Here is a 56,531-nt window from a genome sequence, read left to right on the forward strand (position 1 = left end):
AGTGCGGATTGCCCGTGTGAAAGTAGGTAATCGTCAGGCTCCCCTGCAGCATCGGAAACCCCACCCCACAAAGGTGGGGTTTCTGCGTTTACGCCACTTCCCAGGCAGCAATGCACACAGCGCCATAGGAGCTGTCTTCTCGACTCAGAGGCCCAGTTGCGCAACGCCACAGCCGAACAACGACACCGTCCACAGAAGATCGAAGTTCACCCACTTTGTCCGAAGGCATGCCACACCGATACGGTCAAAAACCACCAGCGATATCACGGCAGTCGTAAGTAGCATTGCAGCGGTGTGCAGAAAGAGCGCTGCCGATGCCATCGTGACAATGGTCGATACGCTAACGGACACATCAGTTGATGCGCGCACCGCCGCAGCGCTAGTGGACAATCCGTCGCACATTGGTAGCAGCGCCGGAATCAGCATCAAGCCGGCACCGTGCGCGCCAGCCATCAGAAAAGACCATCCTGTCAGGCCCACAAAGCCGGCCTGCATGCCGACGGGCGAGCGCATCCGATGGCCTCGCCACGCATGCCATCCCGCCCAGCCAATCAGGAACACTCCGCATATCCGGTTCAACGCATGACGGTCAAGCACCGTGCTCAGCGAAAATCCAGCCGTTAAAACACAAGCCGCCGCGACGGCATGGCCAAGGGAAATCGGAATGAGCGATAACATGACGACGCGCCGACTGCGCTGATACAGCCCGAGCGCGACCGCAAACAACCAGCCCATCGCTGGATTGAGTCCGTGAAACGTCCCCAACCCGGCGATAACCACCCACGTCCACCAAGGCGACGTCGATAGATTCATGGACGTCACGGGTAGCAGTACGAATCCGACGAACAGTCGCCACCCTGCAGACGAATCTGATGCGGGCGGTGCCCAGCCGGCCATTCGATGAAGAATTTCGGATCGAAGGCGAGCCCACCGTTCGGCGCCGCATCGAGCTTGACCATCCAACCGTCGATGCCTTCAGGATAGAACTGGGAGTCGACCGCTCCGTAAAGCGAGTTGGTGAAATAGATCCGTTTGCCGTCGCGGCTGACTTCCACCATCTGCGGACCGCCATTCAGTGCATCGTTGGGTGCTGCCGGATGCGCGGCACGCGACACAATTCCGCCGATTCTGACTTTTCCCATGAGCGTCGGCGCGAATGGATCAGAGACGTCGTATTGCAGCAGATCTCCGGTACCCCAGCATGAAACGTAAAGGAAGCGATCATCCATCGACAGATCGATATCCGTCACAAGCGGCGGCACCGCGCCGAATGATTTGAGCATCGGTGGCAGTACATCCGCAGCCGCCGGTTCCGCAGGAATGTCGATGACCTTGCGGACGGCCCACTTGTTGCCGTCGCGATGCCACACCCAGATCGAAGACGACAGATCCTTCAGGCTGATCACGCAATTGACGAAACCGTACGGTTTCGTCGGGTCGTGAGCGGGTCGCAATTCGAATACGAGTTGATACTCCGGCCCGAAGTCTATTTCCTGCAGATGCTTGCGTCGCGTGAGGTCCCAGAAGTGCAATCGCCGCCCATACCGCGCGCCTAGCAGCACCTCGGGAATCAAGCCGTTTTCGAACGTGTCCGGTGTTCCCCATTCGCTCGTCACGAGCGTGTCGTAGCCGAGATGCCACCAGCCGTCGTAAGCCAGTTGCTGCGAGCCGCGGTCGACTTCCCAGCGTCCCAGCGGTTCGAAGCTTTGCGGATCCAGCAGGAAAACGCCACCCGGTGCGCCACCGTCGGCGCTGCCGAGCGCAGTCACGTAGATGCCGCCCGGACCGCAATGTACCGTGTGTGGCCGCGTGTAACCGGTCCGGCTCGCGATGGTCTCGGGTTCGATGATCTTGACGATGCTCGGCTTCAGCGGATCAGCTTTCGTATCGACGATATAGATGCGCGACGAACGCAACCCTGGCACTACCAGATAGCGGCGCTCAGTGTGCGGATGAGGTGCATTGGGACACAGACACGAAGAGCAGGCGTTCCAGCCGAAGTGATGCAGTTCGTCGCCCGTATTCGGCATCGTCACCGTCCCGACGATGTTTGCATAATCGGGCGAGGCGGGATCGACATCGACGATCTCGATAGCGTCGGGCAGACCCCGGTCGGGGTCGAACGCCGCGACGTACGCGAGTTTCTCAGGCGGCGCCTGCGCCGCGAGACGAGGTGACGGATAAAAGCTTGGATCGGGCTTCCAGATGCTCATCGCGTTCCTCCGGGTGCCGACGAAGCGGCACGACAGGACTGCACATCATGAACTGTAGCCGCTTCAGGAGATCGGTAAAGCTCAATATGGAATAAGCAAATTCATCGGGAGCGCGCGGTTCATAGTCCTGTGCGAGCCCGTAGCCGCCCGTGTGTTGCGACGTACCGCATCGCAACACACGCGCAAATCAGTGTTCCAGCCGATGAGGCGCCACTTCGACGACGAGACCCGCATGCGCCGGCACCCCGCCTTCGACGGTATCCTTGTTGCCCAGCTCCGCGAGCAGCGCTTCGTCGCGCTCGATAACTTTTGGCAGATGCGTGCGCAGAAACTCGACCCAGGTCCGGGTCTTGGCATCGATGAACTTTCGCGAAGGGTAAAGCGCGTAGACGTTCATCCTCTGCGCCGTGTAATGGGGTAACACGCGGACCAGGGAGCCGTTGCGCAGCCCGTCGATTGCGGCATACAGCGGTAGCATGCCAATGCCCATCCCCTCCCGGATAGCGACCACGAGCGACTCCGCGATATTCACCTGCACCGGCCCGGTGACTTCCATGACCTCCAGACCCTGCGGCCCTTCGAGCTGCCATTCATGCGCCGGAAACGCCGGCGTCTGCAGGATCAGGCACTCGTGATGCGCGAGATCGTGCGGTTCTTGCGGCGCACCATGCGAGCGCACATACGCCGGCGACGCGCACAGGATGCTGAACGTCGAGCCTAGCTGATGCGAAACAAGATCGGAGTTGGGCAGAGTGGACGCCGTGACGACCGCAACGTCGCTACTGCCTTCGAACAGGTCTGGCATGCGTTGGGAGAGCGTCAATTCGACTGTCACTTCCGGATAGAGCGCTCGATAGCGGGAAATAGCGGGGAGCACATAGTGCTGCCCCACGCTCGCGAAACTATGCATTCTGAGTGCGCCTGTTGGACGCTCGTGCGCGCAGCTTGCTTCTTCTTCCGCGTTGTCAACGTCGGCAAGGATCTGCTGACAGCGCTTCAGATACCGTTCCCCGGCGGTGGTGAGCGCGAGGCGCCGCGTCGACCGGTTCAGGAGCCGCGTTCGCAAATGAGCCTCGAGTTCCGATACTGCGCGGGACATCGCGCCGGTCGTCGAATTAAGCGACTGAGCCGCGGCGGTAAAACTGCCCGCTTCGACAACGCGTACGAAGACTCGCATATTCTGTAGCGTATCCATCAATCCTTCTTTGTCTGCAAAGAGATCGTATTGTCCGCCTCTCGGGCAAGGTCATTGTTGTTCGATATGGAACGGATGTTTCTGGCGGCTGCCATTAATGCGAGCTTTTGCGGCTCCTACAATCGGCACCTTGCCGTTACAGCGCCGAGGCGCGCTTCCCTGTTCATGAAACGCCAGTATGCGATCAAGCGGACGCCGGAATCCAGCCGGCGCGGAGCGCTCATGCTGCGCGCGGTCATCTGGGCGGCACGCGACTGGGCCATGACCGATGGCCTCGTCTGGCTGCATCTGCTGAAAACGGTGCTCGCCGCACTGCTTGCGCTGGGTGTCGCGATGCTGCTGGATCTGCCGCAACCGCGCATCGCGATGACGACGGTGTTCGTGCTGATGCAGCCATTGAGCGGCATGGTGCTCGCCAAGAGCTTCTACCGGATTCTGGGGACTGCAGTCGGCATGATCGCGGCGGTCGTGCTGGGGGCGATCTTCGTCCAGCAGCCTGAGCTGTATATGCTCGGCCTGACTTGCTGGGTGGGCGCCTGCACAGCGGCGGCGGTCCGGTATCGGCATTTTCGGTGGTACGGCTTTGTGCTCGCGGGGTACACCGCTGCGTTGATCGGCATTCCGATGGTGATGGAGCCGAACGGCCTGTTTCTCGCAGCGTTGACGCGTTCCGTGGAAGTCACGGTCGGCATCGTGTGCTCGAGTGCGGTCAGCGCGCTGGTCGTACCGTTGAGATCGAGTACAGCATTGCAGAGCGCGCTGCACGCCCGATATCTCAATTTTACTGCGTTTGCCGCGACGGTGCTGGGTAGCCGGGTCGAGCGTGGGACGTTCGAACGGCGTTTTGCGGACCTCGTCGATGAAATCGTCGGCTTCGAGGCGACACGCACGTTTGCCGCGTTCGAAGACCCGGGCATGCGTACGCGCAGTCAACGCCTTGCGCGTCTGAACAGTGAATTCATGGATGCGTGCGCCCGTCTGCATGCGCTGCATCAATTGCTGAAGCGGTTGCGCGCGAGTGGCGCAACCGCGACGATCGATGCAGTTGAGCCGTATTTCGCGGAGTTTTCGTCTCTGTTGAGTGGGCAGACAGGTCGGCTTGAACGCGGCAGGTTGCACGTCGCGCGTGTCGCGAATGCGCTCCTGGCGTTTCAGGCTACCTTGCCGCGGCGCGTTCGAGAGACGCGGCGGCCGCTCGAATCGTCGATACCAGAGGCGTTGCCCGACTTCGATACGTCCGCCGAACTGCTGTATCGCTTTGTCGCGGAGTTCATCCGGTACACGCAGACGTACGCGTCGCTCGCCGATCACAATCCGGTTCGCGAGCGGCTGGCGACACGCTACCTCAACAAGACAAACGGATTCGTAGTGGCGCTGGCGTTTCTGCGTACAGCTGTTGTGGTGGCCGTTGTCGGCTGGTTCTGGATCGAGACTGACTGGCCGAGCGGGGGGCTTGCCGTGATCGGCGCGGCGCTGACGTGCGCATTGACGTCGACAGCGCCAAATGCGTCGCGGCTCGCGCTGCAGATGGCCGTCGGCGCAGCACTGGCGACGATGGCCGGCTATCTCTACAACTTCCACGTGTATCCGAACATCGACGGCTTTCCGCTGCTCTGCGCAACGCTCGCCCCCGTGCTCGCGCTGGGGGCATTTCTCGCGTCGCGTCCACGGACTTCGGGATACGGGATCGGCTTTTCAGTTTTCTTCTGTCTGCTTGCCGGGCCGGACAACGTTGTGACATTCGCGCCAGACCTGCTGATCAACAACGGAGTCGCGATCGTGGTGTCGATGCTGGTCGCGGCGGTGGGTTTCGCGATTGTTTTTCCGCAGCACATGACGTGGCTCATCGACAGGATCCGGCGCGATCTGCGATGTCAGGTCGTACTCGCCTGTAAGGGCAAGCTGGAGGGGCTGAACCAGCATTTCCAGTCGAGCACGCACGACCTCATGTATCAACTGCGCGTGCTGCTCAGAAAGCCATCACGGGCGCACCGGCACGCGCTTCGATGGATGCTCCTCACGCTGGAAGTCGGTCACGCGATGATCGATCTGCGCAACGAAGCCGCGAGCGCGCACTATGCCGAGGCACTCCATCCGCGATGGCGGCCTGTTTTGCAGGAGATGAGCGACGACATCGCGCAGCTTTTCGAGCGACCCGACCCAAAGCTGCTGACGCGCGCGCTCGTTTCCGTACGCGCGGCGACCTGGGTTGCCCAGCAGATTCTCGACACCGGGTACACCGATCGCGACAGGCGACACGATCTGCAGCGCGTGCTCGGCTGCCTGCACTTCATCCGAACGGCCTTGCTGGACAAGGATGCGCCGTTCAATGTCCCCTGATCGACGGGCGCCGCTTCGATCTTTCCTCAGGATGGAAATATGCCTTCTTAGGTGGGTGCTTAATCCCGGCGCACTCCAGTCCTATAGTTTCATCACTGCTCACGCAGACACTGAAAGTACTGGAGAAAATCAAATGAAATTGCTGAAGGTTGTACTCGTTGCATGTTCGCTGTCCGCTGCCATCGCTCACGCACAGACCGCGGCTCCGACCGACGCCAACACCAACATCAATGCGCAACAGGTCGCACAGTCGAACGTGACGCCGTCCGAAGGTCGTGTCGCACGGCATGCCCCGGCAGCGGCGCCGAAGGGTAACGAATGCGTGGGCCCGGTGAGCTTCTGCAACCTATTCTTCGGCAGCTAATCCGGTAACCACGCTGGAAACCAGGCTGTTTCTGTATCGCGTTGGTTCATACGACCAGGTCCACGCTGCGACGCCGTTCACCGAACCTGAGCGCCGCGGCAAGGCCTGGCAATACCCCCGACGGATCCGACGTACACACAAGACCTGCGAACCGCAAAGACGGCACGGGTGACACAGGAGAGACTCACATGTTCGAAGACCGCATTCGTTGCGCCGCATTGCGCGGCAAGGTCGTGTCTGCTGACGAAGCAGCGTTGCTGATTCAGGATGGCATGCGCGTCGGCGCGAGCGGCTTCACGCGAGCCGGCGATGCTAAAGCTGTTCCGCTGGCGCTCGCTGAACGCGCGCGGAAGAGCAGCGCGCCGCTGCGCATTACGCTGATGACGGGCGCATCGCTCGGTCACGACGTCGACCGCATGCTGACCGAAGCGGGCGTGCTTGCACGCCGTCTGCCTTTCCAGGTTGATACGACGCTGCGGCAGGCGATCAATCGCGGCGACGTGATGTTCGTCGACCAGCATCTGTCCGAGACCGTCGAGATGTTGCGCGCGAACCAGCTCGGCAAGCTCGACCTTGCGATCATCGAAGCAACCGCGATCACCGAAACAGGCGGTATCGTGCCGACGAGCTCAGTCGGCAACTCGGCGAGCTTTGCGATTCTGGCGGACAAGGTGATCGTCGAAATCAATCTGGCACAGCCTGTGACATTCGAAGGCCTGCACGACATCTGGATCCCGGGCCGCCGGCCGGACCGTGAGCCGCTGCCGATCGTGCGCCCGCAAGACCGCGTCGGCACGACGTCGATCGAAATTCCGCCGGAGAAAATCGCCGCTATCGTCATCACCGACAAGCCCGACAGCGCGTCGACGGTTCTGCCCGCCGACGACGACACGGCGCGTATCGCGGGTCACCTGATCGATTTCATCCGGCATGAGGTCGCGCACGGACGGATGCCTTCGCCATTGCCGCCTTTGCAGGCCGGTATCGGCACAATCGCAAACGCAGTGCTGGCTGGCTTCGTCCAGTCGCCGTTTGAAGCGCTCACGATGTATTCAGAGGTGCTGCAGGATTCGACCTTCGATCTGATCGATGCAGGCAAAATGGTCTTCGCTTCGGGCGCTTCGATCACGCTCTCCGCTGCGCGGCAGAAGCAGGTATTCGGCAATCTCGATCGCTATCGCAACAAGCTCGTGCTGCGTCCGCAGGAAGTCAGCAATCACCCGGAAGTCATCCGGCGCCTGGGTTTGATTGCGCTGAACACCGCGCTTGAGTTCGATATCTACGGAAACGTGAATTCGACGCACGTCGGCGGCACGCACATGATGAACGGCATCGGTGGGTCTGGCGATTTCGCGCGCAATGCTTCGTGTGCGATCTTTGCGACGAAGTCGGTGGCGAAAGACGGACGCATCTCGAGCGTGGTGCCGATGGTGCCGCACGTCGATCACAACGAGCACGATGTCGACGTGGTCGTAACGGAACAGGGACTTGCCGATCTGCGTGGCCTGGCCCCGCGTGAGCGAGCGGTGCAGATCATCGAGAAATGCGCGCATCCGCTGTATCGGGATCTGTTGCGCGACTATTACCGCGATGCACTGAAGGCAGGTGGGCAGACGCCGCATCGGCTGCAACAGGCGTTCGCTTTTCACGTGCGCCTGAGTGAGACCGGCTCGATGTTGCCGCCAGCGAGCACGCCGGCCTGAAAGAAAGCAAATGTCAGGCGATTGTAATTTTCAGATCGCCTGACGTCACAGCATCTACCGTTCCTGCTGCACCTACGCTCGTTTGATGAGCCGGATGATGAAAAGCAGAATGACGGCGCCGATCAACGCGGTGATGATCGAACCAATCCAGCCGCCGCCAAGCGTAATACCGAGCAAACCGGCCAGCCAGCCGCCGATAAACGCGCCGACGATGCCGACGATGATGTCGACGATCAGGCCGAAGCCGCCGCCTTTCACCAGTACGCCTGCAAGCCAGCCTGCGATTGCGCCAATGATCAGCCAGGCAATGATGCCGTGTTCCATAGTCAGGACTCCATGGTTGAGTGTGAATTGATCACGGTGCTTGAGCTTAGTCGATGATGTGAGCACAGTCCATCATTTGCCAGACAGAATTGACAATGTCTGAACGACCCCACTATCTGGAATCGCCGAAGCGTGAACTTCACTCCGGAGTAGGCTCAGCTTCCGTGGCAGTCCAGCTTACGCTCGATACACTCTTTTCCATGCTGATGCGGCTCGCCATCTGCTCCAGCTTCGGCTGATCTTTCGGATGCAGCTTCAGGGTAGCGGCTACGCGAATGCGGCCTTCCTGTTCCTCGACGTCTTCGCTCGTCAGGCTCTGAAAAGACAGGGGCGCCGAGTACATCGAGTTCGACAGCACCGTGCGGATGTGAATCTCGTCATCCTCGCGGCAGACGACGGTCAACACATATTCCCGCACGAGATCGGCATTGGAAACAGGCGTCGCGTTGATCATCTGGCTGACTTCGCGCAATACGGTATTGGTCAGCAACACGATGCCGGTACCAGCCAGCGCCGGGCCATAGTGTCCCGCGCCGCACAGCACGCCGACAGCAGCCGAGCACCACAGCGTCGCGGCGGTATTGATTCCCTGGATCGAACCCTTGTCGCGCATGATGACGCCGCCGCCGAGAAAGCCGACGCCCGAAACCACATAGGCCGCGATCTGGGTGACGCCCGCGGTGCCGTTGCCGGTCAGCACGCCGAGCGTGACGAACAGACAAGCGCCGCTTGCAACGAGCGTGATGGTGCGCAGGCCTGCGCTGCGCTGCCGCATCTGCCGTTCAAGGCCGATCGCGACGCCGCAGGCGAAGGCGGCGAGAAGCCGCAGGACGAATTCGACTGTCATCGGTTGGGTTATGGATAGGCAAGGTTGCCCACGCAGCGAGCGGGCAATCTTGCAGGTTGAACGATATACATGACAGTTGCGCGAAAGCGTGCGGGCAACGTCAGGCGCGAGAGCGCACGCGAGCGACAGCTTGCGACGCAAACGCCACGATCCGCAATGAATTGCGGAGACGAACAACAGTGCACGGGGATTACTGCGGCGCGCACCCTCTGCCTGGGAGGCAAGACGGCGGCTGGAGAAAAGCTGGCGCGGAGGTCTTGCCGTCAGGCAGTCAGATAAATCGAAGATCGACTGGAACTACTGTCCACGGCGGTTTCCATTTTTGAAGAATGGCCGGATTGTAGGCCGCACCCGAACGGCGGGTCAACCCATGCTTCGCGGTTGAATGGCGTACGGGTTATTGAAAGACAATAGTAATTTGATGCGGATCCGGCACGACCCGCATCGATATCGCTATCTATCAGGCGCTGAGATGGTAGGTGAACTGGACCCAGCCACCCGTGCGCTTTTCGTCTGCCAGCCTGCCGTTCTTCGCTGTCACGGAGCGCGTTTCCGAAGCAGGGAGATGAATGTCGACCGAACCGGCCGGCCGACGCATACGTCCGTGCCATTCGACCGACAACGCGAGCGTTCCAGCATCGCCTTGCGCGGTCACTTTCCATGAACCGTAGTCGCCGTTGCGCCACGCTTCCGATTCGCCGTCGTCCTCGATGCATGCGCCTTCGGTGACGCCGGTGCCTTCACGCGGAATCACGATAAAGCCCCGCTGATCGGCTGGCCGTGCGAAGTGTTGTTCCGCTACATTGAGCGGCACGACGCTGCCTTCGCGGATCAGCACGACAGGCTGGTCCCCCGGCGCGGGAAGGGTGACAGTCGCCCCCCCGGTAAAGGCTTCACCGCTCCAGTACGACACCCAGCGTACGCCGGCCGGCAGATACACCTGCCGATGCGTCTGTCCCGCATCGACGACGGGCGCCACCAGCAACGACGAACCCAGCATCATGTCGTCGCTGTCGACATAGCAGTTCGGGTCGTGCGGAAACTCGCCGAACGTCGGTCGCAGCACAGGCTCGTAGTGCTGCGTCGATTCCCACAGCAGGTGATAGAGGTAAGGAATGAAGCGATAGCGCAGCTTGATCAGATCCGACACAGTGCGCGTCGCTTCAGGATGCATCCACGGCTCGTTGACGGTGCCGTCGTCGTTCCACGAATGGATGCTGAAGCGCGGCAGGAAAATCCCGAACTGAATCCAGCGCACGAACAGTTCCGCATCCGGTGCCGGACCGGAAAATCCACCGATGTCGTGCCCGATATTCGACACGCCGGACAACGCGAGCCCAAGCCCCATCTTGAGGTTGTAGCGCAGCGTTTCCCACGACGTATAGTTGTCGCCCGACCACGTTTGCACGTAGCGGTGCATGCCCACGCCGCCTGAGCGCGAAACGAGAAACGGGCGACTGCCGGGGGCATGCGCGCGCTGGGCGTCGCGTGATGCGCGGATCATCAGCATCGTTTGCAGGACCTTGGCTTCCCGCGCAGGAAAGGGTTTGCCGAAGCCGTGCGCGATGGCGTCAGGGCTCCAGATTTCGAACTCGTTGTTGTCGTTCCATGTTGCGGCAATGCCATGCTGCAACAGCGCGTCTTTCACATGGGCCTGCCACCAGGCGATCGTGGCTGGGTTCGTGAAATCCAGATAGGCGCCGACCTCGTCCCAGAACTGTACCCATGCCGGCGCGCCGCTTTTCGAGCGAATCAGCAGGGCGTCACGCGCGGTCTTCTCGAACTCCGGGTGATCGCGCAGCAGGCAGGGCTTGATGTTCGCGCAGAGCTTGACGCCCTCGTCGAGGTAGCCTTGCACGAAGCCGTCGATGTCGGGAAATTTGTCGCGGTTCCAGTTGAACACATAGCGCTTCGGACCAATCGACGTATAGCCCGACGACAGGTGAAACGAATCGCACAGGATGTCGTGTTCACGGCACTGTTCGATGAACTGGCCCATCTGCTGCTGGGCATCGGGCGCGTCGGTGTAGCTCATCGTCGAGCCCGAATAGCCGAGCCCCCACTTCGGCATCAGCGCAGGGCGGCCCGTAAGCCAGGTGAAGCGTCGCACGCCGGCGAGCGGCGTGTCGGCCGAGGCGATGAAGTAGTAGTCCAGATCACCGTGTTCGGCGACGAAGTAGCGATAGTGGCCGTGATAGTTATCCAGCTCGCGGCCCATGTCGAAGGTGCAGTCGGCGAGCGTGTCATAGAAGAGACCGAAGCCCAGCGACGCGTCGCGCTGCCACGTCAGATAGAACGGGATGTGCTTGTAGAGCGGATCGGTCGTTTTCGCGCTGTAACCCATCGCGTCGATGTTGACCATCTGGTAGCGCTGGTTCGCACGATCGAGCGAACCCGCGCGCTCACCGAGACCCAGATACATTTCGCCGCGTTCGCGCTTGACGTAGTGATACACGCGATCGTCCCACCAGCCGAAGTTACAGGCTTGCGTCGGACGGTCTTCCAGCACGCGTTGCCATGCATCGCCGCGACGCATTTCCCACCCGCAGAATCCGCCTTGCAGCGATACCGTCAAGCGGATCTGGGCCGTTTCGATGCGAAGCTTGCCGGCCTCTTCGTGCAGTGCGAAAGACGGCAGCGTGAAGCCGGACAGATCGAGCCGGTCGCGTCCTTCGACCGGCACATCGTCGAGCCCCGGCGCAATCGCCCAGGTTCGCGGACCGCGCGCCTCGCCGTCGGGCAGGACGCGCACGCGGACGATATCGTCTTCGAGCACGAAGATATCGATGACCGGCCCGGAAACGCTCGTCAGACGCAAATGGTTTCCGTCGGGCTGGGCAGCTTCGAACACCGGGGGATGCAATAACGACGTCATCAGACTTCCTTTCATGGCGACAGACACGCCCGCATCAGGCGTGAGCGAGTGCGCGTTCCTGTTTCGACTGGCCGCGGATCAGCACAACCAGCAACGTAGCGCCGATCAGATCGAACGCAGCGAGACACGCGAAGAGCGGGCCATAGCCGACCGTATCGGCCAGCGCGCCCACCACCAGCGAAAAACTGAGGCCGCCGATCCACGCGGCCATGCCCGCAAAACCGCTGGCGGTCGCGACTTCATCGGAATCGAACACGTCGGCGCTCAGCGTGTTGACGAGAGCGGAGATCATCTGATGCGCGAAGCCACCCACCGAGAAGAGCGCGATCGCCATATACGGCGATGCCACGAGCCCGATGCAGGCCGGCCCGATCATCAGCAGCGCACCCAGCACGACGCCCGCGACGCGCGACCAGATCAGCGGGACGCGGCAATACTTCATCAGGAACGGCGACAGGTAGCCGCCGAAGATGCCGCCCAGATCGGCAGCAAGGAAGGGCAGCCACGCGAAGAGTGCAATCTCCTTCAGATCCATATGGCGCACAGTGACGAGATAGAGCGGGATCCAGAAGCTGAACGTCTGCCAGGCCGGCTCGGCGAAGAAGCGCGGCAGCGCGATCGCCCAGAAGCGGCGCGAGCCGAGCACGTCGCGCACCGGGCGCTGGCTGGCCGGCGGGGACGTCGTCTGTCCTGTTTCGATCAGTGTGCGTTCGTGCTCGGTAATACGCGGATGTTCGTTGGGGGAGCGATAGAGTGCGTACCAGAGCGCGGCCCACACGAAACCGAACGCGCCTGTCACCATGAACGCAGACTGCCATCCGAAGCGCAGTGACAGGAAGATCACGACCGGCGGAGCGAGCAGGGCGCCGAGCGACGTGCCCGCATTGAAATAGCCGACGGCAACCGACTTTTCCTTGTCCGGAAACCATTCGGCGACAGCTTTCATGCCGGACGGAATGGCTGCCGCTTCGAACAGTCCGAGCAGCCCGCGCATGCCGGCAAGCGAGACCCAGCCGGTCGCGAGGCCATGCAGCACGCCGCTGGCGGACCACAAGACCGCGAATAGCGCGAAGCCAAGCCGCAGGCCGATCAGGTCGACGACGATCCCGCAAACCGGTTGCATGATCGTATAGCCGATCTGGAAAGCCCCCACGACGTACGAATACTGCTGCGTCGAGAGATTCAGCACGTGCTTCAACTCGGGCGCGAGGACGCCGAGGGAATTGCGCGCGAGGTAGTTCATGATGGTGCCGAGGCAGACCAGCACGATGATCCACCAGCGTAAGCCTTTGATTGTTTTCAATTCTGTCTCCGTCCTGACTTCCGTCCGCGAGCCGGTGACCGGCCGCGCGCCTGAAGATGATCTGGCTGTCTCATCTGATAGGTCGTCACACGACCGGCAGCCTTTGAAATGACTCTTTTACATTGGGCCTCGCGGGTTCTGATGCCCACTCGACAGCCCTCGCCGTGCTGCTCAATGTGATCCGGCTGCGGAGTGACTGCAATTGTCTGATGACTGATGTCGCCCCGTTAGCAGAATCCTATGTTCGTAAACGAGCGCAGTCAAGCGCGTTGATGTTCGATCGAACATCGAATGAGCTAATTTTCATTTCAATTAGGCTTCGGCGTGTGGTTCGAGACACCGCAAGACGTTCACCTGGGCGGCGGCCGTCAGGCAAACCGTGTCACTGGGTCGACACACCGTGCTTGTCGCGCGTGAGCAGCGCCCAGCAGCTCATGAAGAGCGCAGCGATGAGCGGCCCGATCACGAAGCCATTGATGCCGAGCAGCGACATGCCGCCGAGCGTCGAGATCAGCACGACCCAGTCGGGCATTTTGGTGTCCTTGCCGACGAGAATCGGGCGCAGCACATTGTCGACCATGCCGATCACGAGCGCGCAGAAAGCGAAGAGGCCGAGACCCTTGGCGAGCGCGCCGGTCACGAGGAAGTAGATCGCGACGGGTCCCCAGATCAGCGCCGCGCCGATCGCGGGTAGCAGCGACAGGAACGCCATCAGCACGCCCCACAGCAGCGCCCCCTGAATCCCGACGACCCAGAACGCGATCCCGCCGAGGGTGCCCTGCACGAGCGCCACCGCGACATTACCCTTGACGGTTGCGCGCACGACCGTCGTGAACTTGCGCGTCAGGTGCAGCTTGCGCTCCTCGTCGAGCGGAATCGCTTCGCGGATCAGGCGTGAGATTTCACGACCATCGCGCACGAGGAAAAACAGCAGATACAGCATCACGCCGAAGCTGACGAGGAACTGCAGCGTGTTGTGTCCAATGGAGAGGGCCTGCGCGGCGACAAACTGGCTGATCTGCGCCGCGCCCGCGGTCAGCTTCTGCTGCAGGCCGTGGATATCGGTGAGCCCGACGCTCGCGAGCATGCGCTGCACCGAATCAGGCAGCGCATGCAGGATCTCGTCGAAGTAGCCGCCGAAATTCAGATTGCCCGATCTCAGCTGCCCGTAGACGAGCGCACCTTGCTGAACCAGGGTGCCCGCGACCAGCATCAGCGGCAGGATCACGATGACGACGCACAGCAGCAGCGTGACGAATGCCGCAAGATTGCGGCGCCGGCCGAACCGGATGAGCAGCCAGCGCTGCACGGGCTGGAAAATCAAGGCAAGAATGCTGCCCCAGAAAATCGTATTGAAGAACGGCGCCAGAATGAAACACAGCGCGATCGATACGGTGAACAGGAGAAGATAAAAACTCGTCTGATGCAGCGACTTGTTGCCATCCATAATCGGTCGTCATCCTTCGATGCCTGTACAGGTGCGTTGTATCACGGCTGAGGGCAGGCGAGGCGGCTGTGTTGCAGCAGGTGCAAGGCGCACAGATCATCAGCCGCCATTGCGTTATCGCTATGCATGGCGGGGTCTGGATGGTCGAGATCCGGGGGCGTAGTTTGCGCCTTCGTTGGCGTACTGGTGGTCATCGCGGACTCCGTAAGTGATTCATGACGGAGTCTTCCGCAAGGACCGGGCCTGCCTTAAACGCCCTCGGCAGGCACGAGACGCACGCGCGTGATTTCCGACGGTGCGCCGAGGCGCTTGGGCGGGCCCCAGTAGCCGGTGCCGCGGCTCGTGTAGACCCAGAGCCCGTTCATGCGCGCGAGTCCGGCGGTGAAGGGCTGCTGGAGCCGGACAAAGAAATTCCACGGGAAGAACTGTCCGCCATGCGTGTGCCCCGACAACTGCAGCGTGAAGCCGGCGTCGGCAGCCGCTTCTGCGCTGCGTGGCTGATGGGCGAGCAACACCCTGATCAGCACGTCGCCGGGTGCGCCGGTCAGTGCCGCGGCAGGGTCGCTGGCATGTGCCGGATCGAAGTGCCCGGCGGAATAATCGGTCACGCCCGCGATCACTGCCTGCGCGCCCTTGTGTTCGACGACGACGTGTTCGTTGAGCAGCACCGTGAGCCCGAGGCGCCGGAACTCGTCGATCCACGCATGCGCGCCGGAGTAATACTCGTGGTTGCCCGTGACGAGATAGGCGCCATGCAGTGCCGTAAGCCGGGACAGCGGCTGTGTGTGGCTCGAAAGCTGCTCGACGCTGCCGTCCACGACATCGCCCGTCACGGCGATCAGGTCGGGCTTCAGCCGGTTGACCGCGTCGACGATCGCATCCACATAGCTGCGCTTGATGGTCGGGCCCACGTGGATGTCGCTGATCTGGACGATCGTGAAGCCGTCGAGTGCGGCGGGTAGATCGTCGATCGGGATGTCGATCGTGACGACGCGCGCGCGGCGGCGCGCATTGAAGAGGCCGACGGCAGTCGACAGCAACGCCAGCAGCGGCACTGCCGCGGCGGTATTGATGCGCCACGTAGCGAGCGGCAAGGTATGCGGCCTGATCGCATCGATGGTCAGCAACGAAGCCAGCAGCAGGTCGCGCGCTAACGTCAGCACCAGTAGCGACGAAAAGAACCCCAACACCAGCAGGCCAAGCCAGGCGAGACGGTCGGCGAGGGGCTGTTGCTCGATGTTGCGCGCCAGCACGCCGAGCGGAATCACGCATACGGAAAGCACGAGCCACAACGCGGCAAGCGCGCGTAGCGGCGTGCCGACCGGCAGATCCGGAATCAGGCGGAAGCCGACATAGACATGCAGCAGGATGCCGATAAGGATCACGCGAACCAGAAACGATATGCGGCGCATAGAGAGGGCAGTTGAGGGGCAGTTGAGTCGAACCGGGGAGCATGGCGCCGCACCGAGGGCAGCGGCGCCGGGCGTCGAAACAGCGGACAGGCGAACCATTCTACCGACAGTTCGCCGCGGCTGCCGGTCACGTCCTCGCGCGTGTTTTCGCTGCTCGCATGAGCCATCACGCATCGCATGAAGCGCTGAATTACGCGCCATGGACCGGCGATTCAGCCTGCAGCGCGCGCCGCGGTCCTGCATGCCTTAATGAACTAAACAGATTTTGAATTGCGTGTCTCTATCGCCTATTCTGAAAGTGGGCCCGATCGAAACTGGCTCTGGTTTTCCCTCGTTGAACTGGTTCAATGACGGTGTCAGTCTGGTCGAAACCAGCGCCGATTCGGGGGCGATCTGTCGCCGGTTCAGAGAGCGACGTGGGAGACGAACGATGATGAAGCTGACGAAAGCGCACGGTCACGGCCATCATGAGCATCACATCGGTTACGAGGGCAGTCATGTAATGTTGCCGCTCGTCGTGCTGTCGCTGATGGCGCTGGGTCTGTATTTCGGCGTGCAGCAGATCGAGTTTTCCGAACTGGGCCGCAGCGCATTGTTCGACGTGGTGATGGTGTTCGTGGCGCTGGGGATCGCCGGGATGTTCGGGGTTATCGGCGCATGGTTACGCTCCAACGGCGACGAAGCCGAAGAGGGCTTCTGCTTCGTCGGCGCGTTGATCGGCGCGATCGTCTTCTATATCGCGCTGCTGACGTGACGTGACGCGCACCTCGCAACACACTACATCGATTTTCCAGGCCAGCGGCCCCAGTTCGACTTCCCGATCGTACCCGCGAAGGACGCTTCGACGACCTGTGCGGATCGAAGTCCGACATCGGGCCGGTATCGAGTCCCAAGGCACGCGCGAATGAAAGCGCAAGCGGCTGGATGATTCGCCCAGGCCGCGCCGCTTCATAATGGCGGGGTCTCTCATTCGACGTTTCGCGACGCGCGTGCGCGAGAAGTTTCCTCATGTCCGATCTGTTCAACGACCTTCCTGCTCCTGACGTCGAGTGGTACCCCGACTGGCTCGCCCCTGAAGCGGCGGCGCGGGTGCAGGCACGCATCGTCGAGGAAGTCGCGTGGAAGCAGGACACGATGATGACGCCGGCCGGTCGTGTGCCCCTGCCGAGGCTCACTGCATGGCAGGGCGAGCCGGACGCCGTCTATGTGTATTCGGGTATCCGCAACGTGCCCGATGCATGGACGCCCGCTGTCGCCGAACTCAAGGCCGCCGCGGAAGTCATCTGCGGTGCGCGTTTTAACAGCGTGCTGCTGAATCGCTATCGGAGCGGCTCGGACAGCATGGGCTGGCATGCCGACCGCGAACCCGAACTGGGCGCCGAACCTGTGATCGCGTCCGTGAGCCTGGGCGTCGCGCGTACCTTTGACCTGAAGCACAACAAAACAGGTGTCGTTCAGTCGTTTCCGTTAAAGGGCGGAAGTCTCCTCGTGATGCGCGGACGAACCCAGGCGGAATGGCGGCACCGCGTGCCGAAAGAACCGCTCGTGCAGGGCGAGCGGATCAATCTGACCTTTCGCCTTGTTTCCCGGCTTGTCTCTCGCCCTGCGATGCCGCGCCGATAGCCGCCGTGTCCGGAGCGTCCTCGTCCTGCCTGCCGGCGGCCGTCGCTCGTAGCGCGAACGCGGTGTCGCGGGCGGAATGTAGCGCGGGATCGGCAAAATCGCTGAAATATCGCCAGCGGGCATACACCCTTCGAGCGTAGCCGCGCGTGCCGCCGCTATAACGACTGAGCGCCTGCTGCATGTCGCCATCCGCATCGTCGATATAGCGTCGCAGGATCGACGTCCCGACGTAGATGTTCCCCGCGGGGTCCTGAATGTCCGCGGGCGGTGCGCTGCGCGCCGTGAAGTCGCGAAGCGTCGCCGGCATGACCTGCATCAGTCCGATCGCACCCGCGGAACTGGTCGCGCGTGAGTCGAAACCCGATTCGGTCTGAATGATCGCGAGAATCAGCGAGATCGGCACATGCAGTTTGCCGGCCGCCTGCTCGACCGCGCCAACGATATGTTCCGCACGTTCTGCCGACAGCCGGAAATGACTGGTGAGGATGCGGACCACGGCGGCGTGGCGTCCGTCCGCGTTGTCGTCGGCGCGGGCGGCACCGGCGGCCAGCGTCAACGCAAGCGTGGCGCACAGTAGAACGTTCTTCGGTCGGACAAGGTTCCTTGTACTGTTCATCGATACCGTCGCGTAACAACAGGGTATCGAGAGACTAGCGAACGCGCCGTAGGGAGCGTCTAAAGACTTCCGTTCGCAATATAAGGGAAATGTAAACACACCTCAGTGCCCCCGCGACCGGGCCGTATCCCGCTTCAGGCAACACGGCGGGGCGCTCCATATCAAAACTGGTATGGGTTGCGCAAATCAAATAATTGGACGGTACCGGAACCAGCCACTACGCTAGGTTCGTCCCCATGAGATCGCCGCATGGCCGGGCGGTGGGACCATCGACACAAAACAATGATCAGGAGACAGTCATGATGATTTCACGACGCGCCGCGTTGCGCGCTCTCGTAGCCTGCGCCGGTGCGGGGGCACTCACGTTCTCGGCGGTCAGCGCGCACGCCGAAGACAAACAGATTACGCTGGGCTTCGCCCAGGTCGGGGCTGAAAGCGCATGGCGCACAGCCAATACCGAATCGGTGAAATCGGCAGCCGCCGACGCGAAGATCAAGCTGAAATTCTCCGATGCCCAGCAGAAGCAGGAAAACCAGATCAAGGCGATCCGCTCCTACATTGCCCAGAAGGTCGACGTGATCGCGTTCTCGCCAGTCGTCGAGTCGGGCTGGGAGCCGGTGCTGCTCGAAGCCAAGGCGGCGAAGATCCCGGTCATCCTGACGGACCGCAACATCGATGTGAAAGACACCTCGCTGTACGTGACGATGATTGGCTCGGACTTCATGGAAGAAGGGCGGCGTGGCGGCCATTGGCTCGAAGATCACTATAAAAACGACCAGGGCCCCATCAACATCGCCGAACTCCAGGGAACGGTCGGATCCGCTCCGGCTAACGACCGTCATTCAGGCCTGCTCGAAGTGATCAAGAACGATCCGAAATTCAAGATCATCGCGTCGCAAAGTGGCGACTTCACGCTCGCCGGCGGCAAGCAGGTCATGGAAGCGTTTATAAAAACTTATGGAAATAAAATAAATGTAGTTTATGCGCATAACGACGACATGGCGCTCGGCGCGATCCAGGCGATGGAAGAGGCCGGCATGCATCCAGGCAAGGACGTCGTCGTTGTATCGTTCGACGCGACCAAGGGCGGCTTCCAGGCGATGGCGGCGGGCAAGATGAATGTCGATGTCGAATGCAGCCCGCTGCTCGGACCGCAACTGATGTCGGCGGTGAAGGACGTGGTGGCCGGCAAGCCCTTGCCCAAGCGGATCCTGACGCAAGAGACCGTGTTCCCGCAGAGCGTGGCGGAACAGACGTTGCCGACGCGCAAATATTGACGGCTGGGAACGGCTTCCAGCGAGTTCCTCAGCTTTGCTTTTCTCCAGTGTGGTGCCTCAACGCCGTCCGTTAAAGCGATAACGGACGGCGTCTTTTCAACCGACCCGATCCGGTCTATGGCCCATCAGACACCCGAACCGTCCTCTTCTCCAACCCGCCCGATGTCCGCTGCCACGCTCCCGCATGGCGAGGCGCCGGGCGATCTCGCGCCGGTGCTCGAAACGATCGGTATCAGCAAGACGTTTCCGGGCGTGAAGGCATTGCAAAGCGTCGATTTCCGTCTCTATCCCGGCGAAGTGCATACGCTGATGGGTCAGAATGGCGCGGGCAAATCCACCCTGATCAACGTGCTGACTGGCGTGTTTGCGCCCGAAGGCGGCGAGATACGTCTCGCCGGCGAGCCCGTGCAGTTTGCGTCGCCGCAGGAAGCCGAAGCCGCCGGCATCCGCACGCTGTATCAGGAGGTCAACCTGTGCCCGAACCTGTCAGTGGCGGAGAACATCTTCGCGGGACGTCAGCCGAAGCGGTTCGGCGCGATCGACTGGGCCGACATCAAGCGCCGCGCACAGGCCGCGCTGGCGCGGCTCAACGTCTCGCTCGACGTGACGAAGTCGCTCGACGCGTACCCGATCGCCGTACAGCAGATGGTGGCGATTGCGCGGGCGATTTCAGTGGATGCGCGCGTGCTGATTCTCGATGAACCCACCTCGAGCCTCGACGACGGTGAGGTTGCGCAACTCTTTGAGATACTCAGGAATCTTAAGCAATCTGGAATCGCGATCCTGTTCGTCACGCACTTTCTCGAACAGACCTACGCGATTTCGGATCGCATTACGGTCATGCGCAATGGCGAGCGAGAAGGCGAATATCTGGCGCGCGACCTGTCGGCGGACCGGCTCGTTTCGAAGATGGTCGGCCACGAACGGATGAGCACGCGGCTCAAGGAAGCCGCGCGCGAAGCGCCGGCGGACAAAGCCAAAGTACCGCCCTTCGTCGAGCTGCGCGGTGTCGGGCGCCGCGGCATGATCCAGCCGATCGACATCGACGTGCAACCTGGCCAGATTCTCGGCCTCGCCGGTCTCTTGGGATCGGGCCGCACGGAAACCGCCCGGCTGCTGTTCGGGGCGGACCGCGCGGACAGCGGCACGATCACGATCGGCGGTCAGGCGACGCGGCTACGTTCGCCGCACGACGCGGTTCGCCATGGCATCGGCTACTGCCCGGAAGATCGCAAGAAAGAGGGCATCGTGGCGGACCTGTCGATCCGCGAGAACATCCTGCTTGCGTTGCAGGCAAAACGTGGCTGGCTGCGCAAGATCAGCCGCTATCGCGCGCGGGAGATTGCCGACATGTGGATCGAACGCCTCGGCATCAAGGCGTCCGACGCCGATCAGCCGATCGGACTGCTCTCCGGCGGCAACCAGCAAAAGGCGCTCCTCGCGCGCTGGCTCGCCACCGACCCCAGGCTGCTGATTCTCGACGAGCCCACGCGAGGCATCGACGTCGCCGCGAAGTTCGAGATCATGGACCGCATGCTTGCGCTGTGCGGCAAAGGCCTCGGCATCCTGTTCATTTCGTCCGAGGTGAGCGAAGTCGTGCGTGTGAGCCATCGGGTGGCGGTGCTGCGCGACCGTCGCAAGATCGCAGAAGTTGCGGGCAACGTATCGAACGAAGACGACATCTATCGACTCATCGCAGGAAACGCCGAATGAAGATCCCGAACTGGCTCGGGCGCGACGGCGCCGACCGACCGCTCGTCTGGCCTTGTGTGACGCTGGCGCTGTTGTGCCTGCTCGACCTGTGGGTTAATCCGCATTTCTTTTCGATGCGCATCCTCGATGGCCATCTGTTCGGCGCGCCCATCGACATCCTCAATCGCGCCGCGCCGCTCGTGCTCGTCGCGACCGGCATGACGCTCGTCATCGCGACACGCGGCATCGACATCTCGGTCGGCGCGGTGGTCGCGATTGCCGGGGCGGCGGCGGCGACGGTGCTGGCGAGCAATGCCGTGCCCACCTCCTCGCTGATCGCGCAGGCGCTGTGCGCGGCCCTCGTGGTCGGCGTGCTGAGCGGCATGTGGAATGGGCTGCTGGTTGCTTTCGTCGGGATGCAGCCGATCATTGCGACGCTGATCCTGATGGTCGCGGGCCGCGGCGTCGCGCAGTTGCTGACAGCCGGGCAGATCATCCCGATCGGCGCGCCGGGGTATCTGTTCGTCGGCGGCGGCTATCTGCTCGGGGTGCCGTTCTCCGTGTGGATCGCGACCGTCGCCGTGCTGACGACGGCGCTCTTGGTCGAAGGCACCGCGCTTGGCCTCTTCATTCGCGCAATCGGCGTGAACCCGGTGGCGACGCGGCTCGTCGGCTTGCGCTCGAAGGCGATCGTGTTTGCGGTGTATGCCTTTTCTGGTCTGACCGCGTCGATCGCGGGCATTCTGATCAGTTCGAACGTACGCAGCGCGGACGGCAACAACGCAGGCCTCCTGCTTGAACTCGATGCGATTCTCGCGGTCACGCTGGGCGGCACCTCGCTGCTCGGCGGCAAGTTCAGCCTTGCCGGGACGGTGCTGGGCGCGCTGATCATCCAGACGCTCACGTACACCACGTATTCGATCGGCGTGCCGCCCGAAGCGACGCTCGTCGTCAAGGCCGCAGTCGTGCTGGCGGTGAGTGTGATCCAGTCGCCGTCGGCGCGGTCGATGGCGATGTCGCTCTTCACGTCGCGCGGGGTGGCACGATGAGCCGCCTCTTTGCTGCCTGCGCCCGCATCGTCGATCCGCGCACATTGCCGCTTGCTGTCACGATCGCGTTGTTTTGCGCGCTGTTCGGTTTCGGCTCGGTGATGTACACCGGCTTCTTCTCGTGGCAGGTGCTGCTCGACCTGCTGGTCGACAACGCGTTCCTGCTGATCGTCGCGATCGGCATGACCTTCGTGATCGTGTCCGGCGGGATCGATCTGTCAGTGGGTTCGGTCGTCGCGCTGACGACGATCGTTGAGGCCGTGCTGTCAGAGCGTATGCATCTTTCGGTGTGGCTGATCCTGCCGATCGTGCTCCTGATGGGGACGCTCTTCGGCGCTGTGCAAGGGGCGCTGATTCACTTCTTCCGTCTGCAGGCGTTTATCGTGACGCTTGCCGGCATGTTCTTCGCGCGTGGCCTGTGCTTCCTGATCACGACCCAGTCGATCACGATCTCCGACCCGACTTTCAAGGCGATTTCCGCGTATCGGCTGAACCTCGGTACAGGTTCGGTGACGGCGAACGTGTTGATCGCGATGGCGACGCTCGCCGTGGCGGTCTACGTCGCGCACTTTACGCGCTTCGGTCGCAACGTCTATGCGATCGGCGGCAATGCGCGATCCGCCTTGCTGATGGGCTTGCCGGTCGCGCGCACGAGAATCGGCGTCTATGCGTTGAGTGGTTTTTGTTCGGCGCTTGGCGGCGCGGTCTTCACGTTCTATGTGCTGTCGGGATATGGCTTGCAGGGGCAGGGCATGGAACTCGACGCAATCGCTGCAACCGTGATCGGCGGAACGCTGCTGACTGGGGGCGTCGGCTATGTGATCGGCTCGCTCTTCGGTGTCGGCATTCTCGGTACGATCCAGACGCTGATCACGTTCGATGGCACGCTCAGTTCATGGTGGACGCGCATCGTGATCGGCGCGCTGCTCTGTGCGTTCTGTCTGCTGCAACGGTTGATCGAGCGTCAGGCGCGCGGCGCGCGGCGGCCTGGCGGGACAGGAGCGGTCGCGACGGCAGGCAGGAAGCGCGCGAGGTCGTCACGCGATGAGCACGCGGTCGACCCTGATCCGAATGCGATGGGGCATACGCCGGCGGGTGCCTTGCAGAAGTCGGGCGGGCGCTAGAGCGCGTACTGGTTTTGCCGGAGGAGCAGCACCTGGTTTCGCGCTCATCGGGCGACGGTGCGAGATCAGGCGTGAAGCGCGAGCAGTTGCTTCTCGCGCGTTTCAGGCAGCGTCAACGCCGCGAGAATCACGATGCCCTACGCGGCTGCGGCGAACACGCCGATGGCGTGCCCAGACGCCATCGTCTGTGACACGTAGCCGATCAGGAACGGGAACGTCGCTCCGACGGCGCGGCCGAAGTTGAGATCAGCGCGATTTCAAATGAAGCCACCGCGAACGTGACGAACTCACGCTTGCGACCGATACGATCACTGACGTAAGCGCCGGTCGGATAGCCGCAGTACCGCCCGACGATCTCGACGCCCCATAGAAGCTTCCTGTGCCGATTACTCTCAGATGCTTTTCCGTCTTGAGATGGGTAGGCTGTTTGCCTCACTACATCCGGCGGCTGAACGACGCACGCAGCCGAATTTTCGTGGACCTGTCCGTCGACACAATTGCGGTGCTGTCGCCGCGTGATCGAGCGTCGGCAATGACTGGCGATGACAGCCAATGAGGGGCGGCGACGGGCGGCCGCATTGAGATCCATCCTATGCCGTTTGCCGTGCTAGAATGTACCAACATTGTATTTACATCTCATCCTCAACCGCATAACATTCTGCTTCAGGTGACGCCATGAAAACGACGATCCGCAAGATGGGCAATTCGCACGGCGTACTGATTCCGAAACCGATCTTGACCCAACTGGGACTGGAGGACGAAGTGGATATGCAGGTAGAAGGGGATGCGCTGGTCTTGCGCCGTCCGCCGAAAAAAGCGCGTGAAGGCTGGGCAGATGCAAGCCAGTCGCTGGCTGCGTCAGGCGACGATCGTCTGGTAATGGGCGAGTTTCCGAACGCGGAGGACGCGGGGTTCGAGTGGTAGCGCGCGGCGAAGTATGGCTCGTGGCGCTCGATCCCACCATCGGCAGCGAGATCCAGAAAACGCGGCCTTGCGTGGTGGTGTCGCCGCCCGAGTTGCACGATCATCTGCGCACCGTGATAGTCGCGCCGATGACCACCGGCAGCAAGCCGGCGCCGTTTCGCGTGCCGCTGACGTTTCAGCGCAAGAAGGGGCTGGTGTTGCTCGACCAGATCCGCACCGTCGACAAGGCGCGGCTCGTGAAGAAAGCGGGCGCAGTCTCGGACCTGGCGCTGTCGAACGCGTTGTCGACGTTGCAGGAGTTTTTCGTCGAATAGGGTGTCGGCTGGTTTGATGTTGGCCGGCTGTCAGCCGCCATTAACCGTCATTAACCGTCATTATCCGTCATTAACCGCCGTCAGCCCCAGTGCGTCGCCGTATAGTTGCAACGAGCCGGTCAAACGCCATTGAGCTTGCGGCGACGACGGTTACGTCCGGAAAGGCTTCGCGGGTGATGTCGCTCAACACCTGCCCCGGCGGGGCTTCGATCAGCACGCGGCCGCCCATTTCGATCATCGCTGTTAGCGCGTCGTACCAGCGCACCGTGTAACGCATGTTCGTCGCGAGATCGTCGCGGATCGCGTCGGCCGTGTGTAAAGGGCGACCGCCGCGGTTGCCGATATACGTGCCAAGCGGGGCGCGAAACTTGATGTCTTTCGCGTAGGCGAGCAGTTCTTCGCTGGCCTTGGCAAGCAGTACGCAATGCGAAGGCACGCTGACTGCCAGTCGGGTTGCCTTACGCGCACCGGCTGCCAGGGCGCGTGCAATGAAGGCGTCGAGCGCCGCATCGGAGCCAGCCATCACGATCTGGCGGGGAGCATTGACGTTGGCGATATAAACCGGTGTGTGGCCGTCGTGCTGGTGATCATGAGCGAGCTTTTCCACTTGATGCTCGGACAACCCGGCAATCGCGGCAAGACCATAGCCTGATGGCCAGGCCGTCTCCATCAATTCCGCTCGTCTTCTCACCATACGGAGTGCGTCGTCGAATGCCAGCGCGCCGCTACTCACGGCGGCCGGGTAGGCGCCCACCGAGAGCCCCGCACTGATGTCCGGCTCAATATGTTCCGCAGCGAGGGCGCGTACCGTTGCAACACCGGCCACGACAAGTCCGACCTGTACCGCGACCGTCGAACGCAGGGCGTCGGGCGTATCGAGCGTCAGGATATCGAGATCGAGAATATGTGAGGCTTCGTCGAGCGTTTCCTTGAACGCTGCCTGTTCGTGCAGCCGGCGAAGATAGCCTTCCTGCTGCGCGCCCTGACCGGGGAACAGATACGTAAGCATCAGTCGCGGCCGCCGGTGGTCGACCACGGGTCGGCGACGAGCACGGGACCTTGCGAATGGCGCGCCATGACACGCGGCTTGCCCGCTGCGAGTTCCGCGAGGGCTATGCCGCCTGCGGGTGTTTCAACCTGCGCGTCGATCCGGATACCCTCGCGCCCTGCATGGGCATGCAGTTCGCTCAGCATTGCGACGGCGGCCTCGTGAGTGAGCCGTGCGGGCGCGCGAATCAGCAGATCGAGATCGCTTGACGAAGTGACGGCCGGGAACGCGGTTGCGAGTTCAAAACCGACGCTTCCCGTCGGCCCCCATCTGAATGCAGCGAGAGTCGCCGCGTTGCTGCGGAGGGCGGTCAACGCGACGAACGCGGGAAGTGTACGCCGCTCGCCAGAAGAATCGACGTCCACAAGTTCTTCAGGTGTGACGGCCGCTTCCACGTCGTCGACTTCGGCCCACGCCCCGTAACGCTGTTGCCGAGTGTCGCCACGTACGCCAATCGCGATGAAGCCCGCTGCGGCCAGCGCACGCCGCACAACCGCGAACGGTGCGCGCGCGAACGCGTCGCGAACCCACGGCGGTTCACTAATGTCGTGGCGGAGGCGTCGCAGTTTCAGCAGATCGTGCGGCTGCCAGCGTGTGTCGCCCGAAGGCGCGGTACTGGCCTCGTCGAGGCGAAACGGTGGCGGGGCGCACACGCGCATCACACGGCGTCCCACTGTTCGGCGAGCCGTTGGCGCACTTCGATCGAAGCGGCTCGCGTCTTCCTCGCGGCGCCCGATGTCAGCCGACGCGACAGGTCACGCGATCCCTCACGCGCACTGCGAACCGAGTCGATCAGAACCTGGCGAACGCGATCGATCTGTGCGGCATCCGGAGCATCGGCGTCGACGCCTTCGATCAATTCATCGAGCAGGCCGAGCTTCGCAAAAGACGCCATCGAATACGACATCGGCACGATCGTCTCGCCAAGAGCGTCGAGTTCTTCGACCGTGCGACGGGTGACGCGGGCTGCCGCTTCCTTGCCCATCGCGTGAACCATCGTGCGGGGCGCGTCCAGCGCGACAATCCGGTTTGCCTGGTAACCGTGCGCGAGAAATGCGCCGGACATCGCGGGCCCGACGATCAGCGCAATCACCGGATGCCCCGCGGCGCGCGCAGACGCGTACGCATCGACGGCCGCCGCGCACGCGAGATGGATGCCCAGCATCTCCTCGCGATAGCCGTACGCCTGGCTTTTAACGTCGACGATCGCGACGATCGGCCGGCGTGCGCCCGTGCTGCCGGTGCGGGCGTCTTCGTCGATAACCTCGCGCACGGCGCGGGCGAGCCGCCAGCCCTGCTCGAGCCCAACGACGTTATCGGTCGCGCGCGGGAAGCGGTTGTCCGGGTCCGGGACGACGGCGATAAAGCGCGCGTTTTCAGCGCCCAGTTGCGCTTCGCCGCTCCAGACCGGTGCGTCCGCGCGGAGATCGCCAGCGAGGGCGCGAAACCAGCGCGCGCCGCGTGTCAGCGTCGTGTCGTTCATGCGTCCTCCTTCGACGGGTTCCGGGCCTGCGAGCCAAATACCGCGCGCATCGATTCGGGGGTGACGGTCGCGGGATCGATCTGCGCGAGCCGCGCGAGATACGTATCGACCTGTTCGCTGCGATGCGCCGACGGCACACCCTGTGCAAACGCGTGCCGCACCGCATTGCGCACGGCGCTGGAATCGTCTTCGGTGAGCGTGTCGGCGAGGCCTGTCGCCGCGCGCTGCTCGCCGCCGATCAGTTGCCAGACGCGGCGTCGATCGCTGGCGTCGAGTTCATCGATGCCCGCTTCCTGCTCGATGACTTCGGGCCCGTTCATGCCAAGCCGCCCCTGTTTCGTCACGACCAGATACGAACACAGCGCGGCCGCCAGCGACATCCCGCCGAAGCATCCGACCATCCCCGCAATCACGCCGACCACCGGTACGTGCCGGCGCAGCGCAACGATGGCTGCCTGTATTTCGGCGATGACGGCGAGACCGAGATTGGCCTCCTGTAAACGCACGCCGCCGGTCTCGAACAGCACGACCGGTCGCACGATCCGGCCACGCTCGCAGTCGCGCAGCGCGAGTTCGAGCGCGGCCGCGATCTTGCTGCCCGATACCTCGCCGATACTGCCGCCCTGGAAGGCCGATTCGATGGCGGCGACCACCGCCGGCTCGCCATCGATCGTGCCGCGCGCAATGACGGCGCCGTCGTCGGCCTGACAGACGATGCCCTGCATCGGCAGCCACGGCGACTCGATGCGGTCGAACGGTCCGAGCAGTTCGCGAAACGTGCCGGCGTCGAGCAGTGCGCGTGCGCGCTCGCGCGCGGACAGTTCGATGAAGCTCTCGCGCAGCAAGGGTGTGGGAGGCGTCGCGCCTGTATTCATGCGTTGTCTCCTGTTTCGGCGGCGGCTGCAGCTTCGGCCGCCTCGGCAAGCCGCAGCGCGACGACGCCGGGCGTCGCGCCAAAGTCGTTGATCTCGATCTGTGCGGCACCGTCGAAGCGGGTAAAGAACCGGTCCAGCACGCTCTTCCAGATGTGGCTATAGCCGTCGACGCTCGTTCGGACGACCACCTGCGCGGTCATCGTCGCGGCGGGCGACAGCAGCACTTCGAGGTCGCCGGAGCCGACCACGCCGACGTGTGCGCGTGTCGTGACGGCGCGTCGCGCCGGATAGTCGAAAGTCAGATGTTCCATGAGGCAGCACTCCCGCCGGCGTCGTGCGAAGCCAGCTTGTCGATGAAGAGGGTGGCGGCGAGCAGGTCGGCTGCACCGCCGGGGGATGCGTTGAGCGACATCAACTTGCTTTCGAGCGTCGCGAGCGCCATACGCCCCTCTGCGGTGGAACTGCCACCGCAGGCGAGCACGTGGCGCGCGCCTTCCTTGCCGACGTGCAGGCCGGCGAGGCCCGCGCGATGGAGGAGGCAAGTGTCGTCGAGCGACGCCATGATCGCCAGCAATGTGTCGACGCGCGCAGCGTCTTCCGCGATGCCGTTTGCGCGTGCCGTAGCGAGCGCGGGCAAACCGACGTCGATCACGTGCGGAAAGCCTTCCTGGGCTTCGAGCCGTGCGCCGCCGACACGGTATGTGCGGCGCACGCGTTCGCCGTGGCTGTCGGTGGGCGCGGCGAATCTATCGGGGAAACAGGCAATCTGGGCGGCGAGTTTGCAGACACGCGATGCAGGTGCCGCAAGCGACGCGCTGTTTCTGCTGAAGGTAGCTGCAGCGATATGGCCCGCCGGGCCGGTACGCGTTCCAGCAGAGCGAGAAGCGCCGCGCGATACCTCATTGACGGAAGCCACATCCCTATCGCGGCATGAAAATGCATTGACCGACGAGCCCCCGCCCTTGATCACATCGGAAGCCGAAGGTGTTGTTTCGCAGATCGCCGCGCCCGCAACCAGCAAGCCGAGAATCCAGATCGCGCCGCGATGCGCGTTGCTGCCGCCGGTGGCCTGCATCATCGCGATTTCGCCGGTGCGGCCGATCTGCGCGAGTTCGGCCCGCAGCGTAGCGGAGGGGGCGCGATTGCGCGATGCCCGCGCGAGCGCAACGAAGGTCGGTTCCAGTGCCAGCGCGGAGCGGATCATCTTCGCCAGATCGAGGTCGCGGTGTGCTCCGCTGCCGCGCCGGTCGACCAGCGCCGGTTTGGGCGTCAGGTGCGCCTCGTCGATCAGCGCATCGACGGCGAGCCGGGCAAGTTGCGCGTCGGGCAGCCCAGCCGGAGCCGCCGCGACGGTTGCACTCGCGCACGTTTCCCGCGGCGCCATGGTGTCAGCCATCGCTGCCATGGGCTCACCAGCTCCGGAACCGTGCGGGCGGCGAGTACAGCCCGCCTGACCACGTGACGAGATCGTCGATGCTGCGTGCCGCGAGCAGCGAGCGTTTTGCCTCACCGCGCCGGATGCCGAGATCTTCCGGATACGCGACGATGCCGCGCCGGCGCAGTTCAGCGGTTTTCTCAGGCTTTGCGCGCAGACCGATCGGCGTCACGCCGGCGACCGCGGCCAGGGCCGCACGCCGTTCTTCCATGCCTTCCGCCTTGTGCAGACAGGCGATGCCTTCCTCGGTGACGACGTGGCTCACATCGTCGCCATAGATCATCACCGGCGCGACCGGCATGCCGCTTTTCGTGCCCACGGCCACCGCGTCGAGTTCATCGACGAAGGTCGGTTCGCCGCCTTTTTTGTAGGTTTCCGCCGTCTGCACGACAAGCTTGTGCCCGCGCGAAACGGGGCCTTGATCCTTCAGCAGCTTGAGCCAGGCTTCGCTCGAATGACGCCGCCCGCGCGGGTCATGGCCCATGTTCGGTGCGCCGCCGAAACCCGCGAGCCGGCCACGCGTCACCGTCGATGAATTCGCATCCGCGTCGAGTTGCAAGGTCGAGCCGATGAACAGGTCGACGCCATATTGCCCGGCTAGCTGGCACAGCACGCGGTTCGAGCGCAGGCTGCCGTCGCTGCCGGTGAAGAACACATCGGGACGCGCCTCGATATACGCTTCCATGCCGACCTCGCTGCCGAAGCAATGCACGCTTTCCACCCAGCCCGATTCGATCGCGGGAATCAGCGTGGGATGCGGGTTGAGCGTCCAGTTGCGGCAGATCTTGCCTTTGAGCCCCAGCGCTTCACCATAGGTCGGCAGCAGCAGTTCGATCGCGGCCGTATCGAAGCCGATGCCATGATTCAGCGATGTAATTCCGTACGGCGCATAGATGCCCTTGATGACCATCATCGCGGTCAGCACCTGCAGGTCGCCGATGTGGCGTGGATCGCGCGTGAAGAGCGGTTCGACAGCGAAGGGCCGGTCCGCCTCGACGACGACATCGACCCATGACCCGGGAATATCGACACGCGGCAGTTCGTCGACGATCTCGTTCACCTGGACGATCACGATGCCATGCCGGAACGCGGCGGCTTCGGCGATGGTGGGGGTGTCTTCGGTGTTCGGTCCCGTGTAGAGATTGCCGTGCCGGTCGGCTTTCTCCGCGCACAGCAGGGCAACGTTCGGCGTCAGGTCGACGAACATCCGCGCATAGAGCTCGACGTAGGTGTAGATCGCGCCGATCTCGAGCTGGCCGTCTTCGAGCAGTTGCGCCACGCGCAGGCTCTGCGGCCCGGCAAACGAAAAGTCGACCTTGTGTGCGATGCCCTTCTCGAACAGCGTCAGGTGTTCGGGGCGGTTGATGGTCGAAATCAGCAGATGAACGTCGTGAACCTTCTCTGGATCGACTTTCGCCAGCGAGCGCGACAGGAAGTCGGCCTGCTTCTGGTTATCGCCTTCCAGCGCGACGCGATCGCCCGGACGAATCAACGTTTCCAGCGCGTCGACGATGCGTGCTGCCGATAGCACGCCGTCCTGCACCCACGGCGCGATTGCCGCGAGACGGCGGTTTTTTTCGTCGCGGCGCGTGGTCCAGGATCGCGCTGCGGGCCCGGCTGCCGCAGCGGCCGTTTGAGGTGACGTTTCGACGGATGGGTTCATCGGCGGATTCAGCTCCCGGTTGAAGTGGGCACGGTCGCGCGCGTGCTGGACGCGCGTGCCGCCCGTGGCTTGCGGGTTTTTGTCTGCACGGCCTCAGCCTGTGCGCGTTCGTTCAGGAAACGATAGAGCAGATCGCCGGTGCCGAGCAGATGTTGCGCAACCAGCGTCTGCGCGGTGGCAACGTCACCTCGACGCACGGCGTCGATCAGCGCGGCATGTTCCTGGTCGGATTCGCCCTTGTAGCTCGGCAGGCCGAACTTGAGGCGCAGATAGCGTTCGCCACGCCGGTGCAGCGTGACGAGCATCTCGGTGAGCTGTGGCCGTCCGGCGGGCGCGTAGAGGCTCATATGGAAGGCTTCATTTCGCGTGACGTACAGAGAGGGATCGGCTTCGCGCTCGGCGGCCTCGCGGAGCTTTTCGGATTCGCGCAGCGTCGCGGCAGTGTGAGCCGGAATCGCCAGCCCGATCGCGAGGCTCTCGAGCGCCGAGCGGATCTCGTAGATTTCGCGCGCCTCGGCGGCCGACAAAGGCGCGACCGTCGCGCCCTTGTGCATCTCGACTTTCGCCCAGCCTTCGCTTTCGAGTTGCCGAAGCGCTTCGCGCACGGGAATCGCGCTGACCGAAAAATGCCGCGCAATCGTGTCCTGGCGCAACGGTGCACCTGGCGCCAGGGTGCCGTCGACAATCGCCGCGCGCAGCGCGTCCGCGATCACGCGTGACGTGCTCGCCCGTGGCGCCGCCGCCGGCAGAAGAAGTGGCGCCGTGCCTTCGTGTAAGGGAAAACCACTCGTTGCGTCGTCCATGAGATCAAATATTATATATAAAAAGACGCGTTTTCCAGCCGGAGAAACCCGGGCTTTGCGGTCCACAGGCACCTGTCGCACAGGCAGCATTCCGCGCCAGGTTCTGCTCGAGCAACAATGAGGCAGCAAACCCCGTCCGGCAATCAACCCGACAAGCGCGCCGTAGCGTCGTTCCGAAGCACGTATTCCAAACCGTATCACCGGAGGAGCATGATGAATTCAATTACGGACCGCGCGTCTGCCGCGCGGCGGCGCACACCGCTCAATCGCTCGCAGATTGCTGGTTTCTGGGGCGCGTGGGCAGGCTGGACACTCGACGGCATGGACTCGTTCATTTACGCGCTGGTCCTCACGCCCGCACTGACCGAGTTGCTGCCGCGCTCGGGTTTCGCCGCGACGCCGGCCAATGTCGGGCTGGCCGGTTCGATCCTGTTCGCCCTGTTCCTCGTCGGATGGGGGCTGTCTTTCATTTGGGGACCGCTCGCCGACCGCTTTGGCCGCACCCGGGTGCTGGCCGGCACGATCTTCACGTTCGCCATCTTTACGGGGCTCGCTGCGACCTCGCAAAACGTGTGGGAACTCGGCATCTACCGCTTTATCGCAGGCGTCGGGATCGGCGGCGAATGGGCGCTCGCGGGCACCTATGTCGCTGAAGCGTGGCCGGAGGATCGTCGCAAGATGGGCGCCGGCTATCTGCAGACCGGCTATTACGCCGGCTTCTTCCTTGCCGCCGCGCTCAACTACACGATCGGCGTGCATTTCGGCTGGCGCGCGATGTTCCTGACCGGCGCGGTGCCTGTCTTCTGCGCGATCATGATCCTGCTGCGCGTGAAGGAGACGGAAAAGTGGCAGAAGGCAGAAGCGCGCACCGTGCGCACCAAACCGTTGCAGGAGATTCTTGGGCCGAAGTACCGGCGCCGCACGTGGGTCGCCTGCGCGTTGCTCACGATCGCGATCATCGGTCTGTGGGCCGGGGCGGTGTATGAACCGTCGGCTGTGATCCAGCTCGCAACGAAGGCCGGCATGACGAAACCCGAGTCGGTCAAGATGGCGTCGATCGCAACCGGCTTGCTGTCGATCGCGACGATCCTCGGCTGTCTTGCGCTGCCGCCAATCGCCGAGCGCATCGGCCGCAGGAAAACACTGGCGATCTATTTCACGGGCATGGCCGTGGCGATCGTGGGGAGCTTCGGGTGGGCGTTCTATCTGCCGAACGGTCTCGCGCCGTTTATCGCGTGGCTCACGGTGCTCGGCTTCTTCGGCGGCAACTTCGCGCTCTTCAGCCTGTGGCTGCCGGAGCAGTTCGAGACGCGCGTGCGGGCGACGGCCTTCGCATTCTGCACATCGTTTGGCCGGTTTGTTGGTGCGGGGGTGAACTTCCTGCTCGGCGCAGCGGTGCTGCACATGCATACACTCGGCGTGCCGGTGGCGCTGACGGCGCTCGCCTTTGTCATCGGCCTCTTCATCATTCCGTTCGCACCGGAGACGAAGGGACAAGTGCTGCCCGAGTAAATGGCCGGTTGCGGCGCGGCGTTCGCTTACGCGACGCCGCCTTGCCGCCCGGCAAGCGTCGTCAATCGGCGTGACGGCTGGCGCGTGCGCGCGGCAGGATGGTCGAAAGAAGCGGCCAGCCGAGATTGACACCGAGGCTCGCCGCCACGATGAGAGTCATGCCGGCGAGCTGTACGGGAGACAGCGCCCGTCCGTACACGATTGCGTCGACGGCGATGGCAGTCAACGGATACACGAAGAGCAGCACGGCGATAACCGGCGTGGTGAGTTTCGGCAGCGCGCCGTAGATCAGCACATACGAGAGCCCGGTGTGCAGCACGCCCATCCCGACGAGCCAGAGCCACTGCTGCGGCGAAATATGGGCGGCGGTCAGCGGCGCGATGAATGGCAGACAGACGACGCCCACCAAACACTGGGCGAGCGTCAGCAGGTGCGGGCGCAGGTCGCCGAGGCTTTTCGCGATCAGCGTGACGCCGGCATAGAGCACCGAGCCGGCCAGCGCCTCGCCGATGCCGATCAGATAGCTCGTATGGCCCTGCAGGTTATCGGTGGCAACCACACCCGAGGCAAGCACGAGCCCGACGAAGGCGGCCGCGATCCAGCTGAGCCGGTCGATACCGAGCCGTTCGTTGAAGAGCGCCGCACCGATCAGGACGACCCAGAACGGCGGCACGTGAAACACGACGGTGGCCACCGCGATGCTGGTGCGGTGAATCGCATCGAAGAACCAGACCCACTGCGTGACCATCAGCGCACCGGAGAGCACCGCGAGCGTCATGGTGCGTCGCGTGAAATAGCGGCGCGCGAAAAACCCTTTGCACGCGCAGTACGCAAACAACGCCAGAAAACCGAACAGGCAGCGAAAGAACACGAGCGTGAGCGCGCCAAGCCGCGCCTCCTCGACGAAGATGCCGAGCGTGCCCATGAGCAAGCCGCCGCCTGCCAGCGTCACGGCTCCCTGCTGGCGTTCAGTCATGTTCATGCGGGATGGCTCCGGTCAATGACAACGATGGGACGAGTATCGATGACTTGCCGTCTGCCTACAAACGAATAAAATTGAGAGATTCCATAAGCGGAATTGATAAATCATGCATCCGGAATTCGACGTCGATCTCTTGCGGACGTTTGTTGCAGTCGTGGAGACGGGCAGCTTTACAAAGGCGTCGGCGAGCGTGTATCGCTCGCAGGCGGCAGTCAGCATGCAGATCAAGCGGCTCGAACGCATGCTCGGCACGACGCTTTTCATGCGCGACACGCGCAATCTGGCGCTTACACGGCCGGGCAACACGCTGCTCGAATACGCACGGCGGATGCTCGACCTGCATGAGGAAGCGTGGTCGGCGATTGCGCGGCCCGAGGTGACTGGCCGTGTCGTGCTCGGCGCGCCGGATGATTACGTTTCTTCGTTGCTGTCGCCGGTATTGCGGCGATTTTCGAATCTGTACCCGCATGTCGAGATCGAGATCGTCTGCGCGCAGAGCACGGCGCTCGCGCCCATGCTGGCCGACAACAAGATCGATCTCGCCTTCGTCACACGCGACCGCAAGCTGCGCGGTGATCTGGTGCGGCGTGAGGACATGGTGTGGGTCGGCTCGCCGGAAGATACCTCGGTGCTTGCCGCGTCGCCGCTTCCCGTCGGGCTGTACGAGCATGGATGCGTGGCGCGCGCACACACGCTCGACGCGCTGAACAACGCCGGGATCAAATATCGCGCGGCGTATAGCAGCGCGAGTCTGCTCGGGCTCGTGGCGACGGTCGATGCGGGGCTGGCCGTCGTGGCGCTGGCGCGCTGCAGCGTGCCGTCGCGCCTGACGATTTATGGCGAGGCGCAGGGTTTGCCTCACATCGAGCCGCTCGAAATCGTCGTGGCACGCAGCGCGAAATCCGACCGGCCGACCTGCGACTATCTCGCCGCGCAGATGATGCAGGACCTGTCCGTGCGCACTCAGACGCGCGCGTAGGCGGTCACTTCGCCATCGACGGCGAGCCGTACCCTGTCGCCCGGACGTGGGCTGCGATAGCCGGGCACACGGGCGCGAATCGCGGCAGATGGCGTCGTGGCGGCGTGTTGCGCGCCCAGTTGCAGCAGGACGCTTGCGTCCTGACCGTTGAAGGTGACTTCGCGTACCACGGCATCGAAGGTGTGCGTCCCGTTCGTCGCCGCTTCGCCGGCCGCGAGCACGCGGATCTGCTCCGGCCGCACCATCACATCGACGGGGCCATCGGCGACGGGGGCCGACAGTTTCAGTTCGCCGAGCGCGCAAACGGCAACCTCGTGCGCCACGAGGCCAGGCAGCAGCACGGCTTCGCCGATGAACGAGGCGAGTTCGCGCGTGACGGGGCGTCGATAGAGCGTTTCCGGTGTCGCCTTCTGGATCAGCTTGCCATTCCACAGCACGGCGACCTCGCGTCCAAGCGACAGCGCTTCCGACTGATCGTGCGTGACCAGCACGGCAGTCGCACCCGCCGCCGCCAGCGCATTCGCGACGGCCTGGCGGGTTTCGAGCCGCAACGCCGCATCGAGCGACGAGAACGGTTCGTCGAGCATCACGAGGGTCGGCGACGGCGCGAGCGCGCGGGCCAGCGCGACGCGTTGCTGCTGGCCGCCCGACAGCTGCTGCGGCGCGCGCTCCGCGTAACTGGCCGGCAGGCCCACGAGTTCAAGCAGTTCCGCGACGCGATGGCGAGCGCGCCGCTGGCCACGCGGCAGCCCGAACACGATGTTGTCCGCGACCGACAGATGCGGAAACAACGCGCCTTCCTGCGGCACATAACCGATACGGCGCTGTTCGGAAGGCAGATGCAGATCGTTGCCGGCGACGCGTCGCCCCTCGATTTCGATGGTGCCGCTATCGGCCCGCTCGAAACCGCAGAGCACCCGCAGCAAGGTCGTCTTGCCGCTGCCTGACGGACCGAGCAGCGCCAGCAGCGTGCCGCGCTCCACCGACAGGTCGATGCCGTGCAATACGGCGTGGCCGTCAAACGATTTGTGCAGGCCGCTGATACGAAGTTCGCTCATGGAAATCAGATGGAAATACAGTTGCTGCGCTCAGGTGCTCAGGTGCTCAGGTGCTCAGGTGCTCAGGTGCTCAGGCGCTCTTGCCAGCCAGGGCCGAGCGGCCAAGCAACGCGAACAGCAGGCCCGACGCGCACAGGGAAATACCGGTCAACAGTGCAGCATACGGCGCGGCCGCGGCAAAGGCGAGCGTCGAAGTGTCGGACCAGACCTGCGTGGCGAGCGTGTGCGTCCCGATCGGCGAGAGGAGCAGTGTCGCGTTGAGTTCGGTGGCCACGGAGATGAACACCATCGACGCCGCCGCGCCGAGACCGGGCCCGGCAAGCGGCAGCATCACGCGCACGAACGTCTGCCTCCAGTTGAGGCCGAGCGCGCGAGCCGTCTCTTCGAGACGCGGCTGCGCCTGCATCAACGCCGCGCGCACGCTGACGAGCGCGAGCGGCATGAACAGGATCGCGTACGCAATCACGAGCAAGGTCGCGCCCTGATAGAGCGGCTGCAGCGCGTGCACGGCAAGCGACACGATTGCGAGCGCGATCACGAGCCCCGGGATGCCTTGTGCGAGGAACACGGTGCGCTCGAAAAGCGTCGCGAGCCGGCCGGGATAGCGAACCAGCAGGAACGCGAGCGGTACGACGAGCAGCGTCGTGACGACCGCAGCGGCGAGCCCGAAACCCAGCGACGACATCGTCGCGTTGAACAGCAGTTCGGGCGACACTTCCGTTGGCGTGACCGCGGCGGCGCCTTCCTGCGTGAGCCAGAAGCCGATCATGCCGAGCGGCACGCCGAGCGTGGCAATGGCGAGCGCTGCGAAACCGCCCGTCACGGCCCAACGCCACTTGCCCAGGCCGTAACGCAGCGCAGCCCGGCGTGTGCCGCGATCGACACGTTCATAACGCGCCGCGCCGCGTACGCGGAATTCGAGCGCAAGGCACACGAGACACATCGCGATCAGGATGCACGCGAGCAGCGATGCGCCGCTGTTGTCGAAGCTCGTGCGGTACTCGGCGTAGATCTCGGTGGTGAAGGTGCGAAAACGCAGCAACTGGAACGCGCCGAATTCGGACAGCACGCCGAGCGCGACGAGCAGCATGCCGCCGAGCAGGGCGGGGCGCAGTTGCGGCAGCACGACGCGCATGAAGGTCGCCCACCGCCCGCAGCCCAATGCGCGCGCGCTTTCTTCGAGCGCCGGGTCCATGCCGCGCAAGGCAGCGGCAACCGGCAGATAGACCAGCGGAAAATACGCGGACGTAATGACGAGCAGTGCGCCGGCAAAGTCCTGCAAATCGAGACTCAGCGACACCCACGCATAGCTCGTGATAAAAGCCGGCATGGCGAGCGGCGCAGCGGTCAGCACTGCCCAGACGCGGCGCCCGGGAACATGCGTGCGCTCGACGAACCACGCGGCCGCCGTGCCGATGACGGCCGACGCCAGCGTCGCGCTGACGGTGATCAGCAGCGTGTTGACCAGCAGTTCGCCGACGAGCGGCCGGAACACGAGTTCGATCGCGTCGTCGCGCCCTAAGGTCGCGGCGCGATAGAGGGTAAACGCCAGCGGCAGCAGCACCAGCAGTGCGCTGAATGCAGCTGCCGCCAGCAGGCCGCGCGGCGCGCGCTTTCTGGCGCGCGCCGTTGCGGGAGCCGCGGTCGCGGCGATCATGGCCTCGCTCACATCCGATCCATCAGAGCAGACCCGCCTGGCGCAGCAGCTTGCCCGCCTGGCTGTCGTCGCCGAGCTGCTCGAGCGTGAGCGACGGCGGCGTGAGTTCAGCGAACGGCTTGAGCAGCGGGTCCGGCGCAACGCCTGCGCGCAGCGGATATTCGAAGCTCACGTGGTTCTTCGCCATCAGCGTCTGCGCACGTTCACTGACGAGGTACTTGAGGAACGTCTGCGCCCCGGCTGCGTTGTGCGCAGTCTTCAGCACCGCTGCGCCGGATACGTTGACGAGGCCGCCGACGTCGCCATTGCCGTAGTGATAGATTGCGCTGCGCGTTTTCTTGTCGCCGAGTTCGGCGTGCAGGCGGTCCCAGTAGTAATTGTTGATGATGCCGGTTGCCACGCCGCCGCGATTGACGGCAGCCACCACACCTTCGTCGTCGTCGAAGATCTGGGCGTTCGCCTTCAGGCCCTTCAGCCACTGAAGTGTCTGCGCTTCGCCCTTCAGCGCGAGCACGGCGCTCACGAGCGGCAGGAAGTCGGCGTCGCTGGGTGCAATGCCGACCTTGCCCTTCCATTCGGGCTTCGCCAGATCGAACAGCGTCGGCGGCAACTGCGACGGCTGGACCTTCGCCGTGTTGTAGACGAGCACGCTTTCGCGGGCGGTCACGCCGACCCATTGTCCCGTCGGCGAATTGAAGCGTGCCGGGATCGTTGCGAGCGTCGCCGCGTCTACCTTGGAGAGCAGCCCCTTTTCTTCGAGCAGCATCAGCTCGGGCGAGTTTTCCGTGAAGTAGACATCAGCGGGCGTGGCCGAGCCTTCGGCTACCAGCTGCGCGGCGAGCGCCGGGCCTTCACCGCTACGGATCTTCACCGCAATGCCCGTTTCCTTTTCGAAATCCTTCGCGAGCGTGTTGACGACCTGCTCGTGCTGCGCGCTATACAGCGTGATCGACGCGCCGTGCGCGCCGGCTGTGGCGAGCGACAGCGTGAATGCCGCCGCGCTGCAGGACACGCGCAAACGCGTGCCAAACCGGGATGAAGCCATGATTCCTGATCCTCCTGATGGTGATATGTCGGTGCCTGTCGCGCGTTTCTGGATGTCGAAGCTTACGCCTCGAACAGACTCGCGCCGATGAACGAGCCCTCGCGCGCACCCGGCGGCACAGCGAACACCGCGCTGCCGACGTGCGTCGTGAACTGGTTCATCATGTCGAATTTCGCGAGCTTCTCGTTGATCGGAATGAAGCCCGTACGCGGGTCGCTCTGATGTGCAATGAAAATCAGACCCGCGTCGTATTCCGTCTCCTGGCGCCATGGCGGCCACCGTTCGATGTAGAAGTTCGTGCCGTCGTTGTACGAATACGAGCGGCGCAGAATCTGCGCACCGTTATTGGTCGCCTGGTTCGACAGCCGCACGTGCGAGTTTTCGGGAATGACCGGGTTGCCGTCCTTGTCCTGCGCATTCAGGTCGAGCGCGTCGAATTCGCTTTTCTTGCCGATCGGTGCGCCGCTGTACTTGTGGCGGCCGAACACCTGCTCCTGGAAGCCGAGTTCCATCTGGTCCCAATGCTCGAGCGTGATGCGCACGCGGCGCACAACCGTGTACGTGCCGCCTTGCATCCACGGCGCATCTGCGCTGTTGGCCCAGACGAACTGGTTCATCAGCGGCGGCTTCTGGGTCGACGGATTGTTCGTGCCATCCTTGAAGCCCATCAGGTTGCGCGGGGTCTGTCCGCGCGGTCCCGACACAAAACCTGCCTGGCCCCAGCGCATCTGGATCGCGCCATAGCCCATGCGCGCCAGTTGCCGCACCGCGTGAAACGCCACTTGCGAATCGTTCGCGCATGCCTGGATGAAAAGATCGCCGCCGGTTTTCTCTGCGATCAGCTGGTCGCCGTTAAAGCGCGGCAGATCCACGAGCGCCGCCGGACGGCGGTTCGCGAGGCCGTAACGATCCTTGCCTTCGTGCGTGAAGAGGCCAGGGCCGAAACCGAAGGTGATGGTCAGTCTCGAGGTCCCCATGCCCAGCACGTCGCCGGAATCCGGCGCCGACCTGTCGTCGGCCGTGTCGAGCGATGCAGCCGGTGCGCCCTGCGTGAGGCGTGCGGCGGCGTTGGTCCATTCGCGCAGCAGGCTGATGACGTCGTCGCGTTTGTCGGTCGTGAGATCGAACGCGGCGACGTAGGTGTGGCTTTGCTGCGGCGTGACGATACCGCCTTGATGCGCGCCGAAAAACGGCTCGACGGCGTGCTGCGGATCGTCCGTGTGCGGCTTGCCGGATGCGGCCTGCGCCGCGTGGGCGAGACCGCCCGCGCCGAGGCCTGCACCGGCCGCTACCGCGACGCCGCCGGCTTTCAGAAATCCGCGCCGCGCTGGGCGCGACGGGGGAGTGTGGTCGATTGGCATGATCTTATTTCGCGAGCACGAGTGTGTTGACGTCATCCTGTACGTAGTAGAAACCGTCGCCTTCCGGCGTCATTGCAATGCCGAACAGGTCGCCGTTGCCCGGAGGCGACTGGGCCTTGTCCGTGTCGATCCAGCGCGCGTAGATCTGCTTGCCGCTCGCCGGATCGATCTCGACGACCTGGCCGTTGAGCGCATTCGTCACAAGCAGGTGGCCGTTCGGCGCGGTGACCATCGCGAGCGGACGGTGCAGCAGACCATCGGCGCTCAGCTGGCGGCCGACGCCCGCACTGGTGTCGCGTGTCATGGGCTCGTCGATTTCGTTGACCCGGTTGCCGATCGCGTCCGACACGTACAGCAGCTTCTGGTCGGCGGACAGCGCAAGGCCGGTCGGGCCGACGAGAAACACGCCCTTGTCGGCCTGCGCGCCGAAGCCGCTGCCGATCACCGTTTCCCGCTTCACGACGGGCGGCTTGCCTTCTGGAATGTCGAGTTCGAGGCGCAGCACGGTGGCCTGCTTGAACACCGGCGGATCGCCATCCGCGCCGCCGACGCCGAAGCCCGCATTGCTCACGAACAGCGTGGCGCTCGTGCCGTTGTCCACGACAGCCATGTTGCCCCACGGGTCGTTGATATTCGGGCTGACGATGGTCGAGGCGACCTTGCCCTGCGGGTCGAGCACGATCAGGCAGCCGGCGCCCTTGGTGCCGGTCGTGCCGTCGTTGCTCGGCGTGCTGCCCACGATCACCCAGCCCGACTTCAGCATCGTCATCGCCGTCGACAGGCCGACGCCGCCCGGGCATGCCTTCAGGTCGCGGGGCACGGTAGCGAACGTCGACATCTGTCGGGTGTCGGGATGGTAGTTGACGATGGTGCTGCCTGTGCCTTGCAGATTGGTCGAGTTGTTGAAGTTGCCGACCAGCACGTCGCCCTGTTTGACCGTGCCGGCGGAAACCGGCGCGACGACGATCGCGTACGGATTCTGGTCGCCGTTCTCGGGCACGGTGTTGATCAGGGTCGTGTGACGATGCACCGTCTCGAGAAAGCCTTTCGGCTCCGCCTGTGCTGCGCCCGTGGCGACGAGCGCGGCGAGGGTGGCCGTCGCGGCGAGCGCAGCGCGTGCGGTGCCCGCCGTGTATCCGCCGACCTTGCGCGTGGGGTATTTCATGTATGTATCTCCGTGCCTGCCTGCCGAACGTCGAATGTCGTCATGGTCGGATGGGCAGGGTTCGGGTTGAAGAAAAGCGTTCAGAACGTGACGTTGGTCCGCAGGCCAATCACGAAGGTATTGCGCAGGCTCTGCGTCGGATCGTTCGGATTCTGTCCGGCGCCGGCGTTGAACGTGTATTGCGCGTCGGCCTGCAGCTGCCACCACGGTGTGACCTGATACTGATAGGTCGCTTCGAGCACGGTTTCGCTGCTGCGCACCGTGTACGGGCCGCCGCTGAACACGACGTTGTCCTCATCGAAACCGCGCGCGTGGCTGCCGACCCTGATATAGGTGAGCGCAAGGCCGACGCTGTCGTAGTCGCGGCCGGCGAACGGCGCCTTCATCACGACGCCGAGGTTCGCGCTCGCGCTGATCAGGTTGCGATCGCCCGGCGCGCCCATCACGCGCGCAAAGACGCCGATGCTACGCGCTTCGTCCGGGTCCGGGCGCCACACCATCTGGTCGGCAACCGCGTAGAAGCTGTAGTTGCCCTGGTGCGTCTGCGGGATGCCGGTCGATGCCGCCGTGTTCGCGAGCGGTATGCCCAGGTTGTCGTAACGCGGGTCGTCGAACGGATTGTTGTTGTACCAGACGCCGATCTTGTAGGTACCTGGCAGGCCGCTCTTGCTCATGCCGACCATCTCGCCATCGGCCGGCTGGTTGATCGAATATTGCAGCTCGCCGATCCAGAGCGTGCCGTTATGCAGGTTGAAATTGGTGCCGCTGATGTTGTCCGGATTGTTGCCGAGCGGATCGCCGGAGAACACACCGGCCAGCGCCATCAACGACGGCGTGATCTGGCCGCGCACGCGCATGCCGAGTCCGGCCAGCGGATACGCCGGGCCGCCCGACGGCATGTCGTAGGACGGCACGCCCGGCCAGCCGAACATCGTGTTGACGAAGAGCGCGGCGTACTGGCTCGTCATGAATTCCTGGTCGAGGCTCTGCTGACCGATCTTCACGTCGACGCGCTTGTTGAGGAACGACTGCTGGTACCACATCTCCCACAGGCGGGTCGTATCCTCGGCTTCGATGCCGCTCGCCGTGTTCAGCGTGCCGAGCTTTCTCGTGCTCAGGTTGGTGCCGTGGATCTGCAGCGCGCTGATATTGAACAGGCCACCCGGCAGCCCGAAAGCTTTTTGCGTATCGACGCTGACGGCAGCGGTTGTCAGGCCGTCGTAGGCGCCTCCCGTCGCGAGACCGCCGCGCAGGTTGGCCAGATATTCGCTGGTCTCGGTGAGCCCGAACGTCACGCCATACTGGCCAAGCCAGGGACGCAGGCCGCCTATATCGCCGAGCATCTGCTGACGCGTCCAGAAGCCCGTCCACTGTCCAGTGGGCTGCGCCTGAATATTCAGGTCTGCTTCAGGTGCTTCCGGGGTGGCGTCGGGACTGGCCGCGGCGAACGCGGCGCTGGTGGTCAGCGATGCGCATGCAAAGGCGGTCCAGAGTGCAGCGCGGCGCAGGAAGGGCATGCGCGTTGCAGTGAGGCGTGCAAGGGCTGGCTTGCGGAGACGCTTGCGTGGGGCGTGTCCTGTAGGCCGTACGAGCTTCATCGAAATCCTTTTTGTTGCTGGTTTTTTTTCATGTCGATCTGCACGACGCTACCTGTGCCCGTCACGTCGTTGATCGCAGCCGCATCCGGCGACTTCTGATTCTGCGAATGCCGAAATCGTACGCATGCGGGATGCGGCAGTCAACACAAATGAGAATGATTCGCATCAACATTACTGAAGGTTGAGTTAAAACTTACAAATCTCTATCAATCGCTATGCGCGAGTAATAAAAACGAAAGTTTACGGTTGCTGGCGAGGCATCAGTCAGGATGGGTCAGTCGACATATCTGAACGACCCATCGACCAGGACATCGGGCACCACGGCGCCGCGCCCGACGCATGTTCGGGTTCAAGAACTCTCGGTGCGTCTGGATTCTGCCGGGCGGTATCGAGGCTATGCCCATGATGGAAAGAGCCAGGATGAGGGGCGGCATCGTGAAGACTCGCGCGGAACAGTTCTGCTGATTGGAATCGATTCATTGATAGCGTGAGTACTCCTCATCACGTTGATCTTCGTTCAACCTGTCTGATTGCGACGGATCCACCGGCAGTTTTTGCGCGAGGAGCTATAACTGACATGTGTCAAGTGCGCCGCGCACACTGGCCGACAGGCATGGAAGTCGAACGCCGCCGTCGATGTGCTGTCGAAGCGCACGATTGCCCCGAAAGGTCACTATCAGGAGATACACATGAATCAACGCAGCCTCTCGCTTTCGCTGATCGTCAGCGCCGGATTGCTCGTGAGCGGCGCGTCGCACGCGCAGTTGAACCTTCAGCAGTTCGGTATTGGCGGCGGGAATTCGTCGAACAGTGCGGCGGCGCCGTCGTCGGGCGGCGTGACGCAGTTGTTGCAAAGCTATGTCGGTGCGAACCAGCAGGTGTTGAGCGGGCAGTCGAGTCTGGCCTCGGCGATGGGAATGGGCAGCGCCGCTGACAAGGCGCAGCAGGCCGCCGGCATGCTGAGCGGCGGAACGCCGTCGGCGAGTACGCTGTCGCAGGTCGGCAGCACACAGCAGTCGCTGTCGCAAACCCTCACGCAGGCATTCGCGAGCGGCGGCACGTCGTCGGGCGCGCCCGTCAACAAGCAGGCCTTCACGGATGGGCTCTCGTCTCTAGGCAAGGGCGTGAGCCAGTATTCGAGCCTGCAGTCCGGACTTGGCAGTCTCGGACAGATGAGTCCGACGTCCATGCTGCAGTCCGGTCTTAACCCACAGACCGCGCAGGCGGCTTCGTATATCGCCCAGTCCGCGCCGGGGCAGTTGCAGTCGCTGATGTCGACGTTGAGCGCGGCGGTGCAGTTCGCATCGAGTCATGGTATTTCGGTGCCGTCGGTTGCGACGACCGCGCTAAAGGGTGTTCAATAACGACGGCGGCGCGTCGTCTGGCCGGTTCAGGCGACGCGCAGGCCTCATCCGCGGATTCGCGGCTCACGCGCTATCATCGACCTCCGCGACGTGCTCGTTTCGCGTCGCGCGTCCAATCGCAGATCGCAGCTGTGACCCACACCGCGCAGGAGACCCCGATGCACAACGATCTCGACCTCGACCGCTATTTCGCGCGCATCGGCTATCGAGGCCGGCGTACCCCGACGCTCGACGTGCTGCGCGAACTGCAGCGTCTGCACGCGCAGACCATCCCGTTCGAGAATCTCGACCCGCTGACTGGCCGCCGTGTATCGCTCGACCTTGCCGTCGTGGAGGACAAACTGGTGGAGCGGCGGCGCGGCGGCTACTGCTTCGAACAAAACACGTTGCTGGCGCACGTGCTGACGCAGCTTGATTTTCGTGTGACGCCGCTGATCGCGCGTGTGTTGTGGGGGCGGGCGCCCGACGCGGTGACGCCGAAGACGCATATGCTCCTGCGTGTCGATTTCGACGACGGGCCCTGGATGGCCGACGTCGGTTTCGGCGCGGTAACCTTGACGTCACCGCTGCGCATCGTCGCCGGCGAACCCCAGCCGACCACGCTCGAGCCGTTTCGCCTCGCCGATGCATCGCATGGCGCGTTCGATGTCGAGATTCAAGCCGGCGATACGTGGACGAAGGTGTATCGCTTCGACCTGCGCCGCGCGGAGTGGATCGATTACGAGGTAAGCAACTGGTTTACTTCGACGCATCCCGCGTCGTTCTTTACCACCGACCTGGTCGTGACGCGCGTCAGGCCGGACGGCCGTACTATCCTGTTCGATGATCGCCTGACCCTACGTTCGAAAGACGGAAGTGTAACGGAGCGCAGGATCGCCGACGCGCACGAACTGGCTACCCTCTTGCGCGATGACTTCGGAATCGAGGTGGGCGATATCGATATCGCGGGCGTCTTCGAGCGCGTCAAGGGGCGCGTGCCGGACTTTGTGAAGCGATGATCGCGCGCCTCGTTATCCAGACGGTCCTGTTTATCGCGGGAATGGGCGCTTTGCTGTTCGGCGCGGCGGGCACGGTCGCGTGGCCTGCCGGCTGGTGGTATCTGTTCGAAATGGGTGCGCTTGGAATCTGGATGGGCCTGCGCCTTGCGAAGGACGATCCGGCCTTGCTCGCGGAGCGCCTCAAGCCTCCCATCCAGCGGGAGCAGGGTACCTGGGACAAGGTGTTCATGGCGCTGGTCGCGATCGTCTGGTGTGCGTGGCTCGTATTGATGGCGCTCGATGCGGCGCGTTTCCGGTGGTCGTCGGTGCCGCTCTGGCTGAACGTGGCCGGCGCGCTCGCGATGTTCCTGTGTGTCTGGATGACGGGGTTCGTGTTTCGCGCCAACAGCTTCGCCGCGCCAGTCGTGAAAATTCAGAGCGAGCGCGGACATAAGGTTGCCGATACCGGGCCGTACGCGTGGGTGCGCCATCCGATGTATTCGGCCGCCATTCTTTTCTTTATCGGTTCGCCCTTGCTGCTTGGCTCATGGTGGGGCCTCGCCTGCGCGCCGCTGCTGGTCGCGGGTATCGGCGCCCGGGCCGTCATGGAAGAGCGCATGCTCATCGCGCAACTGCCTGGTTACGCCGCTTATGCCGCGCGAGTGCGGTATCGGCTGGTGCCGGGGATCTGGTAAGCCGCCCATTCCTCATCAACGGCTCCCCATCCGGAGCATCTCCCACCTTCTGCACCAACCTGTCTAGACAAAACGCCCCAACCCGGCGCGAATCTGCACAACTTTGCAACCTTCGCCGGCGCTTGCAATGTCTTCGAAAGCCTTGACCATAGGGCTTTCCCCAAGATCGGCAGTTTTATCTCAAATTTTCTTGCGGTGGCGTTTTGACTCGTGCAGACTTGTCTATACAAATTCAACGGGCGGCTGAGCGCCTGACCGGTTGGATGGTGTTCCCTCGACGAAAGGAGATTCGACGTGAAGGTCAAGCGCACTACGTTGGCAAAGGCATTGATGGGCGCCGTTCTCGGCGCAGCTGCAGTTCTCGCTGCACCGGTACAGGCGAAGGAATGGAAAACGGTCACGATCGCCCTCGAAGGCGGCTACGCACCGTGGAATCTGACGTTGCCTGGCGGCAAGCTGGGCGGCTTCGAGCCGGAGCTCGTCGCCAATCTCTGCGCACGCATCAATATCCAGTGCAACCTCGTGGCGCAGGATTGGGACGGCATGATCCCGGGCCTGCAGGCCGGCAAGTTCGACGTGCTGATGGACGCCATCTCGATCACGCCGGAACGCGAAAAGATCATCGCCTTCTCGAAGCCGTACGCGGCGACGCCGGCCACCTTCGCCGTGACCGACACGAAGGTCCTGCCGAAGGCCTCGCCGACGGCGCAACCCGTCAAACTGACTGGCGACCCGAAAACGGACCAGCCGACCGTCGACGCCCTGCGCAAGCAGCTGAAGGGTAAGACGATCGGCATCCAGTCGGGCACCGTCTACACTAAGTTCATCAACGACGGCTTCAAGGACATCGCGACCATCCGCGTCTACAAGACGTCGCCGGAACGCGATCTGGACCTGGTTGCGGGCCGCATCGATGCTTCCTTCGACGACGTGACCTACTACGCCGCGAACATGGACAAGAAAGAAAACGCATCGATCGTGCTGGCTGGACCGAAGATCGGCGGCCCGATCTGGGGCCCGGGCGAAGGCCTCGCGTTCCGCAAGCAGGACGCGGACCTGAAGACGAAGTTCGACGCGGCGATCACGGCTGCACAGGCCGACGGCACGATCAAGAAACTGTCCGACAAATGGTTCAAGACGGACGTCACGCCCTGATACGGGCCATGGCGATGCGGCCGGTACACGATACACGCCGCATCGCGCAGCAGCACGGCGACAGGCAGTACGCAACATATGCAGCAAGGTTGTAGCGATTTGCGCGGCATCCGCCGCTTGAATCGTCGAATGATCGATCGTACTGGTTGAGGAGTAGCGAATGGCTCTGATCGAGATGCTCGGCTTCGGGCCGGAGGGCTGGGGTGGCGTATTGCTGCTCGCGGCGTTGATGACCATCGCGCTGACGCTTGCGGCACTGGCAGTCGGTGCGGTATTCGGCGCGCTGGTTGCGGCGGCCAAGCTGTCGCGCTATCGCAGCCTGCGCGTCATCGGCGATTTTTACACGACGGTGTTTCGCGGTGTTCCCGAACTCCTCGTGATCTATCTGTTCTACTTTGGCGGCTCGACGCTGGTGACCACGGTCGGTCAGTGGTTCGGCGCCGAAGGCTTCGTCGGCGTGCCGCCGTTCGTGATCGGCGCGCTGGCCGTGGGGATGATTTCCGGCGCGTATCAGGCCGAGGTCTATCGCTCCGCTGTGCTGGCGGTGTCGAAAGGCGAACTCGAAGCAGCCCGCGCAACCGGCATGCACACGCTGCTGGTCGCGCGCCGTATCCTGATTCCGCAGGTGCTGCGCTTTGCGTTGCCTGGCATCGGCAATGTGTGGCAGCTAAGCCTCAAGGACTCGGCGCTGATCTCGGTGACCGGCCTCGCAGAGTTGCTGCGCACGAGCCAGATCGCCGCAGGTTCCACCCATCAGTACTTCACGTTCTTCGTGGTGGGCGGTGCGATCTATCTGGTGATGACGGGCATCTCCAACCGGGTCTTCAACCACGCGGAAGCGCGCGTCGGCCGATCCTTCAAGCGCAATTTCGCGCGCAACTGACGAGGGAGCCGCCATCATGCATTTCGATTTCGATTTCCTCCTCGACACGCTGCGGCAACTGTTCGGCGCTGTGCCGACCACACTGGGCCTGTTCTTCTCCTCGCTGGTGCTGGGTGGTCTGCTGTCGTTCGTGATCGTCACGATGCGCGTGTCGCCGCACTGGTTGCCGAACCGCTTCGCCCGCGCCTATATCCTCGTGTTTCGCGGCTCGCCGCTGTTGATCCAGATGTTCCTCGTCTACTACGGGATGGGGCAGTTCGGCATCATCCGCGAGAGTTTCATGTGGCCGGTGCTGCGCGATCCGTACACGTGCGCGGTGCTGTCCCTCGCGCTGTGTACGGCTGGATATACGGCCGAGATCATTCGCGGCGGACTGATGGCCGTGCCGGTCGGCCAGATCGAAGCGGGCTATTCGATCGGTCTGTCGGGTTTTGCGCTGCTGCGCCGGGTGATCGGCCCGATCGCGCTGCGCCAGTGTCTGCCTGCCTATTCGACTGAGGCCGTGCTGCTCGTGAAGTCCACCGCGCTCGCGAGTCTCGTCACCGTGTGGGAAGTGACGGGCGTGGCGCAGCAGATCATCCAGCAGACCTATCGCACGACCGAAGTATTTATCTGCGCGGCCCTGATCTACCTGTTCCTGAATTTCGTCATCGTGCGTCTGCTGGGTCTGCTCGAGCGCCGCCTGTCGCGTCATCTGCGCGAAGCGCCCGCGGCAGCCGTGGCCCGCCCGGTTTCCGCTACCACCGAAGCACGTCGTGCCGCACCCTGAACGGCAGTCATTCTGGAGAATCACATGAACGCTAAGGCACCCGTTGCATTGTCGGTCAAGAACATTCACAAGTCGTTCGGCGAGCACCACGTCCTGAAGGGCATCTCGCTCGATGCGCACGAAGGCGACGTGATCTCGATCCTCGGCGCGAGCGGCTCCGGCAAGAGCACGTTCCTGCGCTGCCTGAACCTGCTGGAAACGCCTGACGATGGCTCGGTCTCGCTCGCCGGCGAGGAGCTGCAGATGAAGCGTCGCGGCGACGGCAAGCTGCACCCGCGCGATCGACACCAGGTGGACCGCTTCCGTTCGCAGCTCGGCATGGTGTTCCAGAACTTCAACCTCTGGTCGCACATGACGGTGCTCGACAACCTGATCGAAGGTCCGATGCGCGTGCTGAAGCGAACCCGCGCCGAGTCGATCGAAGAAGCCGAAGCGCTGCTCGCGAAGGTCGGCCTCGCCGAGAAACGCGGGCACTATCCGGCGCACCTGTCGGGCGGCCAGCAGCAGCGCGTCGCGATTGCGCGTGCGCTGGCGATGCATCCGAAAGTCATGCTGTTCGATGAGCCGACTTCCGCGCTCGATCCGGAACTGGTCGGCGAAGTGCTGCGCGTGATGCGCTCGCTCGCTGAAGAGGGCCGCACGATGCTGGTGGTGACGCACGAAATGGGCTTCGCGCGCCATGTGTCGAATCGGGTGATGTTCCTGCATCAAGGGGAAGTCGAAGCCGACGGCACGCCGGATGAAGTCTTCGGCGAACTCAAATCCGACCGTTTCAGGCAGTTCGTGTCGAGCCATCATTCCCGCACTACAAACTGAGCATCATCATGACTGTCATCCGTTCCGATCGTCCTCTCGACTGGCGTCAGGTTGCCGCGATTGCGGCGGGCGAACCGTTCGAACTGTCTGCCGACGCGCGCTCGCGCATTGCGGCGGCGCGCGTGCTCGTCGAACAGATCGTCGAGCGCGGTATTCGCGCCTATGGCGTGAATACCGGCGTCGGCGCGCTGTGCGATGTGATGGTGTCGCCGTCCGAGCAGCGCTCGCTGTCGCGCAATATCCTGATGAGCCACGCGGTGGGCGTCGGCGCGCCGCTCGGCGTCGCGGAGACGCGGGCGATCATCGCGGCAGCGGTCAACAACTTCGCGCACGGCCATTCGGGTATCCGGCTGGAGATCGCCGACCGGCTGGTGGCATTGCTCGATGCGGATTGTCTGCCGGAAGTGCCGGCGTTCGGCTCGGTCGGTTACCTGAGCCATATGGCGCACATTGCGCTGGTGTGTATCGGCGAAGGCCATGCGCGGCACCGCGGCGAGCGCATCACCGGCCGCGAAGCGTTGCGCCGGCTCGGCCTCGAACCGCTCGTGCTCGACGCGAAAGAGGGCTTGAGCCTCGTCAACGGCACGCCGTGCGTCACTGGCCTCGCCGCGCTGGCGCTCGCTCGCGCCGAACGCCTGCTCGACTGGACCGATGCGGTCGCGGCGATGAGCTTCGAAAACCTGCGCGGGCAGCTCGCCGCGTTCGATGCCGATTCGCTCTCGCTGCGCGTGTCGCCGGGGCTGAATGTGGTGGGCGAACGGATGCGCAACGCGCTTGCCGACAGCGGCATTCTCGCGGCGGTAGTCGGCCAGCGCACGCAGGATCCGCTGAGCATGCGCACCATTCCGCACGTCCACGGTGCGGCGCGCGATGTGCTCTCGGCAACCGCCGATGTGGTCAACCGCGAACTCGCTTCGATCACCGATAACCCCATCGTCGCCGGCACGCCGGACGCGCCGCGCGTGTATTCGCAGGCGCACGCGGTGGGCGCATCGATTGCACTCGCGATGGACAGCCTCGCGACCGCAATCGCGCAGGTTGCGGCCATGGCCGAGCGGCGCCTGGACCGGCTCGTGAATCCGCTCGTCAGCGGCTTGCCGGCGTTCCTCGCCCAACCGGGCGGCACCTGTTCCGGCTTCATGATCGCGCAGTACACAGCGGCCTCGCTGGTCGCACAGAACCGGCGGCTCGCCGCGCCGGCGAGCCTCGATGGCGGCATTACGTCGGGCCTGCAGGAAGATCATCTGTGTCACGCGACGCCGGCCGCGCTGAAAGCGCTGGAGATCGTCGACAACGCGGGCCGGATCGTTGCGATCGAACTGCTTGCGGCGGCGCAGGCCTACGACCTGCAGACCATCGATGCACCGCGCGCACCACTGATGGATGCGTTGTGGCGGCGCGTGCGCAGCCTCGTGCCGACGTATCGCGACGACCGGCCGCTCGCCGACGACATGGCCGCTGCCTTCCGCCTGATCGCTGACGGGGCGCCGCCGTTATTGCCCAATCCCGGCAAGTCTGCGCCGCCGCCGGCCGGCAAACATGCATTCGATACCGCGACGCTGGCCGCGGACGATGCCACGAGCATCGCAGCGAACGATCCGCATTCGGTGGCCAGCATTGGTTGATTGAGCCAGCCGCTGGCCGACCGGCCGGCTATCTGGCATATTGCGTGCAACCCACGAGGTCGACGTGAATTTGAACGAGCAACCACAAACAGGTCAGGATCGGATGGCGGGCAACGGCAGCGCCGCATCGCCAAAAGCGATGCCCGCTTACGAGCAGATCAAGCGCTACGTCGTGAAACGCATCGCCGAAGGAGTCTGGAAGCCGGGCGGTCTGATCCCGTCCGAAGCCGAACTCGTGAAGGAGTTTGGCGTGGCGCGCATGACGGTGTCGCGCGCGCTGCGTGAGCTGACCGTTGAGCGCGTATTGACGCGCGTGCAGGGCTCGGGCACGTATGTCGCGCCGCAGCGCTATGAATCGACCGTACTCGAGATCCGCAATATCGCCGACGAAATCGCGGCGCGCGGCCATCGCCATACCGCCCGCGTGCTGACGCTCGAGCCGGGCGACGATCCGCTGGCGCTCGATGCGCTTGGCCTGTCCACGGGGCCGGTGTTCCATTCGCGCATCGTGCACGAGGAAGAGGGTGAGCCGATCCAGTACGAAGACCGCTATGTGAACCCGAAGGTGTTTCCGGCGTATCTGGAGCAGGATTTCACGGTCGAGACACCGAACCACTACATGGTGCGGCTCGCGCCGATCCAGCGCGCGGAGTTTCGCATCTACGCGCAGAAACCCGATGCGCACGTGCGCCGGCATCTGATGATGGAGATCGGCGAGCCGTGCCTGATGTTGTGGCGCAGGACGTGGGTTGGCGCGGAGGTGGCGACGTCGGTGCAGTTATGGCATCCGGCCTCGCGCTTTCACCTCGCGGGGAACGTTTGAGGTCAGTCCTGACGATGTGATGTAACGGGCGCGAACCGGCAGCCGAGCCGGTAACGCGTGCCCGGATGCACGAAACGCGCGAACGTGACGGCAACGCCGCTCGTCCACGTTCGCCGCACGAGCGTCAGGCAAGGCTCTCCCTCCGCGATCTCAAGCAACGCTGCTTCGGCGCGCGTCGGCAAACCCGCATCGACGATATGCTCCACGTCGTGCGCGGGCACGTTCGTGAACAGATACTCCGAAGGCCGGATCACCGAAAAGTCCTGCAGGATGAAGTCCGGCGCAACGGCCGGATTCACGTAGCGGTCTTCAAGCTGCACCGGCAGCCCGTTTTCGCGATGCACGCAGATCACATGAAACACCGACGCGCCCGGCGCGAGTCCCAATGCGTTCGATACGTTCGCGGGCGCGGTTTCTCGCTGAGTCAGCAGCGTCTCATACGTGTATTCGTGCCCCCGCGAGCGGATCTCGTCGCCGATGTGGGCGATCATCAGCAGCGTGGATTGCGGCTTCGCCTGCGCGACGAAGGTGCCGACGCCCGAGATGCGGGTCAACAAACCTTCGTCGCTGAGTTCGCGTAGCGCGCGGTTGACGGTCATGCGCGACACGCCGAGCGTGGCGACCAGATCGAGCTCGGACGGAATGCGGTCGCCGGGCCGTCGCGCACCGGATTCGATCGTACCGCGGATGTAGTTCTTCACCTGCTCGTAACGCGCGGCAGGCGGCGCGGCCACTCTCGCGCCGGACGGGCCGCCCTGCGCGCCGCCGCCGCGCGCGGCTGCGCGCGTCGTGGCTTTCCTTGCAGCGACGGGGGCCGTGCTATCAGGCTTGCCGGCGCGCTTCGGGCGGGTAGGGGATTGGGACATCGAGTGACCTCTTCACACCCGGCTGCAGCGCAAAAAACGAAGCACGAAACGAAGCACAAAGCGGCTCATACGGGTTCTCCGTCGGCGCCGGTGCGCGTCCAGAACGCATTGCGATCGAAGTAGTTCTGCAGGAACTGCCGCAGACGCGGCTGCGCCGCATCATGAAAGACATCGCGGGGATTGCCCTCGACGGCAATACGCCCCTGGTCGATGAAGACAACCTTGTCGGCGACCTGCGCGGCGAAGCCCATCTCGTGTGTCACCACGGCCATTGTCATGCCGTCGCGTGCGAGCTGCTTCATCACCTGCAGCACTTCGCCGACGAGCTCCGGGTCGAGCGCCGAAGTCGGTTCGTCGAACAGCATGATGTGCGGTTCCATCGCGAGCGCACGCGCAATGGCGACGCGCTGTTGCTGCCCGCCGGAAAGCTTCGCCGGATACGCATCGCCCTTGTGCGCGAGACCGACCGTCTCGAGCATGGCGAGTGCTCGCCGGCGCGCGTCGTTGCCCGACAGGTGACGCACCCGCCGCAGCGCTTCCATCACATTGCCGAGCGCCGTCATATGCGGCCACAGGTTGAACTGCTGAAACACCATGCCGACGTTGCGCCGCACGCGATTGATCTCGCCCTGCGATGCGCGCACGCGCCTGCCATTGCGTTCGGTATAGCCGAGCAGTTCGCCTTCGATCCGCACGTCGCCCTGATCGTAGGTTTCGAGCGCGGCGAGGCAGCGCAGCAGCGTGCTCTTGCCCGAGCCCGAAGGGCCGATGATGCAGACCACCTCCGATTTCGCGATGTCCAGATCGACGCCGCGCAGCACTTCGTTTTCGCCGAAGCGCTTCTGCAGGTCGCGTACTTCGATCAGCGGCGCGTTGCGTGGCTGGGTCGTGTCAACGGAGGAAAGGGAGGCGGGCATGTCGGTCATCGCGTTCATTGATATGCCTTTGGTTCATGCCATGAAACGGGCGAGCCGGTGCTCCGCCCACATGCCGGCACGCGACGTCAGTTCGACGAGCGCGAGATAGCAGAAGCACAGGACGAGCAGCGTCTCGACGAAAGCGAAGGTTGCCGAGCCGATGCCGGTCAGCACGAAGGTGAGTTCGGGGACCGTAACGATCGACAGCACGGCGGTTTCCTTGCTGAGCACGATGATCAGGTTCGTGAGGGCAGGCACGATCAGCACGAGCATCTGCGGCACCTGAATACGCAGTACGGCCTGCCAGCGCGACATCCCGAGACAGGACGCCGCTTCGAGGTGTCCGGGCGGCACCGACTGAAAGCCGGAGCGGAATACTTCAGCGAAATACGCGCTGCCATAGAGCCCGAGTCCAAGTATGCCGGCCGTCATCGGCTCAAGCGTGAGACCGATCGAAGGCCCGCCGTAGTAAAGCAGAAACAGCTGCACGAGAAACGGCGTGCCGCGAAAGAGTTCGATATACGCGCGCAGAATGCCGCGTGTCCAGCGTCCGCTGAAGAGTTGCAGCACGGCGATCAGAAAACCGAGCACGAGCCCGATTGCGACACCGGCGGCCCACGTGCCGAGCGTGGTCGCAAGACCGGCGGCGATGGGCTGGATGTTGTGCGTGATGACACCAGGATCGAATTGCTGCATCGCAGAGGCCTCAGGCGTGCTGCAAACGGTATTCGGCGGTGTGCGCAACCAGCGACAGCACACCGCAGATGACGAAGTAGATCAGTCCGGCCGCGACATACGCTTCGAGCGGACGGTACGTGCTGGCCGCGATGTTCTGCGCGGTGCGCGTGATTTCAGCCACGCCGACCACCGAGATCAGCGATGAAGCCTTGATCAGCAGCACCATTTCGTTGACGAGCGAAGGCAACGTGAGCCGGAACGCCTGCGGCACCTGAATGCGCCGCAGCATGTCGAACGGCGAGAGGCCGAGCATGCGCGCGGCTTCGAGCTGTCCCGGCGGAATGCTCAGGAAGCCGCCGCGCAGGATCTCCGCGATATACGACGCGGAACACAACGACACCGCGCTGATCGCGGCCACGAGCGGCGACACGTTGATACCGACGAACGGCAGCAGGTAATAGACGAGCAACAGTTGCACCAGCATCGGCACGCCGCGAAAGAAGAACACATACGCGCCGCCGAACATGCGTGCGGCGCGATACGCGGAGAGCCGCGCCGAACACACGCCGATCGCGACGAAGAAGCCGATCACGAGCCCGGTCAGCGAAATCCCGACCGTGGCGATGGCCGCCTGAAAGAGCAGTGGCAAACCCTGGATGAAGACGGTCGTGCTGAACATGGCCTGGCACCAGCAAACGGACAGAACGGGTAGGCGATGCGTGCCTGAGCCTCATGAGCCGGACGCGTGCGCCGGCTCGTACATGGGATTCACGCGCACATCGCCCGCTTCAGGACATCAGTAGTTCGGCGTGGGCATGGTGGTCGGCGCATCCATCGCGACGCCGAACCATTTCTTTTGCAGCGCTGCGAGACGCCCGTCGTCGTGCATCTTCACCAGTGCAGCGTTGAACGCGTCGGCGAGCGGCTTGCTGTCGGCGTCCTTGCGCAGCGCGTACGCGAAGTACACCTTCGCGCCGAACGGCGGCGTCACGACCGCGAAAGCTTCGGGGCGCTGTTTGGCGACGTAGGCGATGTTCGTCATCGAGTTCGCGACGGCGGCGATGCGGCCGGCGGCCAGGTCGGCGTAGGCCTGGTTGTTGTCGACATACTCGCGGATTTCAGGCGGCTTCGGCAGCGTGGCGGCGTACGTCTTCAACTGGTCGAGCTGCGCGGAACCCTTGCCGGCGCCGACCGTCTTGCCCGCGATATCCGACGACTGCTTGACGCCCGTATCGTTGGCGCGCTTCAGGAGGGCGTCGGTCGCGTCCGCGACGGGCAGGGTATACGTGTAGCGCTCCATCCGCGCTTTCGTCACCGTGAGCGGACCGCCGACCATGTCGAACTTGCCAGCTTCGAGACCGGGCAGCACGCTCGGCCACGGCAGGTCGATGAAGCGCACTTTCACGCCGAGTTCCTTGCCGACCTCGGCGAAGAGATCCTTGTTGAAGCCCGCCTGCTGGCCGTTCTCGAGAAAATCGAACGGCGCGAACTGCATCTCCGTACCGACGACGAGCTCGCCGGCCTTCTTCACTTTCGCGAGTTGATCGTCCGCCCAGGCGCTGCCGATGCTCGCGGCACACAACGTCAACACCATCAGACGACACTTCCAGCCTGCAAGGATGCTCATGGGATTCTCCGGTTGGCAAAGCGGTGTCGC

54 protein-coding genes are annotated in these 56,531 nt (G+C 63.6%); 22 read left to right on the plus strand and 32 right to left on the minus strand.

The genetic code is table 11. From position 1 onward, the window contains the following. Positions 1–144: 144 nt before the first annotated feature. From P3T23_RS36885 to P3T23_RS36895, 3 genes are all read right to left on the minus strand, one after another. Positions 145–813 (minus strand): hypothetical protein, encoded by a 669-nt coding sequence (locus tag P3T23_RS36885; RefSeq protein ID WP_429320990.1) that lies wholly within the window; start codon positions 811–813, stop codon positions 145–147. A gap of 5 nt (positions 814–818) precedes the next feature. Beyond that, a complete protein-coding gene (locus P3T23_RS36890) occupies positions 819–2,213 on the minus strand; it encodes a selenium-binding family protein (protein ID WP_429320991.1) in 1,395 nt (464 codons plus the stop codon). A 187-nt stretch (positions 2,214–2,400) separates the two neighbouring features. After that, positions 2,401–3,408, minus strand: a complete 1,008-nt coding sequence (locus P3T23_RS36895; RefSeq protein WP_429320992.1) for a LysR family transcriptional regulator — start codon at positions 3,406–3,408, stop codon at positions 2,401–2,403. A 165-nt stretch (positions 3,409–3,573) separates the two neighbouring features. Between P3T23_RS36895 and P3T23_RS36900 the strand changes: the two genes are divergently transcribed. From P3T23_RS36900 to P3T23_RS36910, 3 genes are all read left to right on the plus strand, one after another. Beyond that, positions 3,574–5,748 carry an FUSC family protein gene (locus P3T23_RS36900; protein ID WP_429320993.1) on the plus strand — a complete coding sequence of 725 codons (2,175 nt, stop codon included), beginning with the start codon at positions 3,574–3,576 and terminating at the stop codon, positions 5,746–5,748. A gap of 133 nt (positions 5,749–5,881) precedes the next feature. Beyond that, positions 5,882–6,112, plus strand: a complete 231-nt coding sequence (locus P3T23_RS36905) for a hypothetical protein (RefSeq protein WP_429320994.1) — start codon at positions 5,882–5,884, stop codon at positions 6,110–6,112. Between the two features lie 188 nt (positions 6,113–6,300). Further along, positions 6,301–7,815, plus strand: coding sequence for an acetyl-CoA hydrolase/transferase family protein (locus P3T23_RS36910; RefSeq protein ID WP_429320995.1), 1,515 nt, complete (start codon positions 6,301–6,303; stop codon positions 7,813–7,815). 72 nt (positions 7,816–7,887) lie between these two features. On the opposite strand, the gene P3T23_RS36915 is transcribed toward P3T23_RS36910, so the two are convergent. From P3T23_RS36915 to P3T23_RS36945, 7 genes are all read right to left on the minus strand, one after another. After that, positions 7,888–8,139 (minus strand): GlsB/YeaQ/YmgE family stress response membrane protein, encoded by a 252-nt coding sequence (locus P3T23_RS36915; RefSeq protein ID WP_429320996.1) that lies wholly within the window; start codon positions 8,137–8,139, stop codon positions 7,888–7,890. A gap of 139 nt (positions 8,140–8,278) precedes the next feature. After that, entirely contained in the window at positions 8,279–8,986 is a 708-nt protein-coding gene (locus P3T23_RS36920) for an MgtC/SapB family protein (RefSeq protein WP_429320997.1), read from the minus strand. 460 nt (positions 8,987–9,446) lie between these two features. Continuing rightward, a complete protein-coding gene (locus P3T23_RS36925; RefSeq protein WP_429320998.1) occupies positions 9,447–11,861 on the minus strand; it encodes a TIM-barrel domain-containing protein in 2,415 nt (804 codons plus the stop codon). 34 nt (positions 11,862–11,895) lie between these two features. Further along, positions 11,896–13,164 carry an MFS transporter gene (locus P3T23_RS36930; RefSeq protein WP_429320999.1) on the minus strand — a complete coding sequence of 423 codons (1,269 nt, stop codon included), beginning with the start codon at positions 13,162–13,164 and terminating at the stop codon, positions 11,896–11,898. 382 nt (positions 13,165–13,546) lie between these two features. Continuing rightward, the gene (locus P3T23_RS36935; protein WP_429321000.1) at positions 13,547–14,611 is read right to left on the minus strand and encodes an AI-2E family transporter; all 1,065 of its coding nucleotides are present in this window, start codon (positions 14,609–14,611) and stop codon (positions 13,547–13,549) included. Between the two features lie 41 nt (positions 14,612–14,652). Then, positions 14,653–14,805 (minus strand): hypothetical protein, encoded by a 153-nt coding sequence (locus P3T23_RS36940; protein ID WP_429321001.1) that lies wholly within the window; start codon positions 14,803–14,805, stop codon positions 14,653–14,655. Between the two features lie 54 nt (positions 14,806–14,859). Next, positions 14,860–16,023, minus strand: a complete 1,164-nt coding sequence (locus P3T23_RS36945; RefSeq protein WP_429321002.1) for a metallophosphoesterase — start codon at positions 16,021–16,023, stop codon at positions 14,860–14,862. Between the two features lie 430 nt (positions 16,024–16,453). Here P3T23_RS36945 and P3T23_RS36950 point away from each other — a divergent pair, with 430 nt between their 5' ends. Both P3T23_RS36950 and P3T23_RS36955 read left to right on the plus strand, forming a co-directional pair. After that, positions 16,454–16,777 carry a hypothetical protein gene (locus P3T23_RS36950; RefSeq protein WP_429321003.1) on the plus strand — a complete coding sequence of 108 codons (324 nt, stop codon included), beginning with the start codon at positions 16,454–16,456 and terminating at the stop codon, positions 16,775–16,777. A 254-nt stretch (positions 16,778–17,031) separates the two neighbouring features. Next, entirely contained in the window at positions 17,032–17,646 is a 615-nt protein-coding gene (locus tag P3T23_RS36955) for an alpha-ketoglutarate-dependent dioxygenase AlkB family protein (protein ID WP_429321004.1), read from the plus strand. Here the strand turns inward: P3T23_RS36955 and P3T23_RS36960 are convergent. Further along, positions 17,585–18,262, minus strand: a complete 678-nt coding sequence (locus P3T23_RS36960; protein WP_429321005.1) for a lytic transglycosylase domain-containing protein — start codon at positions 18,260–18,262, stop codon at positions 17,585–17,587. The genes P3T23_RS36955 and P3T23_RS36960 overlap by 62 nt on opposite strands. Positions 18,263–18,561: 299 nt before the next feature. Between P3T23_RS36960 and P3T23_RS36965 the strand changes: the two genes are divergently transcribed. The 4 genes from P3T23_RS36965 to yjfF all read left to right on the plus strand — a co-directional run bounded on the left by P3T23_RS36965 (position 18,562) and on the right by yjfF (position 23,404). After that, positions 18,562–19,539: an ABC transporter substrate-binding protein gene (locus tag P3T23_RS36965; RefSeq protein ID WP_429321006.1), complete on the plus strand. Its 978-nt coding sequence runs from the start codon at positions 18,562–18,564 to the stop codon at positions 19,537–19,539. Between the two features lie 162 nt (positions 19,540–19,701). Continuing rightward, the gene (locus P3T23_RS36970; RefSeq protein ID WP_429321068.1) at positions 19,702–21,252 is read left to right on the plus strand and encodes a sugar ABC transporter ATP-binding protein; all 1,551 of its coding nucleotides are present in this window, start codon (positions 19,702–19,704) and stop codon (positions 21,250–21,252) included. After that, the gene (locus tag P3T23_RS36975; protein WP_429321007.1) at positions 21,249–22,280 is read left to right on the plus strand and encodes an ABC transporter permease; all 1,032 of its coding nucleotides are present in this window, start codon (positions 21,249–21,251) and stop codon (positions 22,278–22,280) included. Before P3T23_RS36970 ends, P3T23_RS36975 begins: the two co-directional genes overlap by 4 nt. Further along, the gene (yjfF, locus tag P3T23_RS36980; protein WP_429321008.1) at positions 22,277–23,404 is read left to right on the plus strand and encodes a galactofuranose ABC transporter, permease protein YjfF; all 1,128 of its coding nucleotides are present in this window, start codon (positions 22,277–22,279) and stop codon (positions 23,402–23,404) included. Before P3T23_RS36975 ends, yjfF begins: the two co-directional genes overlap by 4 nt. Positions 23,405–23,606: 202 nt before the next feature. On the opposite strand, the gene P3T23_RS36985 is transcribed toward yjfF, so the two are convergent. Beyond that, a complete protein-coding gene (locus P3T23_RS36985; RefSeq protein WP_429321009.1) occupies positions 23,607–23,993 on the minus strand; it encodes a hypothetical protein in 387 nt (128 codons plus the stop codon). 86 nt (positions 23,994–24,079) lie between these two features. Between P3T23_RS36985 and P3T23_RS36990 the strand changes: the two genes are divergently transcribed. Together P3T23_RS36990 and P3T23_RS36995 are read left to right on the plus strand one after the other, a co-directional pair. Continuing rightward, entirely contained in the window at positions 24,080–24,328 is a 249-nt protein-coding gene (locus P3T23_RS36990; protein ID WP_429321010.1) for an AbrB/MazE/SpoVT family DNA-binding domain-containing protein, read from the plus strand. Beyond that, a complete protein-coding gene (locus tag P3T23_RS36995) occupies positions 24,322–24,642 on the plus strand; it encodes a type II toxin-antitoxin system PemK/MazF family toxin (RefSeq protein ID WP_429321011.1) in 321 nt (106 codons plus the stop codon). Before P3T23_RS36990 ends, P3T23_RS36995 begins: the two co-directional genes overlap by 7 nt. Before the next feature lie 70 nt (positions 24,643–24,712). On the opposite strand, the gene mdcH is transcribed toward P3T23_RS36995, so the two are convergent. From mdcH to P3T23_RS37035, 8 genes are read right to left on the minus strand one after another with little or no spacing between them, the layout of a single operon-like run. Further along, complete coding sequence (gene mdcH / locus P3T23_RS37000) at positions 24,713–25,651, minus strand: malonate decarboxylase subunit epsilon (RefSeq protein WP_429321012.1); 939 nt, start codon at positions 25,649–25,651, stop codon at positions 24,713–24,715. Beyond that, positions 25,651–26,349, minus strand: a complete 699-nt coding sequence (locus P3T23_RS37005) for a malonate decarboxylase holo-ACP synthase (protein ID WP_429321013.1) — start codon at positions 26,347–26,349, stop codon at positions 25,651–25,653. Before P3T23_RS37005 ends, mdcH begins: the two co-directional genes overlap by 1 nt. Beyond that, positions 26,349–27,173, minus strand: coding sequence for a biotin-independent malonate decarboxylase subunit gamma (gene mdcE / locus P3T23_RS37010; protein ID WP_429321014.1), 825 nt, complete (start codon positions 27,171–27,173; stop codon positions 26,349–26,351). Before mdcE ends, P3T23_RS37005 begins: the two co-directional genes overlap by 1 nt. Next, complete coding sequence (locus P3T23_RS37015) at positions 27,170–28,048, minus strand: biotin-independent malonate decarboxylase subunit beta (protein WP_429321015.1); 879 nt, start codon at positions 28,046–28,048, stop codon at positions 27,170–27,172. The genes mdcE and P3T23_RS37015 overlap by 4 nt, the downstream gene beginning before the upstream one ends. After that, entirely contained in the window at positions 28,045–28,359 is a 315-nt protein-coding gene (locus P3T23_RS37020) for a malonate decarboxylase subunit delta (protein WP_133666281.1), read from the minus strand. The genes P3T23_RS37015 and P3T23_RS37020 overlap by 4 nt, the downstream gene beginning before the upstream one ends. After that, positions 28,347–29,432 carry a triphosphoribosyl-dephospho-CoA synthase gene (locus tag P3T23_RS37025; RefSeq protein WP_429321069.1) on the minus strand — a complete coding sequence of 362 codons (1,086 nt, stop codon included), beginning with the start codon at positions 29,430–29,432 and terminating at the stop codon, positions 28,347–28,349. Before P3T23_RS37025 ends, P3T23_RS37020 begins: the two co-directional genes overlap by 13 nt. 25 nt (positions 29,433–29,457) lie before the next feature. Further along, positions 29,458–31,146 carry a malonate decarboxylase subunit alpha gene (gene mdcA, locus P3T23_RS37030; RefSeq protein ID WP_429321016.1) on the minus strand — a complete coding sequence of 563 codons (1,689 nt, stop codon included), beginning with the start codon at positions 31,144–31,146 and terminating at the stop codon, positions 29,458–29,460. 8 nt (positions 31,147–31,154) lie between these two features. After that, complete coding sequence (locus tag P3T23_RS37035) at positions 31,155–31,949, minus strand: GntR family transcriptional regulator (protein ID WP_429321017.1); 795 nt, start codon at positions 31,947–31,949, stop codon at positions 31,155–31,157. A gap of 213 nt (positions 31,950–32,162) precedes the next feature. Between P3T23_RS37035 and P3T23_RS37040 the strand changes: the two genes are divergently transcribed. Next, on the plus strand, positions 32,163–33,461 hold the full coding sequence (locus tag P3T23_RS37040) for an MFS transporter (protein ID WP_429321018.1): 1,299 nt from the start codon (positions 32,163–32,165) through the stop codon (positions 33,459–33,461). Positions 33,462–33,522: 61 nt separating this feature from the next. Here P3T23_RS37040 and P3T23_RS37045 read toward each other — a convergent pair whose 3' ends face one another. Further along, the gene (locus P3T23_RS37045; RefSeq protein ID WP_429321019.1) at positions 33,523–34,443 is read right to left on the minus strand and encodes a DMT family transporter; all 921 of its coding nucleotides are present in this window, start codon (positions 34,441–34,443) and stop codon (positions 33,523–33,525) included. 106 nt (positions 34,444–34,549) lie between these two features. Between P3T23_RS37045 and P3T23_RS37050 the strand changes: the two genes are divergently transcribed. Next, complete coding sequence (locus P3T23_RS37050; RefSeq protein ID WP_429321020.1) at positions 34,550–35,422, plus strand: LysR substrate-binding domain-containing protein; 873 nt, start codon at positions 34,550–34,552, stop codon at positions 35,420–35,422. On the opposite strand, the gene P3T23_RS37055 is transcribed toward P3T23_RS37050, so the two are convergent. The 6 genes from P3T23_RS37055 to P3T23_RS37080 all read right to left on the minus strand — a co-directional run bounded on the left by P3T23_RS37055 (position 35,407) and on the right by P3T23_RS37080 (position 43,306). Beyond that, the gene (locus P3T23_RS37055) at positions 35,407–36,480 is read right to left on the minus strand and encodes an ABC transporter ATP-binding protein (protein ID WP_429321021.1); all 1,074 of its coding nucleotides are present in this window, start codon (positions 36,478–36,480) and stop codon (positions 35,407–35,409) included. The two genes, P3T23_RS37050 and P3T23_RS37055, sit on opposite strands and share 16 nt — an antisense overlap. Positions 36,481–36,550: 70 nt before the next feature. Beyond that, complete coding sequence (locus tag P3T23_RS37060) at positions 36,551–38,137, minus strand: ABC transporter permease (RefSeq protein ID WP_429321022.1); 1,587 nt, start codon at positions 38,135–38,137, stop codon at positions 36,551–36,553. Positions 38,138–38,159: 22 nt separating this feature from the next. After that, the gene (locus P3T23_RS37065; protein ID WP_429321023.1) at positions 38,160–39,182 is read right to left on the minus strand and encodes an iron ABC transporter substrate-binding protein; all 1,023 of its coding nucleotides are present in this window, start codon (positions 39,180–39,182) and stop codon (positions 38,160–38,162) included. 62 nt (positions 39,183–39,244) lie between these two features. Further along, on the minus strand, positions 39,245–40,543 hold the full coding sequence (gene efeB, locus P3T23_RS37070; RefSeq protein WP_429321024.1) for an iron uptake transporter deferrochelatase/peroxidase subunit: 1,299 nt from the start codon (positions 40,541–40,543) through the stop codon (positions 39,245–39,247). 4 nt (positions 40,544–40,547) lie between these two features. Beyond that, on the minus strand, positions 40,548–41,708 hold the full coding sequence (locus tag P3T23_RS37075; RefSeq protein ID WP_429321025.1) for a hypothetical protein: 1,161 nt from the start codon (positions 41,706–41,708) through the stop codon (positions 40,548–40,550). Positions 41,709–41,788: 80 nt separating this feature from the next. Beyond that, complete coding sequence (locus P3T23_RS37080; protein ID WP_429321026.1) at positions 41,789–43,306, minus strand: carbohydrate porin; 1,518 nt, start codon at positions 43,304–43,306, stop codon at positions 41,789–41,791. A 689-nt stretch (positions 43,307–43,995) separates the two neighbouring features. Here P3T23_RS37080 and P3T23_RS37085 point away from each other — a divergent pair. From P3T23_RS37085 to hutC (P3T23_RS37125), 9 genes are all read left to right on the plus strand, one after another. Further along, the gene (locus tag P3T23_RS37085) at positions 43,996–44,670 is read left to right on the plus strand and encodes a hypothetical protein (RefSeq protein ID WP_429321027.1); all 675 of its coding nucleotides are present in this window, start codon (positions 43,996–43,998) and stop codon (positions 44,668–44,670) included. Positions 44,671–44,828: 158 nt separating this feature from the next. Further along, positions 44,829–45,668, plus strand: coding sequence for an arylamine N-acetyltransferase family protein (locus P3T23_RS37090; RefSeq protein WP_429321028.1), 840 nt, complete (start codon positions 44,829–44,831; stop codon positions 45,666–45,668). Then, positions 45,665–46,342, plus strand: a complete 678-nt coding sequence (locus P3T23_RS37095) for a methyltransferase family protein (protein WP_429321029.1) — start codon at positions 45,665–45,667, stop codon at positions 46,340–46,342. Before P3T23_RS37090 ends, P3T23_RS37095 begins: the two co-directional genes overlap by 4 nt. Before the next feature lie 330 nt (positions 46,343–46,672). Beyond that, entirely contained in the window at positions 46,673–47,497 is an 825-nt protein-coding gene (locus P3T23_RS37100) for a transporter substrate-binding domain-containing protein (RefSeq protein ID WP_429321070.1), read from the plus strand. Between the two features lie 160 nt (positions 47,498–47,657). Then, entirely contained in the window at positions 47,658–48,380 is a 723-nt protein-coding gene (locus P3T23_RS37105) for an ABC transporter permease (protein WP_429321030.1), read from the plus strand. A gap of 16 nt (positions 48,381–48,396) precedes the next feature. Next, entirely contained in the window at positions 48,397–49,149 is a 753-nt protein-coding gene (locus P3T23_RS37110; protein ID WP_429321031.1) for an ABC transporter permease, read from the plus strand. Positions 49,150–49,173: 24 nt separating this feature from the next. Beyond that, on the plus strand, positions 49,174–49,965 hold the full coding sequence (locus tag P3T23_RS37115) for an ABC transporter ATP-binding protein (protein ID WP_429321032.1): 792 nt from the start codon (positions 49,174–49,176) through the stop codon (positions 49,963–49,965). A gap of 8 nt (positions 49,966–49,973) precedes the next feature. Continuing rightward, a complete protein-coding gene (locus P3T23_RS37120; protein WP_429321033.1) occupies positions 49,974–51,590 on the plus strand; it encodes an HAL/PAL/TAL family ammonia-lyase in 1,617 nt (538 codons plus the stop codon). A gap of 103 nt (positions 51,591–51,693) precedes the next feature. Next, positions 51,694–52,413, plus strand: coding sequence for a histidine utilization repressor (gene hutC / locus P3T23_RS37125; RefSeq protein WP_429321071.1), 720 nt, complete (start codon positions 51,694–51,696; stop codon positions 52,411–52,413). 2 nt (positions 52,414–52,415) lie between these two features. Here hutC (P3T23_RS37125) and hutC (P3T23_RS37130) read toward each other — a convergent pair whose 3' ends face one another. The 5 genes from hutC (P3T23_RS37130) to P3T23_RS37150 form a co-directional block, all read right to left on the minus strand. Beyond that, positions 52,416–53,279 carry a histidine utilization repressor gene (hutC, locus tag P3T23_RS37130; RefSeq protein ID WP_429321034.1) on the minus strand — a complete coding sequence of 288 codons (864 nt, stop codon included), beginning with the start codon at positions 53,277–53,279 and terminating at the stop codon, positions 52,416–52,418. A 65-nt stretch (positions 53,280–53,344) separates the two neighbouring features. Continuing rightward, a complete protein-coding gene (locus tag P3T23_RS37135; protein ID WP_429321035.1) occupies positions 53,345–54,214 on the minus strand; it encodes an amino acid ABC transporter ATP-binding protein in 870 nt (289 codons plus the stop codon). A 15-nt stretch (positions 54,215–54,229) separates the two neighbouring features. Next, on the minus strand, positions 54,230–54,892 hold the full coding sequence (locus P3T23_RS37140) for an amino acid ABC transporter permease (RefSeq protein WP_429321036.1): 663 nt from the start codon (positions 54,890–54,892) through the stop codon (positions 54,230–54,232). A 10-nt stretch (positions 54,893–54,902) separates the two neighbouring features. After that, positions 54,903–55,553: an amino acid ABC transporter permease gene (locus P3T23_RS37145; protein ID WP_429321037.1), complete on the minus strand. Its 651-nt coding sequence runs from the start codon at positions 55,551–55,553 to the stop codon at positions 54,903–54,905. A gap of 117 nt (positions 55,554–55,670) precedes the next feature. Beyond that, positions 55,671–56,501, minus strand: a complete 831-nt coding sequence (locus P3T23_RS37150) for a transporter substrate-binding domain-containing protein (RefSeq protein ID WP_429321038.1) — start codon at positions 56,499–56,501, stop codon at positions 55,671–55,673. Positions 56,502–56,531 lie beyond the last annotated feature (30 nt).

The organism is Paraburkholderia sp. GAS448, assembly GCF_050435685.1.
GTDB lineage: Bacteria > Pseudomonadota > Gammaproteobacteria > Burkholderiales > Burkholderiaceae > Paraburkholderia.

Coding starts and splice junctions, on each gene's coding strand:
- P3T23_RS36885 (WP_429320990.1), bottom strand. CDS start 813: ATGAATCTATCGACGTCGCCTTGGTGGACGTGGGTGGTTATCGCCGGG.
- P3T23_RS36890 (WP_429320991.1), bottom strand. CDS start 2,213: ATGAGCATCTGGAAGCCCGATCCAAGCTTTTATCCGTCACCTCGTCTC.
- P3T23_RS36895 (WP_429320992.1), bottom strand. CDS start 3,408: ATGGATACGCTACAGAATATGCGAGTCTTCGTACGCGTTGTCGAAGCG.
- P3T23_RS36900 (WP_429320993.1), top strand. CDS start 3,574: ATGAAACGCCAGTATGCGATCAAGCGGACGCCGGAATCCAGCCGGCGC.
- P3T23_RS36905 (WP_429320994.1), top strand. CDS start 5,882: ATGAAATTGCTGAAGGTTGTACTCGTTGCATGTTCGCTGTCCGCTGCC.
- P3T23_RS36910 (WP_429320995.1), top strand. CDS start 6,301: ATGTTCGAAGACCGCATTCGTTGCGCCGCATTGCGCGGCAAGGTCGTG.
- P3T23_RS36915 (WP_429320996.1), bottom strand. CDS start 8,139: ATGGAACACGGCATCATTGCCTGGCTGATCATTGGCGCAATCGCAGGC.
- P3T23_RS36920 (WP_429320997.1), bottom strand. CDS start 8,986: ATGACAGTCGAATTCGTCCTGCGGCTTCTCGCCGCCTTCGCCTGCGGC.
- P3T23_RS36925 (WP_429320998.1), bottom strand. CDS start 11,861: ATGACGTCGTTATTGCATCCCCCGGTGTTCGAAGCTGCCCAGCCCGAC.
- P3T23_RS36935 (WP_429321000.1), bottom strand. CDS start 14,611: ATGGATGGCAACAAGTCGCTGCATCAGACGAGTTTTTATCTTCTCCTG.
- P3T23_RS36940 (WP_429321001.1), bottom strand. CDS start 14,805: ATGACCACCAGTACGCCAACGAAGGCGCAAACTACGCCCCCGGATCTC.
- P3T23_RS36945 (WP_429321002.1), bottom strand. CDS start 16,023: ATGCGCCGCATATCGTTTCTGGTTCGCGTGATCCTTATCGGCATCCTG.
- P3T23_RS36950 (WP_429321003.1), top strand. CDS start 16,454: ATGATGAAGCTGACGAAAGCGCACGGTCACGGCCATCATGAGCATCAC.
- P3T23_RS36955 (WP_429321004.1), top strand. CDS start 17,032: ATGTCCGATCTGTTCAACGACCTTCCTGCTCCTGACGTCGAGTGGTAC.
- P3T23_RS36960 (WP_429321005.1), bottom strand. CDS start 18,262: ATGAACAGTACAAGGAACCTTGTCCGACCGAAGAACGTTCTACTGTGC.
- P3T23_RS36965 (WP_429321006.1), top strand. CDS start 18,562: ATGATGATTTCACGACGCGCCGCGTTGCGCGCTCTCGTAGCCTGCGCC.
- P3T23_RS36970 (WP_429321068.1), top strand. CDS start 19,702: ATGTCCGCTGCCACGCTCCCGCATGGCGAGGCGCCGGGCGATCTCGCG.
- P3T23_RS36975 (WP_429321007.1), top strand. CDS start 21,249: ATGAAGATCCCGAACTGGCTCGGGCGCGACGGCGCCGACCGACCGCTC.
- yjfF (WP_429321008.1), top strand. CDS start 22,277: ATGAGCCGCCTCTTTGCTGCCTGCGCCCGCATCGTCGATCCGCGCACA.
- P3T23_RS36985 (WP_429321009.1), bottom strand. CDS start 23,993: ATGGATCTCAATGCGGCCGCCCGTCGCCGCCCCTCATTGGCTGTCATC.
- P3T23_RS36990 (WP_429321010.1), top strand. CDS start 24,080: ATGAAAACGACGATCCGCAAGATGGGCAATTCGCACGGCGTACTGATT.
- mdcH (WP_429321012.1), bottom strand. CDS start 25,651: ATGCTTACGTATCTGTTCCCCGGTCAGGGCGCGCAGCAGGAAGGCTAT.
- P3T23_RS37005 (WP_429321013.1), bottom strand. CDS start 26,349: ATGCGCGTGTGCGCCCCGCCACCGTTTCGCCTCGACGAGGCCAGTACC.
- mdcE (WP_429321014.1), bottom strand. CDS start 27,173: ATGAACGACACGACGCTGACACGCGGCGCGCGCTGGTTTCGCGCCCTC.
- P3T23_RS37015 (WP_429321015.1), bottom strand. CDS start 28,048: ATGAATACAGGCGCGACGCCTCCCACACCCTTGCTGCGCGAGAGCTTC.
- P3T23_RS37020 (WP_133666281.1), bottom strand. CDS start 28,359: ATGGAACATCTGACTTTCGACTATCCGGCGCGACGCGCCGTCACGACA.
- P3T23_RS37025 (WP_429321069.1), bottom strand. CDS start 29,432: ATGGCGCCGCGGGAAACGTGCGCGAGTGCAACCGTCGCGGCGGCTCCG.
- mdcA (WP_429321016.1), bottom strand. CDS start 31,146: ATGAACCCATCCGTCGAAACGTCACCTCAAACGGCCGCTGCGGCAGCC.
- P3T23_RS37035 (WP_429321017.1), bottom strand. CDS start 31,949: ATGGACGACGCAACGAGTGGTTTTCCCTTACACGAAGGCACGGCGCCA.
- P3T23_RS37040 (WP_429321018.1), top strand. CDS start 32,163: ATGAATTCAATTACGGACCGCGCGTCTGCCGCGCGGCGGCGCACACCG.
- P3T23_RS37045 (WP_429321019.1), bottom strand. CDS start 34,443: ATGAACATGACTGAACGCCAGCAGGGAGCCGTGACGCTGGCAGGCGGC.
- P3T23_RS37050 (WP_429321020.1), top strand. CDS start 34,550: ATGCATCCGGAATTCGACGTCGATCTCTTGCGGACGTTTGTTGCAGTC.
- P3T23_RS37055 (WP_429321021.1), bottom strand. CDS start 36,480: ATGAGCGAACTTCGTATCAGCGGCCTGCACAAATCGTTTGACGGCCAC.
- P3T23_RS37060 (WP_429321022.1), bottom strand. CDS start 38,137: ATGATCGCCGCGACCGCGGCTCCCGCAACGGCGCGCGCCAGAAAGCGC.
- P3T23_RS37065 (WP_429321023.1), bottom strand. CDS start 39,182: ATGGCTTCATCCCGGTTTGGCACGCGTTTGCGCGTGTCCTGCAGCGCG.
- efeB (WP_429321024.1), bottom strand. CDS start 40,543: ATGCCAATCGACCACACTCCCCCGTCGCGCCCAGCGCGGCGCGGATTT.
- P3T23_RS37075 (WP_429321025.1), bottom strand. CDS start 41,708: ATGAAATACCCCACGCGCAAGGTCGGCGGATACACGGCGGGCACCGCA.
- P3T23_RS37080 (WP_429321026.1), bottom strand. CDS start 43,306: ATGAAGCTCGTACGGCCTACAGGACACGCCCCACGCAAGCGTCTCCGC.
- P3T23_RS37085 (WP_429321027.1), top strand. CDS start 43,996: ATGAATCAACGCAGCCTCTCGCTTTCGCTGATCGTCAGCGCCGGATTG.
- P3T23_RS37090 (WP_429321028.1), top strand. CDS start 44,829: ATGCACAACGATCTCGACCTCGACCGCTATTTCGCGCGCATCGGCTAT.
- P3T23_RS37095 (WP_429321029.1), top strand. CDS start 45,665: ATGATCGCGCGCCTCGTTATCCAGACGGTCCTGTTTATCGCGGGAATG.
- P3T23_RS37100 (WP_429321070.1), top strand. CDS start 46,673: ATGGGCGCCGTTCTCGGCGCAGCTGCAGTTCTCGCTGCACCGGTACAG.
- P3T23_RS37105 (WP_429321030.1), top strand. CDS start 47,658: ATGGCTCTGATCGAGATGCTCGGCTTCGGGCCGGAGGGCTGGGGTGGC.
- P3T23_RS37110 (WP_429321031.1), top strand. CDS start 48,397: ATGCATTTCGATTTCGATTTCCTCCTCGACACGCTGCGGCAACTGTTC.
- P3T23_RS37115 (WP_429321032.1), top strand. CDS start 49,174: ATGAACGCTAAGGCACCCGTTGCATTGTCGGTCAAGAACATTCACAAG.
- P3T23_RS37120 (WP_429321033.1), top strand. CDS start 49,974: ATGACTGTCATCCGTTCCGATCGTCCTCTCGACTGGCGTCAGGTTGCC.
- hutC (WP_429321071.1), top strand. CDS start 51,694: ATGGCGGGCAACGGCAGCGCCGCATCGCCAAAAGCGATGCCCGCTTAC.
- hutC (WP_429321034.1), bottom strand. CDS start 53,279: ATGTCCCAATCCCCTACCCGCCCGAAGCGCGCCGGCAAGCCTGATAGC.
- P3T23_RS37135 (WP_429321035.1), bottom strand. CDS start 54,214: ATGAACGCGATGACCGACATGCCCGCCTCCCTTTCCTCCGTTGACACG.
- P3T23_RS37140 (WP_429321036.1), bottom strand. CDS start 54,892: ATGCAGCAATTCGATCCTGGTGTCATCACGCACAACATCCAGCCCATC.
- P3T23_RS37145 (WP_429321037.1), bottom strand. CDS start 55,553: ATGTTCAGCACGACCGTCTTCATCCAGGGTTTGCCACTGCTCTTTCAG.
- P3T23_RS37150 (WP_429321038.1), bottom strand. CDS start 56,501: ATGAGCATCCTTGCAGGCTGGAAGTGTCGTCTGATGGTGTTGACGTTG.